This is a genomic window from Bradyrhizobium sp. MI1.4, assembly GCF_055811315.1.
In genome coordinates this window covers 1-52,912 of sequence record NZ_JBVVPP010000053.1, presented here as the reverse complement: position 1 = coordinate 52,912, position 52,912 = coordinate 1, and the positions used below count along the sequence as shown (strand labels likewise).

Here is a 52,912-nt window from a genome sequence, read left to right as displayed (position 1 = left end):
AGCGCCGCCGTGGTCGCCAGCAGGTCGTGGAGCGCGATCATGAAATTGCGCAAGGTGAGATGCGAAAGACGCGTCATCCGCTGACCGATGAATACCCAGTTAGTTGCAACTGACCGCGCTGATAACCCATCTCGACGGGACTTGCCAGTATAAGCCTTGGCCGACACACGTCTTACGGGGGCAAAAAACTAGCCAGCGGCCGCTCAGGAACGGCGTCCCCCATCTTGGCCTCGCCCCGCTTTGCGCGGATCACCGTGCCGCCCGCAACGCCGACGCCGATGACGTACATCCAGCCCTCGTGGAAGTCGAACAGATGGGAGTTGAACAACGAGGTGAATACGTTCTGGACCACGACCAGCAGGCCGATCCAGTTTGCAAGGCCATCGCCGCGAAACAACAGAAGGTGCAGGATCCAGATCGTGTAGAGGACAGCGATGCCGATGACGCCCCATTGCACGGCGACATGCAGCGTCTGATTATGCGGATTCGGAAAGACCCTGACGCCATGGACCCATTCGTCGCCTTTGGAAACCTTGTCGAACAGCCCATAGCCGGACCCCGTCCCGTGCCCTGCCACTGGAGCTTGCGCAAAGAACTGGATTGAATTCTGCCAGTACACAAGTCGCTCGCCCATGGACGTCGGGACCTTCTCCTGGGTGTAAAGCCGATAGTCGCGCGAAAACGTGTCTACGGTCTTGCGCAATTGCGGCGAGGCCAGCCAAGCGATTGCGGCTCCGGCGAGCAGGACGGCGGAGATGATCGCGATGCTGCGCCATGTCAGGTGAAGCAACGCGAACAGGGCGAGCATGATCGGCACGGTGACGAGCGCGGTACGGGATACCACCACGAAGGCCATATTGACGAAGAAGCTCAGCGCCAGAGCCGTCAACAGGCCGGCGAGCCAGTAGCGCTTGTCACGCAGCAGGACCACGACCGGATAGGCCAGCGCGATCGCGCAGAGCGTGAACTCCTGGCTCTGGTCGATGTAGTTCTTGACGAAGACGCCCCGCTCGAGGGGATCACCGGGTTTCAGCGACAGGCCGGGGTAGAAGGCCACCAGCCAGGACATCACCGACAGCAAGGCGCAGGATGCGAGGAACGCGATGAAGACCCAGTGTCCGCGCTTCGAACGCTCGAAATGATACAGCAGGACGGGAATCACGAGCAGCTTGACGGTCGGACCGACCGCGTAGAAGCGCGTGCCCCAGGCTGCGTCCGACCACAGCGTCCCCGCCACCGCAAGCAGAAACAGCGCGATCGGCGCCGCGCAGATCGGACGTTTCAGCGAATGCAGGAATGCCTTGAGATCGAGGAACGGCACCATGCAGATCAGGAACGCGGCGTTGAAGATCGCCGTGAGCGAGGTCGACCAGGGCAGCGAGGCCGCGGTCAGGATCGCGAACACGTCCACCGTCTCGGACCAGGCCGCCGGACTGCGCAGACGCCGCCACAGCACCTGGCCGGTCGTCTCCCCGGCGAGCGTCGTCACTTGCCCTCTCCCCGCGCGCGATGAACCAGCGCCGTCGTGCTGAAGCCCTGGAGAATGTCGACCAGCACCACCGTTCCGCCCGCGGCCTCGACGACCTCATGGCCGACCACCTGCTCGCGGGTGTAATCACCCCCTTTGATCAGCGCGCTCGGCTTGATGCGGGTGATCAGGTCGATCGGCGTATCCTCATCGAAAATAACGACGAGATCGACGGCTTCGAGCGCCGCCAGCACTTCCGCACGCGCCCGCTCGTCCTGAACGGGGCGGTCAGCGCCCTTCAGCCGCCGTACCGAGGCGTCGCTGTTCAGGCCCACGATCAGGCGGTCGCAGGCGGAGCGCGCCGCTGTCAGCACCTTGACGTGGCCGGGATGCAGGATGTCGAAGCAGCCATTGGTGAAGCCGACGCGCTGGCCTTGCTTCTTCCATTCCGCGAGCTGCGCGTCGAGCGCGCCGGGCTCGAGCACGATCTTCTCCTCGGCCGCGAGATAGGCATGCGGCAATATCTTTCGCTTCAGCTCGGCCGCACTCACGCTGGCGGTGCCCTGCTTGCCGACGGCGACGGCGGCCGCGGCACTGGCCATGCGCAGCGCCGTGTCCCAGTCCGCGCCGGTGGCAAGCGACACCGCGAGTGCCGCTGCAACGGTGTCGCCGGCGCCGGAGACGTCGCGCACCTTGACCGGAAACGCCGGAACGTGAACGGCCTCGCCGTTGCGCGGCACCAGCGTCATGCCGTGCTCGCCTTGCGTGACCAGGATCGCTTCGCAATCGGCGAGCCGCATCACGTCCTCGCTGGCATCGACGATGCTCTGCGGCGTGTCGGCGCGGCTTCGGGTCGCTTCCGAGAATTCCTTGCGATTGGGCGTGAGCAGCCTCGCGCCGCGATAGATCGCCCAGTTCAGGCTTTTGGGATCGACGATGACGGGCTTGCCGAGTTTTCGCGCGGCGTCGATGGTGTGGCGGATGACGCGGGCGGTCAGCACGCCCTTGGCGTAGTCGGACAGCAGCACGATGTCGGCGCGCGCGATCTGCGGCAGGATCGCTTCGATCAGCTTGGTCTCGATCGTATCGGAAGCAGGCTGTGCCTGCTCCCAATCCGCACGCAGCATGTGCGTGGAAAAATGCTCGGAGACGAAACGCACTTTTCGCGTGGTCGGACGCGAGGGATCGCACACCAGCACGCTTTCGATTGCGCCCTGCTCCGCAAGCGTCGAGGCGAGCTGCCTGCCCGCCTCGTCCTCGCCGACGAGGCCGACGAAGATGCAGCGCGCGCCGAGCGCGGCGACGTTGCGCGCGACATTGCCGGCACCGCCGATATGGATCTCGCTGCGCTGGGCCGCGATGACAGGCGCCGGCGCCTCCGGCGATATCCGCGACACCTCGCCATAGACGAACTCGTCCAGCATGATGTCGCCGATGCACAGCACCGTGCAGCCTGAGATGGCTTGCGCGAGGGCATCGAAATCGAGAATGGGCGTTGGCATGGTGATGGACCTCAGCGGAAGCGGTCGGGCCGGTCGAGATAATCCCCGACATAGGCCTTCACCGCGTCCTCGAGCGTCGTGAAACCGCCATTGTAGCCGGCGCGGTGGAGGCGATCGACCTCGCTCTGGGTGAAGTACTGGTAGCTGCCGCGGATCTGCTCGGGCATGTCGATGTATTCGATGTTGGGGCTGGCGCCGAGCGCAGCATAAGCCGCCAGCATCAGGTCCCTGAAGCTGCGTGCCTTGCCGGTGCCGACATTGAACAGCCCGGACACCGAGGGCGTTGCCAGCAGCCACATGATCACGCGCACGACGTCGTCGACATAGATGAAATCGCGGCGCTGATCGCCGTCGGCGATGCCCTCGCGATGCGACTTGAACAATTGCACGACGCAGCCCGCTTTGACGTCGTCGAAGCGGCGCGCCAGCACGCTCATCATCGAGCCTTTGTGGTATTCGTTGGGGCCGAACACGTTGAAGAACTTCAGCCCGGCCCATTGCGGCGGCAGCTTCTCGCCGTTCGCGCCGCGCTCGGCGACGGCGAGATCGAACAGGTGCTTGCTCCAGCCGTAGAGGTTCATCGGCCGCAGTTTTTTCAGTGCAGACACAGAGCTGTCGTCGTCAAATCCTGCGTCGCCGTCGCCGTAGGTCGCCGCCGAGGAGGCGTAGATCAACGGCACCGCATTCGCCGTGCACCAGTCCAGGAGGCGCATCGACAGGCGGAAATTGGTCTCGAACACCAGGTCGCCGTCGGTCGCGGTGGTCGCGGAAATCGCCCCGAGATGGATCACGGCATCGAGCTTGCGGCCCCGCAGCCAGCCCGGCAGCTCAGCTGGCGGCACGATATCCAAAAGCTGCCGCTTGGCGAGGTTGCGCCATTTGCCCTCGTTGCCAAGGAAATCGCAGACGACCACGTCGCTGCGGCCGGCCTCGTTCAGCGCGGCGACGACATTCGATCCGATAAAACCGGCCCCGCCGGTCACCAGCAACATTCCAACTTCCCTGCCAGATTCCGCCTGCCCGAAGTTTTGCGGCCCGGTTCTGCCCTAGCGCATGATCCGCCAAAGTGTAAGCGGTTTTGGGATTGCCACTCAGCCGGCTTTACCTGCCGGCCCGGAGCGGCTAACCGAACCGCCACATCAGCGTACCCCGGCCGTATCAAGAATGAACCAAGATTCGCAGCTTAGTGGCGAGGCAGATCGGGGCGACACGCGCCCGATCCTGATCGTCCCCTACATGTGGATCGGCGATTTCGTCCGGAATCACACCGTCGTGCGGGTCCTGAATGAGCGCTGGCCGAACCGGCCGGTCGATCTGCTCACGACCTCCCTATGCGCGCCCTTGGTCGATTACATGCCGGGCGTGCGCGAAGCGATCGTCTGGGACCTGCCGCGCGGGCGACTCGCCGTGGGCCGCCAGCTCGGCCTGGCGAAGCTCCTGCGCGAGCGGAACTACGGCACCGCCCTGGTGCTGCCCCGGACCTGGAAGGCCGCCATTGCGCCCGCTTTGGCGGGGATTCCGGAAAGGGTCGGCTTCGTCGGCGAGTTCCGATTCGTCCTGCTCAATCGCTGGCGCTGGGGCGAAAAGAAGCTGCCCCGCTTCATCGACAAGAACGCCGCGCTCGCCCAGCCCGATGGCGCCCCGCTGCCGCCGGAATGGCCGGTGCCGCAGTTGCGGGTTCCGGCTGAGGACATCGTCCGCTGGCGGCAGGCCAACGGCCTCAGGGCAGGCGCTGCCGTAGCGCTCGCCCCCGGCTCGGTCGGGGTGTCAAAGCGCTGGACCTACTATCCCGAGGCCGCCCGCTTGCTTGTCGAGCGCGGCCTCGAGGTCTGGGTTGTCGGCGGCCCCGGGGAAAAGGGCCTGGCCCAGGAGATCGTCGCGGCCGGCGGCCCGGAGGTCCGGGACCTCACCGGCAATGATCTGCGCAACGGCGTGCTGGCCATGGCTGCGGCCGGCGTCGCGATCTCCAACGATTCCGGGCTGATGCACATCGCAGCCGCCCTGGGCACGCCGACCATGGGCATCTTCGGCCCGACCAGCCCCTATCTCTGGGCTCCCCTCAACGGCCTCGCCGCGACCGTGGTGCAGGACAAGAGCGTGCTCTCCTGTCAACCGTGCCAGAGCACGATCTGCAAGATGAACAACCACCGCTGCATGCGAGATATCGCGGCGCAAGATGTGGTCGAGATCGCAAGAGACGTGCTGGCGAGGACGCAGGGACTTGGAAATGTCTGACGGCCGCGCGGCGAAGCCTGCCGCATTCCTCGATCGCGACGGCGTCATCAACCGTGATGATGGCTATATCGGCACGCAAGACCGCATCCGCTGGATGCCTAACGTTGCTAGGGCCATTCGCCGCCTCAACGAGGCCGGCTATTGGGTATTCGTCTTCACCAACCAGTCCGGCGTCGCGCGCGGCCTCTTCACCGAAGCTGAAGTGAACCGGCTGCACGGCTGGATGTGCGACGAGCTCGCCCGTGAGAGCGCGCGGATCGATGACATCCGCTTCTGTCCATACCATCCGCAAGGAACGGTCGCCGGCTACATCGGAGAGCATGATTGGCGCAAGCCCGCACCCGGTATGTTGCGCGATCTCGTCCAGCACTGGCCGGTGCAACTCGACGGTAGCTTCGTAATCGGAGATCAGGCCCGGGACATCGAGGCCGGCAAGCCGCTCGGACTGCCGGGCTTTCTCTTTCCGGGCGGCGACCTCGACGCGTTCGTGACCGAGGTGCTCGCCCGGACCAAGCGACCGTAGACCCCGGCGATCCGGCGGGACATCGAGTCGAGAAAGAACGTCAACGAATGCCGTGCCGGAGTGTATCCCGGCGGTTCGCGCACAATGTGCAATGCCATCTACTTGCAATGTCTCGTCCGACGGCTCAAACAAGTTCGTAAATCCGCATTTGCATTGCGCAGGCCGCCAAGCCATTGATTCCGCTGCCCGGCTAGTGCATGGGGATGTTTTCTCCGCTCGCTCAGAGCAGTGGACGATAGACCTCACCGATCCGGGCTGCTTCGGCATCGAGGCTGAATTGCGCGAGCACCCGTGCCCGCCCGCGCTCGCCCATAGCGATTGCGGCGGCCACGTCACGCATCAGCGGTTCGACCGCTGCAGCCAGCGCGTCCGCATCACCGGTCGGGATCAGCACGCCGGTCACGCCATCCTCGACCACGAGTTCGGCCGCCCCGGCGCGCGCGGCGACCAGCGCGCTGCCGGCCGCCATCGCCTCGATCAAGGTCAGGCCAAAACCTTCGTTGCGCGAGGTGAAGGCGTAGATCGTCAGCCGCTGATACCAGCGCTGCACGTCTTCGATCGGCAGTTCGCCAGTGATGACGATGCGCGATTGCAGGCCGGCGGCCTCGATCCGCTTCTTCAGGTCGTTTGCAAAAACAGCTTGCTCGGGTGTGACCTGGCCGACGATGACTGCGGTGAAATCCGGATAGCGCGGCAGCAAGCGGCACATCGCATCGACGAACACATCGGTGCCCTTCTGCGCGCGTACCCGGCCGAAGCAGCCGATCGCGTAGCGGCCCGGCAACGCGGTTTCCGCGAAGGCAGCAGTGCGGTCGAGCGGCGGCGCATAGACGGCGGTGTCGACGCCATGCGGAATCACCGTCGCCTTCACCTTCAGGAACGAGGCCGAAAGATCTGATGTCGCGATGATCGTGTCCATGCGCCGGATCAGCCAGCGCGTGATCCAGCTATGATGGCGCTGTGCCGCCGAGGTGAAGACGAGCTTGAGCGGCCAGCCGAGCGCGCGCAACAGCACACCCGCGATCATCTCGTTGTTGCGGCGCGCGTGCCAGATCAGCGGCGCCTTGCGGCGCCACAATCTCAGGAGATCGGCACAGTTCAGGCGCGCGATCCCCTCCGGCGCGTCGGAGCCGAACCACGCGGCGCGAAACAGCTTCGCCAGCCGCGGCGCCACCATCCGGTTGGTCGCGGTGACCCCGGAATAGCGCCTGTGCAGATTTGGCACGATCACTTCGAGATCGCTTGGGGAATTCGCCACGCCACGCTCCGTTTCGAAAGTCCCTATACGCAACATTAAGCATAGTGACCAGTTCAGCCGCGCCGATACCCACTCTTCACCACGTAAACGTTAGCTTGGAGCGTTGATCGAAGACGGGTGAGATCATGACTGTGCTTGTCACCGGCGGTGCCGGCTATATCGGAAGCCACACGGTTCTGGCGCTGGCGGAAGCCGGCGAGGACGTCGTCGTGATCGACGATCTCTCGACTGGCTTCTCGGCCTATCTGCCCGAAGGCGTGCCGCTGTTCATTGGCGATGCCGGCGACGAGAACCTGCTCGAAGGCGTGATCGCCCAGCACAACATCGAGAGCATCATCCATTTCGCAGGCTCGGTCGTCGTGCCGGATTCGATGCGCGATCCGCTCGGCTACTACCGCAACAATTTCACGACGGCGCGGAACCTGCTCAACGTCGCGGTCAAGCGCGGCATCGACCGCTTCATCTTCTCCTCGACCGCGGCGGTCTATGGCGATCCGGACCAGGTGCCGGTGCCCGAGCATGCGCCGACGCGGCCACTGTCGCCTTACGGCTCGTCGAAGCTGATGACCGAGATCATGCTGCACGACGTCGCCGCCGCCTACGGCATGCAATACGTGACCCTGCGCTATTTCAACGTTGCGGGTGCCGATCCGCAGGCCCGCATCGGCCTTGCCACCGCTGGCGCCACGCATCTGCTCAAGATCGCGGTGGAAGCCGCGACCGGCCAGCGCGCCAAGATCGACGTGTTCGGCACCGACTATCCGACCCAGGACGGCAGCTGCATCCGCGATTTCATCCACGTCACGGACCTGTCGCAGGCGCATCGCTCGGCGCTCGCCTACCTGCGCAACGGCGGCGCCTCGACGACGCTCAATTGCGGCTATGGCCGCGGCTACTCGGTGCTGGAGACCATCGACGCGGTGCGCCGTGTCTCGGGCCGCAGCTTCGCCGTGCAATACGCCCCGCGCCGGCCCGGCGACATCATGACCATGGTCGCCGACACCAGCCGCATCCGCGGCCTGCTCGACTGGAAGCCGCAATACGACGACCTCGAGACCATCGCAGCCCATGCGCTGGCTTGGGAGGACAAGCTGTTCCGCGAGCGTCACGGCGAGCTCCGCCAGGCCGCCTCGGCCTAGATTCCATCCGAGCGCAAGCCCTTAATTGGGCTTGAAAAGCGCTGGCTTAGCGGGCACAGAGGCCGTTCGATCCCTGACGCGCGGGCAGGCTTATTCCTGTGCCGTCAATGGACTGCGGATGGCTCAGTTTCCAAAGAAAATCACCGACGATCCCTATGCGGCAGCGGTGCTGATTCGCCGCCTGGTCACAGAACAGGGCATCATCTACTGGCGGCGCTACCTCGTCGCCTTCGCGCTGATGGCGCTTGCCGCCGGATCGACCGCGGGCGCGACCTACGTGCTCGGCCAGGTCATCAACCAGGCCTATGTCGACAAGAACATCCCGGGCATCGCGATGTTCTCGGGCATCACCGTGATCCTGCTCTTCATCAAGGGCGTGGCGACCTACGGTCACATGGTGATCCTGACCAAGATCTCCAACGCCATCCTCGCCACCAACCAGCGCCAGCTGTTCGCCAAGTTGATGCGCGAGAGCGTCGGATTCTTCTCCGAGCGGCATTCGTCGGAATTCCTGGCGCGGCTGACGGCCGGCGCCAAGTCCATCACCGATGTCCTCAACCTGCTGGTCAATGCGGTCGGGCGCGACCTCATGATGTTGCTCGCCATGATCGGCGTGATGGTGTGGCAGGATCCGGTGATGTCGTTCATCGGCCTCGTCGCCGTGCCACCGGCGATGCTGGTGCTGCGCAAGCTGGTCAAGCGCATCAAGGGGCTCGCCTACAACCAGTTCACCGGCACCGCCGACATCCTGGAGACGATGCAGGAATCGCTGCAGGGCATCCGCACGGTGAAAGCATTCACGCTCGAAGACACCATGCAGACACGCATCGACGAGAACATCGCGATCGTCGAGCGCAACGCCAACAAGATGGCCCGCGTCGCCAACCGCTCCAATCCGCTGATGGAGATGCTCGGCGGCTTCGCGGTCGCCGGCTGTTTGCTTTACGGCGGCTATAGCGTAGTCGCCCTCAACGCCACGCCTGGCGCGTTCTTTTCCTTCATGACCGCCTTCCTGATGGCGACCGAGCCGGCCAAGCGGCTGGCGCGGCTCAACATCGACCTCAACAGCCAGCTCGTCGGCGCCCGTATGCTGCTGGAAGTCGTCGACAGCCCCGCGAGCGAGCATTCCGACGACGACAAGCCGGCGCTGAAACTGTCGACTGCGCGCATCGAGCTGCGCGACGTCAGCTTTTCCTATCGCAACGGTGAGACCGTCCTCAACCGCATGAGCTTTGTTGCCGAGCCCGGCAAGGTCACTGCGCTGGTCGGCCCCTCTGGCGGCGGCAAATCGACCGTGCTGGGGTTGCTGCTGCGCTTCTACGAGGTGACGCAAGGCGACATCGTGATCGACGGCCAGTCGATCGGCGCGGTCTCGCGCAAATCCCTGCGGGCCCAGACCGCCTATGTCGGTCAGGACGTCTATCTGTTCCGCGACACCATCCGCAGCAACATCGCGTTCGGCCGCGCGGGCGCGACCGAAGACCAGATCATCGATGCTGCGAAAGCAGCCTGCGCGCATGATTTCATCATGGGCTTCCCGCTCGGCTACGACACGCCCGTCGGCGAGCACGGCACGCAGCTGTCCGGCGGCCAGCGCCAGCGCATCGCGGTTGCGCGCGCGCTGATCAAGAACGCGCCGATCATCCTGCTTGACGAAGCCACCGCCGCGCTCGATTCCGAGTCCGAGCGGCAGGTGCAGGAGGCGATCGAGCATCTCTGCCGGAACCGCACCACCATCGTGATCGCGCACCGCCTGCACACCATCATGCACGCCGATGCGATCCTGGTGGTCGAGGGCGGCGAGATCGTCGAGCAGGGCCGGCATGACGAGCTGCTCCGCCGCGGCGGCCGCTACGCCTCGTTCTTCCGCCTGCAACATCACGACGCCGGTGCTCTGGCGCCGATCAGCGCAACCGCATAGAGTTCCCTTCACCTCAAGAGCAGCGAGATCGCACCATGAACGCCGCCTCCTACGTCATCCCGCTTCCGACCCAGGCTTCGCTTCCCGTCGTCGGGGAAAGCGGCCGTTATCCCGTGCGCCGCATCTGGTGCGTCGGCCGCAACTATCTCGAGCACATCCGCGAGATGGGCAATGACGAGCGCGCCCCCCCGTTCTTCTTCGCCAAGCACGCCGACATGCTGGTGCCCGACGGCGCCACCATTCCCTATCCGCCGCTGACCAAGGATCTCCATCACGAGGTTGAGTTGATCGTCGCGATGAAGAGCGGCGGCCTCAACATTCCCGCCGACAAGGCGCTCGACCATGTCTACGGCTATGCCGTGGGCATCGACCTAACCCGCCGCGACCTCCAGATCGCCTCGCGCAAGAAGGAGCGTCCGTGGGAGGTCGGCAAGTCGTTCGACTATTCAGCGCCTTGCTCCGCGGTACAGCCGGCGTCCAAGATCGGCCACCCCGCCAAGGGCAAGATCTGGCTCACGGTCAACGGCAAGGAAGCGCAGAAGGGCGACCTCACCGAGCTGATCTGGAACGTGCCTGAGATCATCTGGCAGCTCTCGCAGCAGGTGAAGCTCGCCGCCGGCGACATCATCATGACGGGCACGCCGGCCGGCGTGTCGCAGCTCCAGCCCGGCGACAAGCTCGAATGCGGCGTCGACGGCGTCGGTACGCTGAAGGTGAGCATCGGTCAGCCGGAATAAGGCTGAGCTTGAGATCACGGGACAGCAAAGCCCCGGGCATCCCGTCCGGGGCTTTTTGCGGATTCAAGTTCGTCGCTCGTACGCTCCCGCCGCGTTGATGTCCTTTCCGGTGTAATCGGTCATCATCGCGGTCGCCACCAGCGTCACGACCGCGCAAATCGCGATGTAGACTGCGATCGCGGTCGCCGTGTGGAACGTGCCGTACAGCCAGGTGGCGATCAGCGGTGCGGGGCCGCCGGCGATCACAGATGCGAGCTGATAGCCGAGCGAGGAGCCGCTATAGCGCAGGCGTCCGGTGAAGCTCTCGGCGATCAAGGCGGCTTGCGGTCCATACTGCATGTCGTGCGGAATCAGCGACAGGATGATCGCGAAGAAGATGATGGTCAGCGACCCCGTATTGAGCATAACGAAATAGACGAAGCCGAAGATGCCCGTCACGGCAGCGCCGAGCATGTACATGTTCTTGCGGCCGATCTGATCGGAGATATGTCCGCACAGCGGGATCGACACGAACGACAGCACCGAGGCCGAGAGCACCGCGGTCAGCAGGAAGTCGCGCGATACGTGCAGGGTGCCGATGCCATAGGAGAACACGAAGGCCGTGAAGATGTAGAACGGCGCCTGCTCCGACATGCGCGCAAACGCAGACAGTAGAATCTCCTTCGGGTATTCTCGGATCACCGTGAGCATCGGCGTGCGATCGACCTGGCGTTCGGCCACGAGCTTGGAGAACACCGGGGTTTCGAGAATGCCGAGCCTGATATAGAGGCCCACGCCGACTAGGATGATGCTGAGCGCGAAGGGAATACGCCAGCCCCATGCCAGGAACTGATCACCCGCCATCTGGCTGAACACCAGCACGGCAAGATTGGCGAGGAAAAGCCCGCAGGGCACACCGAACTGCGGCCACGATGCGATCAATCCACGGGATCGGTCGTTGCGCGCCCATTCCATCGACATCAGTACCGAGCCGCCCCACTCACCGCCAACGCCGACGCCCTGAATGAACCGCAGGACGGTCAGGATCACGGCGCCCCAGATACCGATGCTGGCATAGGTCGGCACCACGGCCACCGCAGCGGTCGCCAGTCCCATCAAGAGCAAGGTCGCGATCAGCGTGGATTTACGTCCGATGCGGTCGCCATAATGGCCAAAGATTGCCGCGCCGACGGGCCGCGCGGCGAATCCGACCGCGTAGATCGCAAACGCCTCCAGCGTGCCGACCCAGGGATCCGAGTGAGGAAAGAAGAGCTTTGCGAAAACCAGACCCGTGACGGTGCTGTAAAGAAAGAAGTCATACCACTCGATCGCAGTCCCGATTGTGGAGGCGATCACGGCGCGGCGAAGCTGGCGCTGATGCTCGGGGGCGGTAAGTCGGGTGGCGTCGAGATCAAGGGTTGCCATGGGAGCGCATCCTCAGATAGGCCCCCGCTTGCGTGGTCTGACCTGTTATTGTTGCTGAAAAAACGACATTGGGTTCCAAGGGTTCCAACCGAGCTGGAATGAGAGGGTAAAACTTTAGTCGACCCACAAGCCCGGCGGCACTACCAAGCCTTCACCGGCCGATTGGCGTGGCTTGTCTGCGGCACACCCCGATTGAGCGACATGTGCGAATGCACACATAGCCAACCATCGCCATGTCTTGAAAACACCATCGTGGCCCGGCCGGGGCGTGGAAACGCGCTGCCGTCGGGATGATAGCCCGTGCTCGTCCACGGCACGATCACGGTCGCTATCGTGCCATCGGACGATGCCAGGACCGAGGCCTGGTCGATGATGAAACGGAAGTCGGACGTCTTCGGCCACACGTTGTCCCATTGCGTGGTGATCCATTGGTCGAGGCCGGGAATGACGTCATTGTGCGTGCCGAAGGCTAGCACTTCCGGATGGAAAAGCGGCCGCGCCGAAGCATAGTCGACCTCGCGGACATAGCCTGCGAAGGTTTCCAGCCAGTGCTGAAAGAACTGCGTGATATCGGTATTCGCGGTCGGCAAGGAGACCATCGTCTGCTCCATGTTCGGCAACTCAATCGCGGCAATCTTTGTTGCCATGAGGCGAACCGTCCAGCAAGATATGTGGAGAGCACCGGTGGAGATCGATCGACCAGCCGGGCCGATTTCATGGAGCCAGACTCATGAGACGCCTTCTCCTGCTTGCAGCCACGCTTATCGTCTCGTGCAACGTTGCCAGCGCGCAGTCCGTTCAGCCCTATGCCGGTCTTGAGCATCGCCCCATCAAGGCGCTGTCGCAGCAGCAGATCGATGATCTGCGAGTCGGACGTGGCATGGGCCTGGCACTTGCCGCCGAGCTCAATGGATATCCCGGTCCGAGCCATGTTCTCGACTTCGGTGATCGGCTTGATTTGACCGCGGATCAGCGCATCCGGGTTCAGCGCCTCTTCGATGCCATGAAGCAAGAGGCGGTCCCGCTAGGTAACAAGCTGGTCGAGCAGGAAACGGAGTTGGACCGCCTCTTCTCCGCCCGCGTCGTGACATCGGAGTCACTCAAGGCAGCCCTCGTGGCCATTTCGGAAACCCAGGCACTGCTCCGCGAAAGCCACCTCAAATATCATCTGTCGACAACTGCCTTGCTCGATCAGAGCCAAATGCAGCGATACGCGGAGCTGCGCGGTTACCAACGCCCTGATGGCTCCGAAGAACACAAGCACCGTCACTAAAGGCGATCACCGCAACGCCGACAGCACGATGAGACCGAGGATCAGCGCCGTCAGCGAATATTTGAGCGTGTAGTAGACGTTGCGATTCCATTCCTTGACCTTGCGGCTCGCAAGATGGATCTCGTAGAGCTTGCCGAACACCTTGTTGAGCAGGCCGACGCTCTCGCCGTCGACGTTCTGGGTTGCAGAGGCCTTGACGATGTGGTGGCTGACCCAACGGTTGATCGCGGTCATGAAGCCGTATTTCATCGGACGCTCGACGTCGCAGAACAGGATGATGCGGTTGACGTCGGTGGCATTCTCGGCGCTGTGGATGAAGGTCTCGTCGAACATAAAGGCCTCGCCGTCGCTTCAGACGCATTCGACGCCGTCGACCAGGATGCGGCACTTGTTCTTCGGCGTGACAAGACCGAGGTGGTAGCGCAGCGAACCGGCGAAGGGATCGCGGTGGGCGCCGAGCTTGCCGCCCGGCGGCAGCATCGCAAACATCGCACCATGCACGCTCGGAATGGAGTTGAGCAGCTCCGCCGTCTTCGGGCACAGCGTGCGCGCCGAGGGCAGGAAGTCATCGTACCATTTCAGGTAAAAGCGTTTCCAGCCGCTCTTGAAGAACGAATAGAAGCCCCAATCGTTGTTCTTCGCCGCCGCGCGAATGAAGCCTTCGTCGAACAGGCGAATGGCCTCGTCGCGAATGGTCTCCCAATTTTCGCTGAGGGCTTTCAGCTCCGGAAACTGCTCCACCGGGATCACCGGCTTGTTCGGCACCGCCGAGCCCGCGTACATCAGCACATTGTAAGGCGCGAGATAGGTGGAGTGGTCCCCGAGCTGGCGCGCTAAGCGCAGTCGCTGCTTGCCGCGGAAATGAACGTAGATCGTCGATGCCGCCAGCACATAGAGAATGACGAGTTGCGGCGCAAAAAGCTGTTTTAACATCTCCCCCGTTCCCCGGTGATTCAACCGGGGACGTGATCTATCCCGACGCGGCCCGAGCAGCAAGATATTCGCCGGTGGGTTGCAATCACGCTCCGGAGATCAGGGCTGGGAACTTGAGGCCGAACCGAGCCGAATCAGGCCCGTGACAGGGCCTGGAGGCCCTTGAAGGTCAGGCGCTTGGGGTCGGTGACGCCGGCAAGATACAGGCGGCGGATGAACGCGATGACGGCGTCGCGGTCGCAATCGGTCAACGCGACGACGGCGTCGACCGCGATTCTCTGGGCTTCCATTGGGCTCACCTCGGCCTTGCAAGTAACCCCGGCCGAGACAGGCTAGGACTCCGCGGTTAATCCGGCGTTAACCGTTCGGGCAACATGGCCGATTCACCCGACCCGCCGTATACGCAAAACAACGCATTGCCCGTGCGCGCAGCGGCTCACCGGGCGGTGATGCCGTTCTTGAGCCGAGCAAACTGCTTCTTCAGCCGCGGCACCGCAAAGTCCGTGAAGGTCCGCACCTTCGGCACCGAGAGCCGGCCCTGCGGACAGATCAAATGCGCGGGCATCTCAGGATCCTCGTGGCCGGGCAGGACGATCTCGAGTTCGCCGCGCGCGACCTGCTCGCCTACCTGGTACGAATACATTCGCGCCACACCGCGGCCGGCGACGGTCGAAGCCACCGCCGCATAGGTGCTGTTGACGACGAGCCGCGGCGTGAACTGCACCGTGCGGGCGGCCGACGACCCGGCCTGCGGTGCAAAGGTCCAGGAATTGGGAAGGTGCGCCATCGCGACGATCTGGTGCTTGGCGAGGTCGCCGGGCTCGGTAATGCGCGGATGCTGCTTCAGATAGCGCGGTGATGCTACCACGACGCGGCTGATCTCACCGACCCGCATCGCGACCATTGCCGAATCCGCGAGATGACCGATGCGAAGCGCGACGTCGACCCCCTCCTCGATCAGATTGACCGCGCGATCGAACAGCAGGAGTTTTGCCGAGACGGTCGGATAGGCGTCGAGAAACGCATCGAGGATCGGCCGCAGCACCATCTCACCCGACACCACAGGCGCAGTGATCGTGAGCAGGCCGCGGGGGGCCGTGCGCGGCCCGGCCACGATGTCGTCGGCCTCCTCCAACTCGGTGAGCACGCGGCGACAGACCGCGACATAGCGCTCGCCCTCCTCGCTCAGCTTGATGGAGCGTGTGGTCCGGTGCAGCAGCTCGGCACCGACCCGCTGCTCCAGAAAAGCAATGGCGCGGCTGACTGCCGCCGGCGAACGGCCGAGCTTGCGGCCCGCGGCCGCGAGGCTGCCCTCGTCCACCGCAAGGACAAACACCTTCATCGCATCCAGACGATCCATACGTTTCCCGCCAGCCCATCGAGCTCCGACTGCAAGCTAGGCGTTCGCTCCCGCTGCGACAACCACCGACGGGGGCCGGTCCGGCATTCGTTCGCGCCGCGAAAGAGTGTCTGCCGGACAGCGCGTATTCGCAGCCGGCCCGCTGCGGCGTACCTCATCGACTAAGCCAGCCGCTGCTGGCGCAGGTTCTGAAAGCCAACAACAGGAGCCCATCATGGGTATCGAACAGAAGGTTGCCATCATCACCGGTGCTTCGCAGGGCATCGGTGCCGCCCTGGTCCAGGGTTTTCGCGATCGCAACTATCGCGTCGTCGCGACGGCGCGCTCCATTAAGCCGTCGGGCGATGAAGATGTCCTCACCATTGCCGGCGACATCGCCGACCGGAAGACCGCCGAGCGCGTGGTCTCGCAAGCCGTCGCCCGCTTCGGCCGCGTCGACACGCTGGTCAACAACGCCGGTATCTTCGTCGCAAAGCCGTTCACGCAGTATACGGCGGAGGACTATGCAGCGGTGATGGGCACCAACGTCGCTGGTTTCTTCCACGTCACGCAGCTTGGCATCGCCGAGATGGAAAAGCAGGGGTCCGGCCATGTCGTCCAGATCACGACGACGCTGGTCGACCAGGCCAATTCGAACGTGCCCTCTGTGCTGGCCTCGCTGAGCAAGGGTGGGTTGAGCGCCGCGACGAAGTCACTGGCGATCGAATATGCCAAGCGTGGTATCCGCGTGAACGCGGTGTCGCCCGGCATCATCAAGTCGCCGATGCATCCCGTCGCGACGCACGCCCAGCTCGATGCGCTGCATCCCGTCGGCCATATGGGCGAGATGTCCGACATCGTCGATGCCGTGCTCTATCTCGAGGGCGCCTCCTTCGTCACCGGCGAAATCCTGCATGTCGACGGCGGCCAGAGCGCCGGCCACTGAACGCTAGCGCCTTCGCGCACGAGGACGATATGACAGACGCAGATGCCAAGCAGCAAGTCCACCCCCGATCGCATCAGCGGTCGGGTTCGACATCACAGACTTGCTCACAGCAAACCTGGCGATATGCGGTAGCAGGATTGTCCGCATCGCTGGTCGGGCTTGGCCTCGCGCGCTTTTCCTACACGCCGCTGATCCCGGCCCTGATCGCCGCAAAATGGTTCGACCCGTCCGACGTCGTCTATCTCGGTGCAGCGAACCTGGTCGGCTATCTTGCCGGCGCGCTCGCGGCGCGGACCGTGGCCGCGCGCATCGGCGCCGTTCGCGGCTTGCGGGCGATGATGTTGCTTGCGACCCTCTCCTTTTTTGCCAGCTCGACCCCGGTGTCGTTCACCTGGTTCTTCGCCTGGCGCTTCCTGTCGGGGCTCACCGGCGGAATTATCATGGTACTGGCGGCCTCCGTCATTCTGCCGCAGATCTCGGCGGCGAGGCGCGGCATCGTCGGCGGCGTGATCTTTGCGGGCGTCGGGCTCGGTGTCGCCGCATCCGGCACGCTGGTGCCGCTATTGCTGCAGCAAGGCTTGCAACAGAGTTGGTATGGTCTTGGCGTGCTCGCGGGCACGCTCACGCTGATGAGCTGGTGGAACTGGCCCGCTGAGGCCAAGGCCGATACCGTGTCATCGCAGCGGGCGAAGCACGCTTCGCCCGCTGCTCGCGGCTTGCTCGTCCAATACGGCCTCAACGCGGTGGCGCTGGTGCCGCACATGGTCTTCATCGTCGATTTCGTCGCGCGCGGCCTCGGCCAGGGTATTGTTGCGGGATCGCACTACTGGGTGCTCTATGGCCTTGGCGCAATCGTCGGCCCGCTGGTCACCGGTCATCTCGGGGACCGCGCTGGGTTTGGACCGGCGCTGCGCGCCGCCTTCCTGATCGAAGCGGCCGCCGTGTTGCTCCCGACCGTCAGTACCGCGCCTCTCCCGCTAATCGTATCGAGCGTGGTGGTCGGCGGCTTCACACCTGGCATCGTACCGCTCGTGCTCGGACGCATCCATGAGCTGGTCCCACATTCTGCCGAGCAGCAGCGCACGACATGGAGCCATGCCACGACCAGCTTTGCGCTGTTCCAGGCGGCCGCGGCCTACGGCTTCTCCTGGATCTACGCACAGACCGGCGGCGAATATCTCGTCTTGTTCGCGCTGGGCGGCGGCGCCGTGGTGCTCGCACTCGCAATTGATCTCGCCCTGCCGCTTGCCACGCGCAAGGCTTAGAACGCCGCGGTCGTCGCGATCAGGAATATTGCATCACGCCGTCGTCGATCCGGCCGAACCGCAAGGAGACGATGTCGAGCGCGTAGTTTTGGTAGAGCCGCCACGGCCGCTTCGAGCCTTGCTTCGGCATCTTTGCGACCGAGCGCTGCACATAACCCGAGGTGAAATCTAGCGACGGCTGCGCCGTGATCGTGGGATCGTCATTATGTGGCATGCACTGCCGGAAATTGCGCCGGTCCATGTAGTTGATGAGCCGACAAACATATTCGCAGGTGAGGTCGCATTTCAGCGTCCATGATGCGTTTGTGTAGCCGAACGCAGAAGCCATGTTGGGCACGTCGGCATACATCATGCCCTTGTAGGTCAGCGTGTTGGCGAAATCCGCGGCGCGGCCGTCGACACTGATGTCAAGACCGCCGACGACCTGGAGCACCAGTCCCGTCGCGGTCACGATGATGTCCGCCGCAAGCTCGCTGCCGTCTTTCAGGCGGATACCATCGTGCGTGAACGTGTCGATCTCTTTGGTGACTACGGAGGCGCGCTGCTCGCGGATCGCCTTGAACAGGTCGCCATCCGGCACGAGGCAGAGCCGCTGGTCCCACGGATTGTAGCGCGGCGTGAAATGGGTCGCGACGTCGTAGTCGGGGCCGAGCGCCATCTGCACGCCCTTGAGAATCAGCTCCTTCACCTTCGCAGGGCGCCGCCGGCTGAGCTGGAAGAAGAACATCCCCCACATCACGTTGCGCCAGCGGATCAGGTGATAGGCAAGCCGCGTCGGCAGATTGCGCCGCAATTTGTTGGCGACGGGATCCTGTGCAGGGCGCGACACCACATAGGTCGGCGAGCGCTGCAGCATGGTGACCTGCGCGGCCGTCTTGGCGAGCTCCGGCACCAGCGTCACCGCGGTCGCGCCCGAGCCAATCACGACGACGCGCTTGCCCGCGCAGTCGATGTCGTCGGTCCATTTCTGCGGATGCACGATGCGGCCGGCGAAATCCGCGACCCCCGGAAACTCCGGCGTGTAGCCCGCCTCGTATTTGTAATAGCCCGAGCACAGGAACAGGAAATTGCAGGTGAAGCGCACGGTTTGTGCCACGCCCTCGCCGGTGATGCGCTCGGCCTCGACCGTCCAGCGCGCCTCACTCGTCGACCACGCCGCACGCTTGACCCGATGGTGAAAGCGAATGTGCTTCTCGATGCCGTTCTCGGCTGCGGTTTCGCGAACGTAGCTAAGAATTTGCGCGCCGTCGGCGATCGCCTTCGGATCGGTCCAGGGCTTGAAGGAATAGCCGAGCGTGAACATGTCGCTGTCGGAGCGGACGCCGGGATAGCGAAACAGGTCCCAGGTGCCGCCGATACAGTCGCGTCCCTCAAGGATGACGTAGCTCTTGGTCGGACATTTGGTCTGAAGATAATAGCCCGCGCCGATCCCGGACAGGCCGGCACCGACGATCAGCACGTCGAAATGGTCTTGAGCCATTGTTTCCTCCGCTGCCAAGGATTGTCTGACCGGGATCATTGCTCGTCAATGGCAATCGGCCTGACACAACCTCGGGGAGACGCGTGCGTCACGCTCAAGACAACAAAGCCCCGGATCGCTCCGGGGCTTTGCATCGAAAATAGATACGATCAGCGGATCAGTAGCGGTAATGGTCCGACTTGTACGGACCTTCCTGCTTGACACCGATGTAATCGGCCTGGTCCTTGCGCAGTTCGGTGAGCTTGACGCCGATCTTGGCGAGGTGCAGGCGCGCGACTTTTTCGTCGAGGGACTTCGGCAGCACGTAGACTTCCTTCTTGTACTTGCCGTCCTTGTTGTTGGCGAAAAGCTCGATCTGCGCCAGCGTCTGGTTGGTGAAGGAGGCCGACATCACGAAGGACGGATGGCCCATCGCGTTGCCGAGGTTCACGAGGCGGCCTTCCGACAGCATGATGATGCGATGCTTGTCGGGGAATTCGATCTCGTCGACCTGCGGCTTGATGTTGGTCCATTTCAGGTTACGCAGACCCGCGATCTGGATCTCATTGTCGAAGTGACCGATGTTGCAGACGATGGCGCGATCCTTCATTGCGCGCATGTGCTCGATCGTGATGATGTCCTTGTTGCCGGTCGCGGTGACGAAGATGTCGGCGCGGGGCGCGGCGTCTTCCATGGTCACGACTTCATAGCCTTCCATCGCCGCCTGCAGCGCGCAGATCGGATCGACTTCGGAGACCATGACGCGGCAGCCGGCCTGGCGCAGCGAGGCGGCCGAACCCTTGCCGACGTCGCCGAAGCCCGCGACCATCGCAACCTTGCCGGACATCATCACGTCGGTGCCGCGGCGAATGCCGTCGACCAGCGATTCACGGCAGCCATAGAGGTTGTCGAACTTCGACTTGGTGACGCTGTCGTTGACGTTGATGGCGGGCCATAGCAACGTGCCGGCCTTCTGCATGTCGTAGAGACGATGCACGCCCGTGGTGGTTTCTTCGGAAACGCCCTTGATGCTCTTGGCGATCTCGGCGAAGTAGCCCTTCGGCTTCTCCTTGAGCTGCTTCTTCAGAAGCGCGAAGAAGACTTCCTCTTCTTCCGAACCCGGCTTGTCCAGGAACTTGGTGTCGCCGTTCTCGGCGCGCAGGCCGAGATGGACGTACATGGTGGCGTCGCCGCCGTCGTCGAGGATCATGTTCGGGTGACCGCCGCCGTGCCAGTCGAACAGCTTGGCGGTGTAGTCCCAGTACTCGGTAAGGCTCTCACCCTTGACGGCGAACACCGGAATGCCGGCGGCTGCGATCGCCGCCGCGGCGTGGTCCTGCGTCGAATAGATGTTGCAGGAGACCCAGCGGATGTCGGCGCCGAGCGCGGCCAGCGTCTCGATCAGCACGCCGGTCTGGATCGTCATGTGCAGCGAGCCCGCGATACGCGCGCCCTTCAGCGGCTGCTTCGGGCCGTACTCCTCGCGGGTGGCCATCAGGCCGGGCATCTCGGTCTCGGCGAGCGAGAGCTCCTTGCGGCCGAAATCGGCCAGCGAAATGTCCTTGACGATGTAATCGGTGAAGCCGGGCTTCGCGTTCATTGCGGGCGTCCTGTTGTTGAATTGGTCATCCCGGGTCACCCTGGAGCGGCGAGCCCGGAATTTCGAGGCGACGGATTAGGAATTCCGGGTTCGCCGCTATCGCGGCGCCCCGAAAGGTCGTCGGTGATCAGACCGCGCGCTTGAGCGCTTCGACGAGATCGGTCTTCTCCCAGGAGAAGCCGCCCTCGTTGTCGGGAGTACGGCCGAAATGGCCATAGGCGGAGGTGCGCGCGTAGATCGGGCGGTTGAGATCGAGATGGCTGCGGATGCCACGCGGGGTGAGATCCATCGCCTTGGCCGCGGCCTTCTCGAGCTGATCCTCCGACACCTTACCGGTGCCGTGGGTGTCGATGTAGATCGACAGCGGACGCGCCACGCCGATGGCGTAGGCGAGCTGCAGCGTGCAGCGGTCGGCAAGACCGGCCGCGACGATGTTCTTGGCGACATAGCGGGCAGCGTAAGCCGCGGAGCGGTCGACCTTGGTCGGATCCTTGCCGGAGAACGCGCCGCCACCGTGCGGAGCCGCGCCACCATAGGTGTCGACGATGATCTTGCGGCCGGTCAGGCCGGAATCGCCGTCGGGACCGCCGATGTAGAACTTGCCGGTCGGGTTGATGTGCCAGATGGTCTTCGCCGTGATCCAGTCCTTCGGCAGCGCCTCGCGCACATAGGGCTCGACGATGTCGCGAATTTGCTTGGACGAGAGGTCCTCGATCAGATGCTGGTGCGACACCACGATCTCGCGCACGCCGACCGGCTTGCCGTTCTCGTACTGCACGGTGACCTGGCTCTTGGAGTCCGGGCCCAGCACCTTCTCGCGGCCGGAGTGGCGCGCTTCCGAGATGAGGCGCAGGATCTTGTGGGCGTAAAAGATCGGCGCCGGCATCAGATCCGGCGTCTCGTTAGTGGCGTAGCCGAACATAATGCCCTGGTCGCCCGCGCCCTCTTCCTTGACTTCGCCCGGCTGCAGCGCATCGACGCCCTGCGCGATGTCGGCCGACTGCGGATGCAGCAGGATCTCGATGTCCGCCTTCTCCCAGTGGAAACCTTCCTGCTCGTAGCCGATGTCCTTGATCGCGGCGCGCACGACGCCTTCGATCTGCTCATTGGTGACGGATGCAGGACCGCGGGTCTCACCGGCGATCACGACCTTGTTGGTGGTCGCGAGCGTTTCGCAGGCGGCACGAATTTGCCAGGGATCGATGCCGGCTTTCGGTCCTTCGCGGTAGAACAGATCGACGATCTCGTCGGAGATCCGGTCGCACACCTTGTCCGGATGGCCTTCGGACACGGACTCGCTGGTGAAGAGATAGGACGCGCGCATCAGTAACCCCTTGTTCCGCCGCTAGCTGGCGGGCGTTGCGATATTAGCTTTCAATGATGTCAATCACGCCGGCGCGAGATGACGTAGGATTCGTCGAGAAACCAGAGCCCATTGTACTTTCGCAGCACGTCCCTGGCGGCGTCCAGAGTGCGGCCGTTTTGAGTCATTTCCGTCAACCGGTCGTCCTCAATCTGAGCGACATACACTGCCGCATTCCAGGCTGCAAAGGCCGTCGAGGTTCCGATAGTGCCCGTCACCTCGTTGGGCAGCGCTTCCATATCATACCTGAAGATCGAGCGGTTATCTGCATAAGCATTAAAATTTAAGTCGCGGCCCACCGAGCCGAGCTCGTACTTCACCGCGCGCAATAGCTCATGACGGCTCACCGAGAAAGGATTTTCTCCGGGCCAGATCGCCTGGATCATCTCCATGCCCGGATCCTGGCCATGGGAGTGAATACCGATCAGGCGGCCGCCTGCCCGCAAAGCCCGGGCCAGGGGCGCAATGATCCGTTTTGCCCTAAAATTGACCGAGGACAGCGCGCGGTATGGCTGGGATGCAATAACGAGGTCAAAATTGGCCTCGGCCTGGCCCGGCCGCGGAATGGTCGAATCAAGCAGAAAACGCTGGTCTTCACGGTAGAGCACCAGCACGACAGGCCGCTCATAGAGCGGCATCCCCGTGCGCGGGCTGACCGCCGCCCGCCAGTTCTGCTCCAAAAACGGCTTCAACTCCGCGATTTGCGTCTCGAACTCACCGGAGGAAGCCCCCCGCAATGGAACCTCGTGCCAAACGGTCGCGGCGGCCGCCGCGGGCGATGCCGGCGTGAGCCAGGGCGCCTCCGCGTAGAGCATGTTGGTAAAAACGAACACCGAGGCCGGGTGCTCGAAAATGCGATCCGGCACCTTGTCCAGCGTCAGGCGAAGGTCCTCGAGACTGAGCTCCTTGCCGGCGACATAGAACGGCATGTGCGGAAAGCGCTGGTGCATCGAGCGCAGCACGCGCGCCAGCACCGTGCCGTCGCCAACGCCGGCATCGAACACGCGCAACGCCGGGGGCCGGGGATGGATGCTGGCAAGCTCCAGCGCCACGCGCTCGGCGACCACCCGCTTCTCACTGCAAGTGTGGACGAACAGCAGGTATTTCTGCCGGTTCTCGAAAAACCGGAAATTGCCGCGCGGATCGCGCTTTTCCGGGGGCACCTGAAGCCCCCGCGGCGGCGGCACACCGCCGGCCATCGATGCGGCCATGTAGGCCTGGATCCGGTCCAGCGTGTCGATCGTGATGCGCTTGCCCTCGCGCAAGCGATGCACGAGCTTCCCATCGTTCACCGCGCGTCGGCCGAACGTCGACTCCGCCATGCCCGCCTTGCGGCAAAACTCGGTGATTTGGCTCAGGATTTCGTCATTCTTCATGGAGTGGGACGCGGTGGGCAGAAGGATTGGGTAGGGCCTCCTAGCAAAATGTGCCCACTGAGGGAATAGGGATAGCGACACCCCCGTTTGCCGTGTGCACAACAGCGAGGCCGTGAACCACCTTCCCCTGCCGGGCAACAAATAGACGCCTCTCCTCACCGGACCACCACCAATGCGTCGCCTGCTCGTCACGCGCTGCCTGCTCGCCGCAACCCTTTGGTCGGCGCCCGCTTTTGCGCAGGCGCGCAGCCAGCTTGGGCCGCTCTGCACCACCGACACCACGCCGGCGGACCAAATGATCGACGCCTGCAGCAAGATCCTCGCGCTGAAGGTGTTCAAAGGCGAGCAGCTCGCGACGGTCTACTTCTGGCGCGCGGTGGGCTGGAATAAGAAGGGCGATTACGCCAAGGTCATCACCGACGCCACGGAAGCGATTCGGCTCCAGCCGAGCCAGGCGGTCTACAACCTGCGCGGCTCGGCGTATTACGACAAAGGCGACTACGAGATCGCGATCGCTGATTTCGACGATGCGCTGAAGCTTGGCCCGCCTGTTGGCATCATCTTCCACAATCGCGGCAATGCCTGGCGCGGCAAAGGCAATTACGCCAAGGCAATCGCCGACTACGATATGTCGATCAAGGCCAATCCAAAATCGGCGTTCTCATTCCAAAACCGCGGCATCTCCAAGGAGGCGCTCGGCGACCTCGACGGCGCGCTGACCGACCTCAACCAGGCGATCCGGCTCGACCCGACGCTGCCGCAGCCGCTGATCAACCGGACCGCGATCTGGCGTGTCAGAGGCGATTACGATCGCGCGATTGCCGACGGCAGCGAGGCGATCCGGCTCGCGAAGGAGAAGCCGCCGGTCAACATCATGACGCCGCCGAACAGCGGGCTGATCTCGGGCTACACCCATCGCGCGCTGGCCTATGAGGCGAAAGGCGATTACGCGCACGCGAGCGACGACTACAAGGCGACGCTGGCGATCGCGGCGTCCGATGCCGGCAGCAAGGCCAATCAAGCCACCGCAAAGGTGCGGCTGTCGCTGATCACCGACGCAAGCGCACCGATCCCGCGCGATGCGCCGTCACCGACGACCGAGCCGGCAAAGGCACCGGCTCCCCAGCAGACCGGTGCCGCGCCGCCCCCCTCGCCTGCTCCGGCCGCGCGCGGCACACGCATGGCGCTGATCATCGGCAATGACGCCTATGCACATGTCAAGGCGCTGCCCAATCCGCCCAATGACGCGCGCGCCGTTGCGAAGAGCCTGCGCGATATCGGCTTCATCGTGTCGGAAGGCGTCGATCTCGACCGCGCGGCGATGCAAAAAATGACGCGTGACTTCTTGCGGGAGGCGGCGCGGGCGCAGGTCGTGGTGGTCTACTATGCCGGTCAGGGCGTGCAGGTCGACGGCCGCAACTATCTGATTCCCGTCGACGTCGAACTCAAGGCGGGCGCGAGGATGACGGACGCGATGATCGACATGGACACGATCATGGCCGGCCTGGACGACCAGGTCCGCGCCAACATTTTGATCTTCGATGCCTGCCGCAACAATCCGATGGCACAGCAGATCGCATCAGCCGGCACCAACCGCGCCATCGAGGCTGCCTCGGGCCTCGCAGCGCCAACGAGTCTCGGAGCCGGCGCGACGCTCGGCGCCGGCACGCTGATCGCCTTCGCCACTGCGCCGGGCCAGGTCGCGCTCGACGGCGAAGGCGCCAACTCGCCGTTCTCCGCCCCGCTCTCCCGCCATCTCGGCACGCCCGGCCTGGAAGTGCAGCAGATGCTGACGCGGGTGCGGGCCGAGGTGGTCTCGACCACGAAGAACAAGCAGGTGCCGTGGTCGAACTCATCGCTGCTGGGCGAGGTTTATCTGGCGGAGAAGTGAGGGGCGTGTGCCTCACCCTCAGCTGTCATCGCCCGGTCTGACCGGGTGATCCAGTACGCCGAGAAGTCAGCGATTCTCCGAGAAGCCGCGGCGTACTGGATTCCCCGCCTTCGCGGGGAACGACAGTGAGCGAGTGGAGCCTTATTGGCCCCACACTTCCTTCGCGATCTCCACGGCGAGGCTGAGCTTGGCCCACTGCTCCTCTTCGGAGAGGACGTTGCCCTCTTCGGTCGAAGCAAAACCGCACTGGGGGGAGAGCGCGAGCTGCTCCAGCGGGACGAACTTGGCGGCTTCCTCGAGACGGCGCTTGATCGCGTCCTTGTTCTCGAGCTCACCGAACTTCGAGGTGATGACGCCGACCACGACGACCTTGTTGCCCTTGGGCAGGAAGCGCAGCGGCTCGAAGCCACCGGCACGGTCGCTGTCGTATTCGAGAAAATAGCCGTCGTAATTGGTGCCGGCGAGCATGGTCTCGGCAACCGGCTCGTAGCCGCCTGACGAAATCCAGGTCGAGCGGAAATTGCCGCGGCAGACATGCGTCGTCACCACCATGTCGGCGGGCTTCTCGGCCAGCGCGTAGTTGATGACACGCGCATAGATCTGCTGGAGACCCTCGGGATTGTCGCCCCGCTCGCGCGCCTTCTGCAATTCGTCCGGCGAGCAGAGATAGGCCCACACGGTGTCGTCGAACTGGAGATAGCGGCAGCCGGCGTCGTAGAACGCCTTCACGGCCTTGCGGTAGGTCTTGCCGAGGTCTTCGTAGAAGGCGTCGAGATCGGGATAGACGTCCTTGGAGATCGCCTTGCGGCCGCCACGGAAATGCAGCACCGCCGGCGACGGGATCGTCATCTTGGCGGTGACGTGGGCCTGGTCGGCGACCTTTTTCAGGAAGCGGAAGTGATCCAGCATCGGATGGTCATCTGGGAAATCGAGCTTGCCGATCACGCGCACCGCGTCGTGCCGGGTCTCGACGCCCGCAAACTGGATGCCGGTGTCGGGGTGAAACATTTCACAGCCGGTGAGCTTGGCCAGGAAGTCGAAATGCCACCAGGAGCGGCGGAATTCGCCGTCGGTTGCGAGCTTCAGGCCGAGCGAAGCCTGCTTATGCACGACCTTCTCGATCTCCAAGTCCTCGATCTTGCGCAGATCGTCGGCCGAGATCTCGCCCTTCCCCAGCCTGGCGCGGGCTTCCTTGATCTTGGCGGGGCGCAGGAGGCTGCCGACCTCGTCGGCGCGGAAGGGGGCTTTGGTTCGCTGCATTCTTAAACTCCCGTGAATTTTTAGTGGGCCGCCGCCCCTGCAACGCCGAGGTGGCGCTCGAGGACCGACGGGTCGGTCTTCAGCGCGGCGCTCGGGGCGTCGTGGACGATCGTTCCGCGCTCCAATATCACAACACGGTCGGCCAGCCCCAGAATCTTTTGGGCATTCTGCTCGACGATGATCGAGCAGATGCCGCCCGCCCGCGTGATGGTCCCGATCGCCTTCAAGAGCTCCTCGACGATGATGGGGGCAAGGCCCTCGGTCGGCTCGTCCAGGAGAAGCACTTTGGGATTGAGGGTCAGCGCGCGGCCGATTGCCAGCATCTGCTGCTCACCGCCGGAGAGCTGGTTGCCAAAATTGCTCCGCCGCTCCTTCAACCGCGGGAACATCTCGTAGACCCTTTCGACGGTCCAGGGACCGGGCTGGGCCACTGCGGACATGTTCTCCTCCACCGTGAGCGAGCGGAAGATATTGCGCTCCTGCGGCACCCAGCCGATCCCGGCGCGCGCCCGCTGATCGGGCCGCAAGGTCGTGACGTCGGTGCCGGCCAGCCCGACGGTGCCGGAGAAGCGACGGGTGACGCCGACGATCGAGTTGATCAGCGTGGTCTTGCCGGTGCCGTTGCGCCCCAACAGCGCCAGCACCTGGCCTTCGGCGAGACGCAGGGACATGTTCGGCAGCACCACTGCCTCGCCGTAGCCGGCGCGAAGCGAGTCGATCGCGAGCAGGTCAGACATTGACCGCCTCCTCGCCGAGATAGACCGCCTTCACCTGCGGGTCGCGCGCGACCTGTTCGGGCGGGCCTTCGGTGAGCAGCGCGCCGGAGACCAGGACAGAGATGCGGTCGGCGAAGGAGAACACGAGGTCCATGTCGTGCTCGATCAGCAGCACGGTGACGTCGCGCGGCAGGCTGCCGACGACGGCGAGAATGTCGTGGCGCTCGCTCTCGGGCACGCCGGCGGCGGGCTCGTCCAGCAGCAGCACGCGCGGCTTGGCGGCGATCGCGACCGCGATCTCGAGCAGGCGCTGTTTGCCGTAAGGCAGCGTCACCGTCTGTTCGTTCATGACGTCGAGCAGGTGGAAGCGCGTCAGGAGGTCGGCGATCTCGCCGTTGACGTCGCTGCGCGTGCCCATCCGCCTCCACCAGTCGCCGCCATGACCGAGGCGCTCGGAGACAGCGAGACCGATGGTCTCGAGCGGGGTCAGGTCGGGATAGAGCTGGTTGATCTGGAAGGTACGCGACAAGCCGCGCAACACGCGCCTGTGCACGGGCAGATCGGTGATGTCCTGCCCTTCGAGCAGGATGCGGCCCGAGTTCGGCTTGAGCACGCCAGTGAGCTGGTTGATGACCGTGGTCTTGCCGGCGCCGTTGGGGCCGATCAGCGCGTGGCGGGCGCCTTGTTCGATTTTTAGCGACAAGTCGCGGGTGACGCGCAGACCGCCGAACTGCTTTTCGAGATTCTGGGTTTCGAGCACGATGGTCATGCGTCGCTCTCCGGCACGGCGACGACGACCTTGCGCCCCGCTATCTGCCTGATGACCAGATTGGGCACATACAGCATCCAGCGATGCAGGCGCTGGCGGCCGACCAGGACGATCACGACCAGCACGAGGCCGATCCAGAACTGCCAGTATTGCGGAGTGATGGTCGAGAACAATTCCTGCAGCATGCGAAAGAGCACCGCGCCAATCAGCCCGCCGTAGAGATAGCCGGTGCCGCCGATCACGAGCACAAGCATCAGGTCCGCCGAGCGCTCGAAGGCGAACACATCGAGCGAGGCGATCGCGGTAGTCTGGGTGAACAGCGCGCCTGCGATGCCGGCATAGAACGCCGCGAGCGTGTAGATCGCAATCAAGCGGCGGTTGACGGGGATGCCGATCGCGGCCGCGCGCAGCGGATTGTTCTTGATCGCGCGCAATGACAGCCCGAACGGGGAATGCACGACCCGGCGGGCGAACAGGAACAACAGGAACAGAACGGTGAGCGAATAGAAGAAGCCGGTCTTGCCGAACATATCGAACGGAATCTCACCGAAGATCGGCTGCATCTCGATACCCTGCAGACCGTCGGTGCCGCCGGTGATGTTGGAGAAGCGTTCGGCCAATGCCTCAAGCAGCAAGGCGATGCCGAGCGTCACCATCAGTCGCGTCAGATCGACGCCGCGGATCACGAGGAAACTGGTAGCGAAGCCGAGCACCATCGCGACAACGCCGGCGACGACAAGCGCAAGCACGGGCTCGTTGATGATCCCGTGCAGCGCAAGAAGCCCCGCCGCGTACGCGCCGACGCCGAAGAAGGCGGCATGGCCGAGCGAGACGATGCCCGCGTAGCCGAGGATCAGATCGAGCGACATCGCAAACAGCGCGAGCCGCAGGATATCCGTCATGATCAAGTAGCGCGAGGGAAATACGAAGCCGCAGGCCAGCACGATCAGCCAGAAAGCGGCCTCGCCATAGTGCCAGCGTGCCTGGCGCTGGGCGTGATAGCCGACGTCGGAGGAGGCGCTCATCGGCGAACTCAACGCGCGGCCGTGCGGCCGAACAGACCGTTCGGGCGCCAGATCAGGATCACGATCATCATGGTGTAGATCACGAAAGGTCCCATCTTCGGCACGTAATATTTGCCGGCAACGTCGCCGATGCCGAGCAGCAGCGAGGCCAGAAACGGGCCGGTGATGGAGGACGAGCCGCCGACGGTGACCACGATCAGGAAGTAGATCATGAACTTCAGCGGAAAATACGGGTCGAGGCCGAGGATCTCGGCGCTCAGCGCGCCGCCGAGACCGGCCAGGCCGCAGCCAAAAGCAAACGTGAAGGCGAACACCTGCGGCACGTTGATGCCGAGGCCGCTCGCGGCGCGGGGATCGTCGACCGCGGCGCGCAGGCGGCTGCCGAACCGCGTCTTCGCCAGCACCATCTGGAGACCGATGGCGAGCAGCCCGCAGATCACGATGATCATCAGCCGGTAGCGGCCGATGCCGACGCCGAACAGGTCGAACTGGCCCTGTAGCGCCGCCGGCAAGTTGATGAAGACGCGCGACGAGCCCTGGATGTAGTCGACGGCCGCGACCGACATGAACGTGAGGCCGATCGTGAACAGCACCTGGTCGAGATGGCTGCGCGCATAGAGGTGTCGGTACAGCGTGCGCTCGAGCACGATGCCGATCGCAGCGGAGGAGACGAAGGCTAGCGGCAACGCAGCGAAAAATGGCCAGCCCATCCGGTTGACCAGCACCATGCAGACATAGCCGCCGGCCATGGCGAAGGCGCCATGGGCGAGGTTGACGAAATTCATCAAGCCGAGCGTGACCGCGAGCCCGCACGCCAGCACGAACAGCAGCATGCCGTAGGCAACGCCATCGAACAGGTTGGTGAGGATTGAGGTCATCGTCTCAGCTTGGCGTTACCGTCATGGCCGGGCTTGTCCCGGCCATCCACGTTCTGTCTGGTGTTTCTTTTCCCGGCTTTGCGTGGATGCCTGGGACAAGCCCGGGCATGACGCAGACACGGAGGCGAGCCCCGGAACGACGCGAGTCACTTCTTGGTCTTGCCGAGATCCTTGACGGACTCGAAGGTCGCGAACTCGACGTTGTAGAGCTCGCCGTCGACCTTCTCGACCTTCCGGATGTAGATGTTCTGCACGATGTCGCGGGTCTCGGGGTCGATCGAGATCGGGCCGCGCGGGCTCTCCCACTTCTGGCCCTTCATCGCTTCGACCAGCTTGGTGCCGTCGGTGTCGCCATTGGTCTTCTTCAGCGCTTCGTAGATCAGGTGAATGCCGTCATAGCCACTCACCGCCATGAAGCCCGGCCGGTTTCCGTAGGCCTTCTTGTAGGCCGCGACGAAATCCTTGTTCATCTGCGAGGGATGCGCCGCGGAATAGAGGTGAGCGGTGACCGTGCCCAGCACGGCGTCGCCCATGTTGTTGAGGAGATCGTCGTCGGTCACGTCGCCCGGTCCGATCACCTTGATGCCGGCCTTGTCGAGCCCGCGTTCGGCATACTGCTTCATGAAGTTACCGCCCTGGCCGGCCGGCACGAACACGAAGATCGCGTCAGGCTTGGCATCCTTCATACGCTGGAGGAACGGTGCGAAATCAGGATTTGCAAGCGGCGTTTTGACCTCTTCGACCACTTCGCCGCCACCGGCGGTGAAGTTCTGCTTGAAGAAGTTGAGCGCGTCATTACCCGGCGCGTAGTCCGAGGTCAGCGTCGCCACCTTCTTGATGCCGTTTTTCACCGCCCAGTCGGCGATGATGGTGGAGGACTGCGCCAGCGTGAAGCTGGTGCGTACGATATAGGGCGAGCGCTCGGTGATGATGGAGGTGCCCGCCGCCATCACGACTTCCGGGATCTTGGCTTGCGTGGCCAGGGGCGCCGCCGCGAGCGCGGCCGGCGTCACGCCGAAGCCGGCGATGAAATGGACCTTGTCGTTGACAATCAGCTCCTGCGCGGCAGTCTTGGTCTTGTCGGGAATCGCAGCATCATCCTTGAGGATGATCTCGATTTTCTTGCCGGCGACGGTGTCGCCCTTCTGCTGCATGTAGAGCTTGATCGCGTTCTCGATCTGCTTGCCGGTCGAAGCCTGGCCGCCGGTCATCGGCAGGATCAGGCCGACCTTGACGCTGTCCTCGGCCTTGGCCGGAGCGACGGCCACCAGGCCCGCGATGGCGGCAGCTGCCGCGGCCCAAGCAGTCTTATGAGACAGTTTTTTGCGTTCGAACATCAGATGTCCCTCCCCTTCATTCCTGATCTCTTGTGCGCCGGACCGAGTGCCCGATCCTTGCCGTAAGTCTAGCTCACGCACGCGTGATGTCGCGCGCAACATGGCGTCTTTCGCGCCCTTATTGTCAATCGGACGTTTGGCGACCATTCGGCGCAAGCCGAGCTTTCCGATTGCCGACGGCAGAAGCGATATCGGGTCACGTCCGGGTACCGCCGGCATCATGATTGCGCTCGCTTTCATTTGTACGATTGTACAAATGAAATGGACCTGTCAACGAAAAAGCCTCTTTGCTGATCACGGCACTTTGTCGCGAACCTTTGCCGCAGTCTAGAAACGTTCCGAGCCGGGTGGATGAGGATTTCGTCTTTTGTTTGCAGAATTTGAACATCGGCAAGGCTTGGGTCGGTACACTCCGGTATCGTTACCTACCTCGAATAAGCCTATTTTACCTTGTTGAAGGCTACTCTCCCGGCGACAGCCTGACCTGGCATCCAACACGACTGACCTCACCTCTGTACAATGGTGCAATGCCCAGATCCTTCGGTTCCCTCCTGATCCTCCTCGCGCTCTCCGCGGGCCTGTCCGGCTGCGGCACCGTCAACGAAAAGCTCTCCTCCGGCATGGGCGACTACGTCCCGCAATGGGCCGGCGGCTTGCCGGCGGACGCCCCGCCGCGGGCGGGCACGCCGCAATACGATGCCTACATGAAGGAGCGCGAGCGCAGGCGACTGATGCCGGCAGCGGATCGCGAAAAGGAAGAGCAGGCGCAGAAGGGCGCAACGGGCTCGGCGTCCGGCACCGCGGTGCGCTAGTCGCGCCCCCTCGCCGCTTGCGGCGAGCGTAGCAAATCAATCCACGAACACCACGGTCTTGCGGCCATTGAGGATGACGCGGTCGTTGAGATGGTAGCGGATCGCGCGCGCCAGCACGCGGCGCTCGATGTCGCGGCCCTTTCGGACGAGATCCTCAGGCGTGTCGCGATGGCTGATGCGCTCGACGTCCTGGTCGATGATCGGGCCCTCGTCGAGGTCGCGCGTGACGTAATGCGCGGTGGCGCCGATCAGCTTGACGCCACGCTCATGGGCCTGGTGATAGGGTTTTGCGCCCTTGAAACCCGGCAGGAACGAGTGGTGGATGTTGATACAGCGTCCCGACAGATTTGCCGAGAGATCGTCGGACAATATCTGCATATAACGGGCGAGCACGACGAGATCCGTCCCGGTCCTGGCGACGAGATCGAGGATCTGCGCTTCCTGCTCGCGCTTGGTCTCTTTCGTAACAGGCAGATAGTGGAACGGAACCCCGCCGAAATCGAGCCCGTCATAGACCTCGCGCGGATGATTGGAGACGATTGCGGCCAAAGTCATCGGCAGTTCGCCCGTGCGCCAGCGATAGAGGATGTCGACCAGGCAGTGATCGGACTTCGACACCAGCAGCATCACTTTGCGATGCGCAGCGCGATCGCGCATCTGCCATTCCATTCCGAAGCGCTCGGCGATCGCGGCAAAGCCGGTCTGGAGGGCCGACAGCTCCACGGCGAGATCGGCAGCGGTGAACACCACCCGCATGAAGAACTTGTTGGTCTCGGTGTCGTCGAATTGTTGGGCGTCGAGGATGTTCTGTCCGGAATTCGCCAGGAAGGTCGACACCGCCGAGACGATGCCGGGACGATCCGGACAGGACAGGGTCAGGACATATTGATGATCTGGCATGGGCCTTGATGAAGGTTTGGGCAGCGGCTGCGGAACGACCCGCGATTTGCGCCCTGCTCTATCACCGCCCCTACCTTGCGCCAATCCCGACCGTGGAGTCAGGATGAACGCACGATTGCTTTGACTGACCGGAGTAGGCTCATGGCCCACCGCTTGAACGGCACCCGCATCCTGATCCTGGAAACGCGCGAGGAGGCGCAGTTTTCGAAGCTGCTGGCCGAGCAAGGCGCCGAGGTCGTGCAATGCCCCATGTTCACCATCCAGGATGCACCGGACCCCACGCCGGTCGAGGCCTGGATCCGGCGCGCCATCGACAGACCCTTCGACGATCTCGTGCTGATGACCGGCGAAGGGCTGCGGCGAATCATGAAGCTCGCCGTCGCACGAGGGCTCGATCAGGCCCTCGTGGCGGCGCTTGCCAGATCGCGAAAATTCACCCGCGGCCCGAAGCCCGGCAAGGCACTGCGCGAAGTCGGGCTCGAGGCGCAGCAGACCACGGAAAAGCCGACCACCGAGGGCGTGATCGAGATGCTCGGCAAGCTCGATTTGAAGGGGCACCGCCTCGGCCTCCAGCTCTATCCCGACAAGGATCACAGCGCGCTGACCGGTGCGCTGTCGGCGCAAGGTGCCGAAGTCGATACCGTGCTGCCTTATGCCTATGACACCAAGGCGGCGGACGCCAACATCGTCGCCGCCATTGATGACATGGCCGAAGGGCGGATCGATTCCATCGCGCTGACCAATCTCGGCCAGGTCCGACGGCTGATCGAAGCTGCGAGAGCCCACGGCAGCGAGGCGAAGCTGCGCGCGGGCCTCGAGCGGACGCTGATCGCGTCGGTAGGACCGGCGGTCTCGGGCGAGCTCACCGCGCATGGTTTGCGCACGGACGTCTCGCCGGTGGAAGACCACTATTTCATGCGCCCGCTGATCTCGGCGATGGCGGCAGCATTGGTGGACCAGCGGCCGAAGGTGGCGGAATGATCGCCTGACGCGGTGCCTAGCTTGCCATCTGCGAGGCGGCCGACATCAGCTCCTGCGGGCTCGGCGCGGCAAACATGCGATGGCCGCCTTCGGGCACCTCGGTAAAGCTCCAGCGCACAACCCCCTCGAGGTCGAGCAGAAACTGCCCGAAGAGCTGGCCCTGGCCGGTTGCCGCCATGCGCTGATCGGCTTCCGTTATCTCATAGCCGTCCTTGTTATTGAGGTACTCCGCGGCCGCGGGCCGGTTCATCGGGCCGGGCAATTCGCCGGGCATGTCGACTTGCATGCTCATGACCACGTTCATGCCGACCTTGTGCGGCCACTCGGTCTCGTTCTCCGTGAACTCGAGATTGGGCAGGCCGAACGCGCGGTGCGAGAGCCGCTCGGGATCGGACGCAGCGAGCAGGTTGGGCAACGGATGGTAACGGAAATAGAGTCGCGCGCGCTCGATCGGCGTGTTGACCACCGTGAGACTTTCGACGCCTTTCTCGTGCAAGGCGGCATCAAGTTGCGCCTGTGCCGCGATATGGCGGCGGCAGAACGGGCAATGCAGCCCCCGATACAGGCCCACCAATATCGGGCTTTGTCCGCGAAAGTCTTCGAGCGCGATCTTTCCGTCGCGTGTGATCGCGTCCAGCACGACGTTCGGTGCACGATCGCCCGGTTGAAGTGGTCCCTCGACGTGACGTTCAGACATGATGGCACTCCTTCACATGATCTAGTCAAGAAACGGCAGTACGATCAGCCCTGCGGGATCAAGCCCGTGCCGCGTGCAGACGTCCTGTGCCAGCGCGAAATATCGCTCGGCCTCGGGCATGTCGCCTCGATCAAGGTTCAGCGTCGCAAGACCATCATAGCATGGAAACAGCTGCTGCGGCTCGCCGGTTTCGCTCGCCACCTCGATTGCCTCATTGTAGCAACGGGCAGCCAGATCGGGCCGGAAATTGCATTGATGGATTTGCCCGAGCACGATCAACGGCACGGAGAGATGTTCGCGCTGATCAAGCGCGCGGTCGATTTCGATCGCCTTTTCGGCGGCCGGCACCCCCTCCTCAGTACATTTGTCCGTGAAGGTGCAACAGGCAACGGCAAAATTGGCAAGAAGGCGCGCCTGGAACCCGAGATCGCCGATCCGACACGCGACATCGAGTCCGCGCCGGCAAACCTCCACGGCTTTCGCCGGGTCGACAATGGTGTAGAGCACACCGAGATTGGTGTAGCCGCGGCAGGCCACGTTGAGGAGCCCGGCGGCCTCGGCTGCTGCGACACTTTGCTCCACCTCGCGCACCGCCTCCTGGTGTCGGCCAAGCCGCGCCAGTGCCACCCCCTTGGTGTTGAGCGACTCTGCAATGGCGCGCGCCGCCTCGAATCCGACTTGCCTGTCGGCGTCCGCCGGTACGCTTCGGGCGTAGCCAAGCGCCTCGTCCGCCCATCTCGCGGCGGCCACGTGATCGCCCGTGCGAAACGAAAGACGGCCGCGCTCTTGCAGGAGGTGCGCCCACTCGATGGGCGCGTCGGTCCCTCCCAGCCGTTCGGCCGCCTCGGCATAATGCGCCTCTGCCTTGATCCGCTTGCCGGCGTCCCACAACAATCGGCCAAGCTTGCGGAGAATTCGCGCTTCGCCGATGCGGTCCTCCGCATTGCGATGACCTTCCAGCGCACTCTGGTAGTGCTCCTCAGCCGTGATCCTCCGGCCGGCCGCGGCACACAGCTCCGCGATCCGCTCGCAGAGGATCAGGCGTTCGGGCTCCCGTTCCCCGCCGGCCAACAACACGGCGAGGGCCTGTTGGTAGAAGCGGACGGCATCGTCATTGGCGTAGGTCGCGCGGGCGCGATCGCCGGCCGCGCGCAGATAGCGCGCACCTTTCGGCTTGCTCGCGCTCAGGCTGAAATGATGTCCGAGCAGTATGAGGTCCTCGAGGCGCTCGGGCTCATTGCCATAGAGCCGCTCCAGCGCGGCACCAATCCGTCCATGGAGCTCGATCCGACGCTGCAAGAGCAGGTTTTGATAGATCACGTCCTGAAGCATGGTTTGCGTAAAGCGATAAGATCGCAGCGAGATCGAGTTCGCGCCCGCGACCTCCTCGACAATCTCGGCATCGCACAGAAGCTCGAGTCCCGCTTCCACCTTCGTCCGCTGCGATGCCATCGCACCGAGAAGAGCCGCATCAAAACGTGGGCCGATCACCGCGGCCTCCTGGGCCAAGCGGCGCACCTCATGCGGCAGCCGGTCCAGGCGCGCCAGTAACAGGGCCTGAATGCTTGCCGGTATACCGGCGGCGGCTTCATCTGACTTGATCCGCCACCGTGAGCCGTCACGCTCCAAGGCGCCAGCTTCGATGAGACCGCGGATGATTTCCTCAAAGAAGAGTGGATTGCCGCCCGCGCGCTCCAGGATTCGACTGAACAGATTTCCCGGCGGTTCACTCCAACCGTGGCTGAAGTAGGCCGCGAGCAGCTTTTGTCTGTCTGCATCACCAAGCGGAAGCAATCGAAGGGTTGTATGGCTGATCCGCCCCGAGCCGAACTGATCCAGTTCCAGCATAGGCCGATGCGTAAACAACAGCATCAGCCGCGTACGCTCCAGCCGGTCCATCAGGAACCGCAGCGCTTCAAGCGATACGGCATCGGCCCAGTGCAGATCCTCGACAATGATCAGGAGCGGCGACAGGACCAGGCGCCGTTCGAACACGGTACGAATCGCAAAGAATATCTGCCGCCGAAGCTGCTCGGGCTCGACGTGCTGCAGCGCGGCGTCCGGATCGCCGAGGCCGAGAACGTGGAAATAAAGGGGCATCAGGCGATCGGCCTCTTCGACCGCAAGGCCGAGCTCCGACAGTGCCGTCGCCAGCTTGGCCTGGGCCTCCGCCACGGTCGTCTTCTGCGCGATGCCGTAGGCGCTGCGCAGCACAGCGGCAAGGGTGCCATAGGACTGTTCGCCCAGCGGCGAGCAGACAGCGCGCCGGATCGCCACGCCGGCGAAACGGTCCTCATCGCGGGCGTGGGCAACGAATTCGTCCACCAGACGCGTTTTGCCGATGCCGGCTTCACCGACCAGCCGCACCAGCTGCGCCGCGCCGCCACACGCGAGATCAAGATTGTCGACTAGACGGCCGAGCTCGGCGTCGCGCCCAATCACCGGCGCACTCAGGCCCAGCGTATCGAGGCCGCGTGCCGCACGGGGCGTGTCGAGCGGTCCGTTCAAGCGATGGACCAGCACGCTGCCCATCTTGCCCTTCAGCGAGACCTCGCCAAGCGATTCATATGAGAATGCATGCCGCGTAAGACGGTAGGTCAGCGGCCCGACCAGCACCTCGCCCGTGGAAGCCATCGACTGCAATCGTTGAGCCGTATTCACCGTATCGCCCGTGACCGAGTAGGATTTGGCAACTCCAACACCCAGTCCGCCAGCAACCACGTGCCCGGTGTTGATGCCGACATGAAGCAGGAGCGGTGACCCAGCATACGCCTTTGCACGTTCGCTGAGTTGCGCCGTTCGGCCGATCATGTCGAGCGCGGCGCGGACGGCCCGCTCGGGGTCGTCTTCGTGCGCGGCCGGCGCTCCGAATAGCGCAAGCAGCGCGTCGCCGATGAATTTGTCCACGAAGCCGCCAAAGCTTTGCACCGCCGCCGTTAGCTCCTCGAACAATTCGTTCTGAAGCGCCTGCATGACTTCAGGATCGAGTCGCTCGCTCATCGTGGTGAAGCCGCTAAGGTCAGCAAACAGCACGGTAATGGTGCGGCGGTTGGCTTCGCTGTCGATCTTGTCCGGCTGCGATCGAAACCCGTATTGAGCTTCGGCCGTCGGCGCCAGCGGTGGCGAGGACGCCCTGGACGGGACCGTCACGCGGCTGGCCCGCATTGATGCCTGCCCGCCTGACTTGGAGGCTTCACTGACGAGGGCGCCGCATTTCGGGCAGTACGCGAAATCCGGTGCGCACGCATAGCCGCAGCCAGGGCAGGCGTTCGGCTGCTTCGTGCCGCATTTCGGGCAGAAGGCAAAGCCGCCCTGAACCTCGGAACCGCAACAGGAGCAGTTCATGGGTCGAGACCCCGCGGGCGCCGCGATGGCGCAGTCTGCTGGACCCGGCCAGATGGGCCCAGGATCTCGGCAAGGATGGGCGCGTCGTGCCGGAAGAGCAAGCGGTGGGTTGCGGCGCTCGCAGTTGCGGCCGCGAACGCGGCTTCACTCCTCCCCGTACCCCCTTAGCCGTTCGATATCCAGAATAGTCACGCCACCGTACTCCAGCCGCAGCAGCCCCTCCTTCTCCAGCCGGTTCAGCGCGCGGTTGGCATTCTGGCGGGACATGCCGGAAAGCGCGCCGATCTCTTCCTGGGTGATCTCCAGATGCGCGGTGGATTCCGGATAGAGGATCGGATTGAACAGCGAAGCAATGCTGCGGGCAAGCCGCGCAGTGGCATCCAGCGTGCGGTTGACCTCGAGCATGCCGATGAACTGGCCGAGCCGCTCGTTGAGCTGGCGTACCAGGAAGCGGTTGAAGCCGACGCTGTTCTCGAACAGCCACATGAAGGCGCTGCGTTCCATCAGCGCGACGCGGCTGTTGCGCAGCGCGACCACGTCATAGCGGCGCGGCTCGTTCTTGAGCACGCTGCCCTCGCCGAACCAGGCCCCTGCCGTCAGCCCGGCAAGACTCGTCTCCTTGCCGTCGCGCGAGACCCCACCCATCCGGGCAAGGCCGAAGACCATGCCGGCCCAATAGTCGAACGTATCGCCGCGCATGAAGACGGTCTCGCCAGTGCCGTAGGACCGCTCCGTGATCCCGGTACGAGCGACCTCGATCTCCGCTTGCGTGAGCTCGCGCGACCAGGCAGCGACGCGCTTCAGTTGATCCTCTGAAATCATGATCCCGAAGCCAGCCGCACCGTTCGTCACTCCTGCTCTGCTGCAACGCAGCATGACCGTTTCGACCACCATCCGACGAAAGATGGATGATTCCCCATCTAAAAAACTTTGTCGCAGAATTGTCAGGCGGGAGACATTTCAAAATAGCCCTTTCCCCTATTGAGGACCACCTCGGGCGATGCGGCTTTTGATCCCAAACGGGAACGAGAGCGGCGCGGCTGCGGTCGAGACCATCTGCTGCATGGCCTCACCGGCACGGTCGTACTAGGATCGCACGACAGGAACGGACGAAGAGCGCCACTGAAAGCGCCATCACCGGGAGGGATCTGTTTGGTGGCTACCAGTCTTGAAGTGCGCGGCGTGTCCTTGCGATTCGGCGGCGTTCGTGCGCTGACCGATGTCGGCTTTGCCATCAGGGAAGGCGAGCTGTTCTCGATCATCGGCCCCAACGGCGCCGGCAAGACCTCGATCGTGAACTGTATTTCCGGCCGCTACAAGCCGACCGAAGGCCAGTTGTTCTACCAGGGCCGCGACATCACCGGCCTGACGCCCAACGCGCGCGCGTCGCTCGGCATCGGCCGCACCTTCCAGAACCTGGCGCTGTTCCACCACATGAGCGTGCTCGACAACATCATGGTCGGACGCCATCACCTCCTGAAGAACAATTTTCTCACGGGCTCGCTGTACTGGCTCACCGGCGCGCGCAAGGAAGAGCTCGAGCACCGCCGCAAGGTGGAAGAAATCATCGATTTCCTCGATCTCCAGTCGGTGCGAAAGGCGCCGGCCGGCACTCTCTCCTACGGCTTGCGCAAGCGCGTCGAGCTCGCCCGCGCCATGGCGCTGGAGCCGCGCCTCATTCTCCTCGACGAGCCGATGGCCGGCATGAACTTCGAGGAGAAGGAGGACATGGCCCGCTATATCGTCGATCTCAACGAAGAGTTCGGCATGACCGTGGTGATGATCGAGCACGACATGGGCGTGGTGATGGACATCTCCCACCGCGTCATGGTGCTGGATTTCGGCCGCAAGATCGCCGAGGGCGATCCGGCCGCTGTGCTCGCTGATCCCCACGTCAGGCGCGCCTATCTCGGCGAAGAGGACGAGGTGCTGGTCGACCCTGACGATGCGCCGCCGGCGCAGGAGAGCGCGGCATGATGGATTACGCAGGCCGCGTCGCGCAGGCCAATACCTATCCCAAAATGCTTCGGCTGAATGCGAAGGAGTATGGCAACGAGATTGCGTTGCGCGAGAAGGATCTCGGGCTGTGGCGCCCGTTCACCTGGAACGACTACCAGGCACGGGTGCGCGACTTCGCGCTCGGCCTCGTCGAACTGGGCCTTGGACGTCAGGACGTCATCGGCATCATCGGCGACAACCGGCCGGACTGGGTCGCGGCGGAAATCGCCACTCATGCGGTTGGAGGCTTGAGCCTCGGGCTCTACCGCGACGTGCTCGACGAAGAAGCTTCGTATCTCCTCAATCATGGCGAGGCGCAGCTCGTTTTCGCCGAGGACGAGGAGCAGGTCGACAAGCTGCTCACCCTCGCAGACCGCGTCCCAAAGCTGAAGCACATCATCTATTCCGATCCGCGCGGCATGCGGAAATACGACGATCCGCGTTTGATGTCGGCGGAGACGTTTGCCGAACTCGGCCGGGCGCGGGCTACGCGCGAACCGAAACTTTACGACCGGCTGGTGGACGCGACCAAGGGCGAGGACGTCGCGATCCTCTGCACGACATCAGGCACCACCTCGCATCCAAAGCTCGCGATGCTCGCCGCCGGCCGCGTGCTCGGCCATTGCGCGACGTATCTCGCTTTCGACCCGAAAGGGCCGGACGACGAATACGTGTCGGTGCTGCCGCTGCCTTGGATCATGGAACAGGTCTATGTACTCGGCAAAGGCCTCTTGTGCCGGATGAAGATCAACTTCGTCGAAGAGCCCGAGACCATGATGAACGATCTGCGCGAGATCGCACCGACGTTTGTCCTGTTTGCACCGCGCGTTTGGGAATCGATCGCCGCCGACGTCCGCGCCAAGGTGATGGACGCAACGTCGTTCAAGCAGCGCCTGTTCGACATCGGCATGAAGAGCGGGCTTGCCGCGCTCGAACAGGGCGAGCGTTCCGGCTTTGCCGACGCGATCCTGTTCCGTGCATTGCGCGACCGCCTCGGCTTCACCCGCCTGCGTTCAGCCGCAACCGGCGGCGCGGCACTCGGGCCCGAGACCTTCAAGTTCTTCCAGGCCATGGGCGTGCCGCTGCGCACGCTCTATGGCCAGACCGAGCTGCTGGGGGCCTACACGCTACATCCCGCGGGCAAGGTCGATCCCGACACGACGGGCGTGCCGATGGCCGACAGCGTCGAGATCCGCATCGACAATGCCGACGTCCACGGCGTCGGCGAGATCGTAGTGCGGCATCCCAACATGTTCCTCGGCTACTACAAGAACCCGGAGGCGAGCGTAGCCGACATCAAGGACGGCTGGATGCTGTCCGGTGACGCCGGCTATTTCAACGCGAACCGTCAGCTCGTGGTCATCGACCGCATCAAGGATCTCGCCGAGACCTCGCGCGGCGAGCGCTTCTCGCCGCAATTCATCGAGAACAAGCTGAAGTTCTCCCCCTATATCGCCGAAGCCGTGGTGCTGGGCTCGGGGCGCGACGCGCTCGCCGCAATGATCTGCATCCGCTACTCCATCATCTCGAAATGGGCGGAGAAGAACCGGCTCTCGTTTACGACCTACAGCGACCTGGCCTCGCGGCCCGAGGTTTATGCGCTACTCAAGAAGGAAGTCGAGACCGTCAACGCGACTCTGCCGCCGGCACAGCGCATCTCCCGTTTCCTGCTGCTCTACAAGGAGCTCGACGCCGACGACGGCGAACTCACCCGCACGCGGAAAGTGCGCCGCAGCGTCATCAACGAAAAGTACGAAGGCATCATCGACGCGATCTACCGCGGCCAGGCCGACATCCCCGTGGACACCGTGATCCGCTTCCAGGACGGCAGCACGCAGCGCGTACGTACAACGCTGAGGGTCGTGGACCTGGGCGGACCCGGGCACATGGCGGAGGCCGCGGAGTGAGCCTACTTCGAACCGAGAGCGCGATGCGGGTCGATGCGCCCTCTCCCCTTGCGGGAGAGGGCATCTCCGCTATTAGCCAAGACCCCACTCGGGTGAGGGGTCCTCTCTCCCCGCCCTTACTGCTGAGACAACCCCTCACCCGTCTTCGCTTCGCGAAGCCACCCTCTCCCACAAGGGGAGAGGGGAAGAGCGCGCCGGATTTGTCAGCGAGCACCACTTCATGAACACCGCCTTCCTCATCCAGCTCCTGGTCAACGGCCTCGTGGTCGGCACGCTCTATGGCGTGGTCGCGATGTCCTTTGTGCTGATCTACAAGGCTAGCCAGGTCGTCAATTTCGCGCAGGGCGAGCTCTTGCTTGTCGGCGCCTGGGTGTGCTGGACCTTGCTCGCGAAATACCAGGTGCCGTTCTGGATCGGCATGCCGATGACGCTGGTGTTCATGTTCGTGTTCGGCATCGCGGTGCAGGTCCTGATCCTGCGACCGATGATCGGCGAACCCATCATCTCGGTCATCATGGTGACGATCGGCCTCTCCACCGTGCTGCAGGCGACGCTGAAATGGATGTTCGGCGTCAATCCGCAGCCGTTCCCGCGCGTGTTCGAGAGCCAGTCCGTCAGCCTGCTCGGGCTGCAGATCCAGACCGTCTATGTCATGAGCCTCGTCGTCTCGATCGCGATGATGATCGGCATGGCCTGGTTCTTCCGCGCCTCAAAGTACGGCCTTGCGATGCGCGCCACCGCGTTCAACCAGCAGGTGGCACAGTCGCTCGGCATTTCCGTCAAAAGCGTGTTCGCGATGGCGTGGGCGATCTCAGCGACGGTTTCCGCGGTCGCGGGCGTCGTCGTTGCCGTGGTGAACGGCGTCTCGTCCGGGTTGGCCGGCTACGGCATTAAGGTGTTTCCGGCGGCGATCCTCGGCGGACTCGATTCCGTCGGGGGCGCCGTGCTCGGCGGCATCATCATCGGCCTGCTCGAGAACATCGCGCAATATGTCGACAGCGAATACCTTCACTGGGGCAATCTCTACGAGATCGCGCCGTTCTACGTCCTCATCATCGTGCTGATGATCAAGCCCTACGGCCTGTTCGGCACCCACGACATCGAGCGGATCTGATCCATGGCCGGCCCTGTCCTCATCCCTGCTGGTGACTTCCGCACCTCCTATGCGGCCGACACCACGATCTTTCCGACCACGACCAGCCGCAATTTTGCGATCGTCGGCGTGCTGCTGCTGTGCTTCGCGCCCCAGTTCTTCAGCGGTTACTGGCTCAGTATCCTGATCCAGATCGGCATCTTCTCGATCGCGGCGCTGGGGCTGAACATCCTGGTCGGCTTCACCGGCCAGATCTCGATCGGCCATGCCGCCTTCTTCCTGCTCGGCGCTTTCACCTCGGCCTACATCTCAAACAACGCGCCGATCCCGGTGTTCTTCGCGATCCCGCTTGCCGGCATCATCACGGCGCTGGTCGGGCTGATCTTCGGCATCCCGGCGGCGCGCCTGAAGGGGCTCTACCTAGTGATCGCGACACTGGCCGCGCAATACATCCTGCTCGACTTCTTCTCCCGCGCCGAGTGGTTCACCGGCGGCTCGGTGCCGGCGAGCGCAAATACATTCTCGATCTTCGGATACACGCTGCGCGGCGACAGGCAGTATTTCTATGTTGTGCTAGCCTATGTGCTGGCGAGCTACATCCTGGTCACCAACCTGATGCGTACCCGCGATGGCCGTGCGCTGGTGGCGATCCGCGACCATTATCTCTCCGCCGAGATCATGGGCATCAATCTCACGAAGTATCGCACGCTGTCGTTTGGCCTTGCCGCGTTCTTCGCCGGCATCGCCGGCGCGCTCTATGCGCACTACCAGCTCGTGGTATCGCAAGAGGGTTTCGGCATCGAACGTTCCATCCTGTTCCTCGCCATGATCATCATCGGCGGCACCGGTTCGATCATGGGCACGCTGATGGGCACCGCGTTCGTGGTGCTGCTGCCCGAGACGATGGAGTTCCTCAGCGTTGCGCTGAAGGGCGGCGCAATCGACAAGGCGCTGTCGCTCAACAACAACATCACCTTCCTGCGCGAGATCGCGATCGGGGTGATCATCATCGCGTTCCTGATGTTCGAGCCCGACGGGCTCGCCCATCGCTGGCGACAGATCAAGGCGTACTGGAAACTCTACCCGTTCTCGCATTGAGCGCGGGCAACTCGCTAACCAACAAATAAACAGGAGGAGGCAACCCATGAAGAGAAAATCCCTTTTGAGCACCGCGTCGCTGACGCTGGCGATCGCCGCATTCTCGGCAAGCGCGCAGGCGCAGATCGCGATCGGGCACCTCGCCGATTATTCCGGCGGCACCTCCGACGTCGGCACACCCTATGGCCAGGCCGTCGCCGACACCTTCGCCTGGGTCAACAAGAACGGCGGCGTCGGCGGCAAGCAGCTCAATGTCGACACCAACGATTACGGCTACCAGGTGCCGCGCGCGATCGCGCTCTACAAGAAATGGTCGGCGCCCGACTCCAAGGTCGCCGCGATCATGGGCTGGGGCACCGCGGACACCGAGGCGCTGACCGGCTTCCTCGCACAAGACAAGATCCCCGACATGTCCGGCTCCTATGCCGCCGCGCTCACCGACCCCGAAGGTATCAGCGGCAAGGCCAAGCCCGCGCCGTACAATTTCTTCTACGGCCCGAGCTATTCGGACTCGCTCCGCGCCATGCTGATGTGGGCGGCCGAGGACTGGAAGGCCAAGGGCAAACCCGGCAAGCCGAAATTCGTCCACATGGGGGCCAACCACCCCTATCCGAACGCACCGAAGGCCGCCGGCGAAGCCATGGCGCAGGAGCTCGGTTTCGAGGTGCTACCGCCGCTGGTGTTCGCGCTCGCGCCGGGTGACTACAGCGCGCAGTGCCTGAGCCTGAAATCCTCGGGCGCCAACTACGCCTATCTCGGCAACACCGCCGCGTCTAACATCTCGGTGATGAAGGCCTGCAAGACCGCCGGAGTCGACATCCAGTTCATGGGCAATGTCTGGGGCATGGACGAGAACGCCGCCAAGACCGCCGGCGATGCCGCCGACGGCGTGATCTTCCCGCTGCGCACCGCTGTGAGCTGGGGCGGCGATGCGCCCGGCATGAAGACCGTGATGGAGATCTCGAAGATGTCCGACCCGACCGGCAAGGTCTATCGGCCCGTGCACTACATCGCGGCGGTGTGCTCGGCGCTCTACATGAAGGAGGCGATCGATTGGGCCGCCAAGAACGGCGGCGCAACCGGCGAGAACGTCGCCAAGGGCTTCTACCAGAAGAAGGACTGGGTGCCGGCCGGCATGGAAGGCGTCTGCAATCCCTCGACCTGGACCGACAAGGACCACCGCGGCACGTTGAAGGTCGATCTCTACCGCACCAAGATTGCGGGCGCGACCGACGGCGACCTCAACGACCTCATGGCCAAGGGCGCGATCAAACTCGAGAAGGTCAAGACGGTCGAGCTGCCGCGCAAGCCGGAATTGCTGGGCTGGTGAGCCTAGCTTTCGCCGTACGCACAACTGTTATCCCCCGCCTTGTGCGCAGCGCGCACTGGAGCGGGGGATCCAGTACGCCGCGACTTCCCGGTGAATCTCCGGCGTCTCTGGAACACTGAGTCACCCCGCCCCAGTGCGCAATTGCGCACAAGGCAGATGACGACATCGAGAGAGTAACTGATCATGAGTGAAGCGGCTCACATCGAGCGCCCCTCCCCGACCGTCGTATCCGCGCCGCCTCTCCTCGCCGTGCGCAACATCGAGGTCGTCTATGACGACGTCATCCTGGTGCTGCGCGGCCTCAGCCTCGACGTGCCCAAGGGGGCGATCGTGGCGCTGCTCGGCGCCAACGGTGCCGGCAAGTCGACGACGCTGAAGGCGATCTCGGGGCTGCTCAAGACTGAGGACGGAGAGGTCACGCGCGGCGAGATCCTGTTCGAGGGCGAGCGCATCAACGGCATCGATCCCGACAAGATCGTCCGCCGCGGCATCTTCCAGGTGATGGAGGGACGCCGCATCGTCGCCGACATGACCTCGTTGGAAAACCTCAAGCTCGGCGCCTTCACCCGCAGGGACCGCGAGGTCGGTGCCGATCTCGACATGGTCTTCAACTATTTCCCGCGCCTGAAGGAGCGCACGGGGCTCGCCGGCTATCTCTCCGGCGGCGAGCAGCAGATGCTCGCGATCGGCCGCGCGCTGATGGCCCGCCCGAAGATGATCCTGATGGACGAGCCGTCGATGGGCTTGTCACCCCTGCTCGTGAAAGAGGTGTTCTCGATCATCCAGAAGATCAACCGCGACCTCTGCGTCACCATCCTGCTGGTCGAGCAGAACGCACGCGCCGCGCTGTCGGTGGCAAGCCACGGCTACATCATGGAGCAGGGCAAGGTCGTGCTCGACGGCACCGCGGATGAATTGCGCGACAACGAGGACGTCAAGGAATTCTATCTTGGCGGCGCCGGCGACCAGCGCAAGAGCTTCAAGAACCTCAAGAGCTTCAAGCGGCGCAAGCGCTGGCTATAGCGTTTTCAAGCGAAGTAGGAACCGGCTCGCGTGAAGAAAGCGCGTCAAAACAACAGATTCTCAGCTCAGCACCTGCTCCGCTTCCGTGACTGCGCAGAGAACATGATAGAACGACGACGCAGGAATGGTGTCGCTCAGCGATGTTCCGTCGCGATCGAAATGATCGTACCAGCCGCCTTTGACGGGATGGCTGAGATAATGCCGTTCGAGCCGCATCAGCGCCGCGCGCGCTTCCTCCGCCGCCCCCGCCTGGCCGGACTCGGCCTGGGCGATCCACGCCTTGGCAATCTCGGTCTGCGGCCACAGCCGGCGCGATCCGCGGCGGATGTTGCCGGTGTCGTCGCCCTCATCGACGAGGCAGCCGGTGGCCTCGTCGCGATAGCGCAGCGCGGTTTCCAGCAGCTCGGCGCGCCGCTGCCCGGTCGGACATCCCGTGATGCGTTCAAACCCCTTCAGGAGCCAGACCCATTCCGCCTGGTGGCCCGGCTCGACGCTGACCGGCTCGATCTTCGACCAGTCCTCCTCGAAATATTCCGTCAGGATGTGTTTCTGCTTGTCGTAGAGATTGGCCAGGAACAGCGCGAAGAATTCACCGGCGCGGTTCTGGAACGACAAATCATGGGTCGCCTCGAAACACGCGATCATCGCCTCGAACAGGTGCATGTGCGGGTTCTGCCGGCGCGGCAGCGACACCGGAAGGCTCTCATGCACGCCGCCATGCGGCGAGCGCAGATGGCCGTCGAGGAAGGCCAGCAGCGCGTCAATCTCGGCTCGAACCTGGGCGTCCTGGTCGAGCGCATAGACGGTCGCGAGCGCAAACAGGATGAAGGCGTGGTCATAGGCGTCGCGCCGACCGTCCAGCACCGCGCCCTCCGGCGTCAGCCGATGCACGAAACCAGGCCGGCCGTCGGGCGCTTTCGCGCATGCCAGCAGATGCTCCAGCCCTCTCAGCGCCACCGCGCGCCCCTCGGGGTACCAGCCCATCTGCGCCGCCTTGGCAAAGCACCAGATCTGGCGCGCCTGCACGAACACGCGCCGGGGCGCGGCCGCATCCGCGGAACCCTCCGCGTGCAGCCGGTCGACGAAGCCGCCGGCGCCGGGGTCCCAGCCGACAGACGACCACAGCGGCAGCGCCTCCTCGATCATACGGTGCTTGAGGCGCGCGACCACGTCGGCCGCCCCCTCCGCCGCAACGATCCGTTCGTCCGTCACCCCAAGCTCTCCAGGCCGCCACGATTGCCGTGTGATACCCATGCCGGCGGCGGCGTGCAACCAACCCGGAAAGACCCGTCATGACCGCCCATTATGATGCCCTTGAGACGCGCGAGGCCGCCGCGCGCGAGGCCGAGCTGTTCTCCCGCCTGCCGGGCGTGCTGCGGGCCGCGATGGCCGCCCCGGCCTATGCCGAACGGCTTAGGGGTCTGGACCCGAGCTCGGTAACCTCCAGAGCGGCGCTGGCGCACCTGCCGGTGCTGCGCAAGTCGGAACTACCGGCCCTACACAAGGCCTCACAGCCCTTTGGAGGCTTCGTGGCGGCCGTGCCTGGCTCATTCGCTCGCCTCTACACGTCCCCCGGCCCGATTTTCGAGGCGGAGGGGAGGCAGGCCGACCCTTGGCGCGGCGCACGGGCGCTGTTCGCGGCCGGGTTCCGGCCCGATGACATCGTGCTCAACACCTTCAGCTACCATCTCACCCCCGGCGGCTTCATCTTCGATGCGTCGGCCCGCGCGCTCGGTTGCGCCGTGATCCCCGCCGGTCCAGGGAATACCGAGCAGCAATTCGAGCTGATCGAGGCCTACCGTCCCGTCGGCTACAGCGGCACGCCGGACTTCCTGAAGATCTTGCTCGATGTTGCCGCAAGCTCGGGCCGCGACGTCTCCTCGATCAAGCGCGCGCTGGTCTCGGGCGCGGCCTTCCCGCCCTCGCTCCAGGCCGAGATCAAGGCGCGCGGCATCGACGCCTACCAGGCCTTCGGCACCGCCGATCTCGGCCTCATCGCCTTCGAGACCAGCGCGCGCGACGGCATGGTCGTAAACGAGGATCTGATCATGGAGATCGTCAAGCCCGGGACCGGCGATCCCGTGGCGCCCGGCGACGTCGGCGAGATCGTCGTGACCTCGCTCGACCCGCACCATCCCTGGATCCGGCTCGCTCTCGGCGACCTCACCGCGGCACTGCCGGGGACCAGCCCCTGCGGGCGCACCAACATGCGCATCAAGGGCTGGATGGGCCGCGCCGACCAGACCACCAAGGTCAAGGGCATGTTCGTCCGTCCCGAGCAGGTCGCCGAGATCGGCAAGCGCCATTCCGCGCTCGGAAGATTACGCCTCGTCGTCACGCGCCAGGGCGAGGCCGATGCAATGACGCTGAAAGCGGAGACGGCGGCCGCGAACGATGCGTTGCGCGAGGAGATTGCAGGCACCTTGCGCGCCGTGACGAAACTCGGAGGCGAGGTTGAACTGGTGAGGCCCGGCGCGCTGCCGAACGACGGCAAGGTGATCGCCGACGAGCGGTAGAGCTTAACCTTGTTTCGGGTAAACAGCGAATATTTTGCAAAAAACAAGTTCTGTTCCGGCGAAACTTGCGCAGGGCCGCTTGCCGAGACAGACGGTTCTTAGAACGAGCCTTGAGAACTCGCGGCGCAGCCTTTGGGGTTTCCCCTGGATTCAGCCGCAGGCTTGGCGCCCTCGGCATTGCTACGCTACCCGGCCGTGATAAGCCACACAGCGCACCCGCCAGGGTGCAGCCATCGCGCTAAACGCCCGCCAAGGCTCGTCGCACAGGTCGATCCGCCCAAGCGGTATCGCCTTCTCAGGGTCCAGGTTCTAAGGCCCAGGGACGCTCCAACACTGATTTGTTCAAAAATCCATCCCCTTTCGGGCGTCTCGGCGCGCGCCTACTCAGACCTCGTGCCTTGCAAAAAGTCCCTCTAGTGGCTGACTGCGGTGACACGCGATGTCCGGCATGCCCGTCCACTGCGCGATAGCGCGATTGGATGTGAACGCGGTTGTGGCGCGCGATCGCCGCCAACGGGCCGTTGAGGTCTACCATTGATGAACCTGGAGTTCCGGTGTTAGGTTCCCAGCGCTGTGCTGGGGGCTAGTTAGAACGTGAGAAATAGAATTCTTTCCGTGCTGGTCGTTTTACTGAGCTCTTCACCTTTAGCCGCAGCTTATTTCTTGGCACGCAATCCTTACAATCCTATCATTCTCTCCGCGCCATCCGCGCGTCACTCAGGTCGTGGTCATTCGTATGCAACCGGAGTAAACTTCGGACCAAGTATTGCCGTCTATGAGGACGGGTTACGATTGGGTCCGGCTGATGCCTCGGAGGAAGATGTCGGCGTTTTCGGCGGTGGCCGGTATTACTACAGAGAGATAGATTCATTGAACCATGGCTATGGCATCATATTCTCATCCAGTGACAACAGCGACCCAAACACCAACGGGCGTCGATACCGGGTATATAACCAAGAGGCCAAAGACCCACGCCAGCGCGCTCCTTAGCTTTCGTCACATGAGTTGACTCTGTTCGGGGTTGTGGTGGTAAATCGGCATATGCATCGGCTACTGCTGGTTGTCCTGCTCGTTGTAAGCAACGCGGCTACATTCTATTTCACCAAAAAGAGCTCTCGACCTAAGCCGTGGGAACGGGACCCGTCATCGCTTGCGCTATTGGCTCAATCGTCAGGTGATCCTTCAGTTTTGGTCATTGGCGACAGCTTGACCGCTGGGGCCTTTCTCCCTGCAGAAATCTGTGGCCGCCACGTCTTCAACGCCGGCATAGGAGGAGCGAGAGCCTCGACGTTCATATCGTTTGCAGAGGACGCGCGAGCACTTGGCCTGAGGCCCGACTTGATCGTCATCGCACTCGGGATCAATGACGCCCAAGACCCCTATCGGACTGACTTCGCTGCCGCATACGAACTGCTCATTGAAAATCTACCGGGTGCACCGCTAGCGCTTGCCACTCTCGCTCCTGTCGGTAGTGCCGCGAAGATAAACGTTGCCATGATGTCGATGGTTGACAAAACAATTCGAGAAACCGCCTCAGCCAAGCAGTCGACGCTGATTGACCTTGGCGCCATCGCACAATTTGACACTGTTGACGGCATGCACCCTAGGAAGGACGCCCGCCATTTATGGGTTTCGGCGATGACCGCTGGGATAAAGAAGGCTCTTAGCTGTAATTAGGTCCTCCATTGTCAGGAAACTCCCCGGCAGACGCTCACGCGACGGAAGCAACTGGTCGATCTAACTTCCAAATCAGTATTTTGGCCGGAGACGGAGAGTAAAAACCGTGGTGGGCAGCGGTCAAGAAGCTGCAAATTCTGACGTTGCGTAAGCCTAGGCCTGTTAGTTAACCAGCGCGACGTCCGCTTGGGGCGGAAGAGCTGACAGCAAGCTTCTGATCCCTCAACTCACATCAACTAGTCGCCTCACTGCGGGACCTGCGGTTGTCATCAACAGCGGTCACGCCATCTATGAAAGCCTTGACACTCAGCGTGGGTCTTGAACGTGCCTTTGTACTTGCCGAATAGGAAAACCGTCCGGCCCTGACCCTTGCCGAAAAAATATTGGCCGACGTGTCCGCCGCCTTCGTCTTTGAGCTCAATGCTACCGAAGCTTTGCACTGACTTGAGGTCTGTCTCGGGTAGCTTGATTTCCACGTGTGTCTCCGCGAGACAGGGCGTATCCGAAATCCTATCATGAACTGCGCGGACTCCACGCTTAGCAGCAAAATTGGCTAGCCGCCTCTTAGGAGGTTCGCGCATCTAAGGACTGTTGGGGCCACAGGGTCAACCGGCGGGTCCACCGATCAGCGCTTCGCCGCGTTGCCGGCTAATTCCATCGCCAGATCCAGAGCTGCGACTCCAATTTGATCTGAAGAATAAGATTTGCAGCGCCGGTCCATCCAAGCAACAATCGCGGAGAAATCGCCGCCGCCGACGATGTCCCTCTCGGCACTCACGTTTAGCCCGCTGACGAAGCCCACGACCCAGGATTCAAAGGCTGCCTTTACGACTAAATTCTTCTTTCTATTCAGCCAGGCGGTACAAGATTGCGAGCCAGCGCCCAAGATCGTTGATCCGGCGTTCAGCGACGTGGGCAAGAGTAGCATCATCACAATGGCAACCGCTCGTTTCATCTCTTCCCTCGACCGAAAACGGCTACTTCCAAGAAGGCTCTATCTGTCAGTTGCTTATGCCCAGCTTATTCGTCCCGTCGAGAGCATACGTCTCCGCGCTTTGCAGGCAACATCTCATTTGTTTTGGTTCCGCGCCCTCAATCACCGCCATCAGAACGAACCTAAGAGCTCGCAGGCGATCCTGGCGACCCCTAGCTTGAGCCAGATCTTGAAGTGCGACTTTTATGTCCGTACCTTTGAACTCTTCCGCAAGGTCTGCATCGAAGCCAGAACCAGCGGGTTCGTCCCAACGAGATAAGCCATGCCGATACGGTAACGCTCGATCAGGCCATTGGGGTGATGTGGGCAGAATTCGAACGCATGGATACGCGCACCAACGATAGCAAGTTCACGCGACATCCATTCGTGCAGATTGCGGACATGCCGCTCCTCGTAAAATGCCCTCGCAATTCCTGATTGGTTGGTCACGACAAACGCAAGATACCCGGCGTCATTGGACTGCTTTGACGGCCTCCTTGGCTCCTTCTACCCACCGGATCTTGTCGGGATCAAAAGCATAGCCGTCGTCTTCATTGAGGACGCCATCACGATCAAAAAATACTGCCGGAGCGAGAAACCCTCTCGCGCTCCTCCGAGGTCCTGAAGCCCATGAACTAGATGCTCAGGCGCTGGGACGACTTCGGCCGCTTCCTCGACGATGGCAGGATCCTTGGTCGGGATTGCCGGTGAGAGCCGATTTGGATGCCCAGATCTGGTGGCCGGACCTCTGGCTGCTCCCGAACCACAAACGGCACCAGAACCGCATGGCGGTGTCCCAGACGACGACGCTGTTCCCGGTCCATGAATGCAGATAGTAAGTTCGATGTCGTCGGCCGTAAGACCGCTATGATCCCCGGCGATGCGGCAGGCGATCTCGGCCATGATCGCCGCGGTCGTGCTCGGATCAGGCGGGTAATGCTGGCT

Annotated in this window: 45 protein-coding genes and 1 pseudogene; 19 read left to right on the top strand and 27 right to left on the bottom strand. The window is 63.4% G+C overall.

The window, feature by feature from the left end; translation table 11 throughout:
- Nucleotides 1-172: 172 nt before the first annotated feature.
- The 3 genes from AC0L23_RS33470 to rfaD are packed head-to-tail and all read right to left on the bottom strand — an operon-like array spanning nucleotide 173 to nucleotide 3,962.
- Nucleotides 173-1,489, bottom strand: a complete 1,317-nt coding sequence (locus AC0L23_RS33470) for an O-antigen ligase family protein (protein WP_473357957.1) — start codon at nucleotides 1,487-1,489, stop codon at nucleotides 173-175.
- Nucleotides 1,486-2,970, bottom strand: a complete 1,485-nt coding sequence (gene rfaE1, locus AC0L23_RS33465) for a D-glycero-beta-D-manno-heptose-7-phosphate kinase (protein ID WP_473357956.1) — start codon at nucleotides 2,968-2,970, stop codon at nucleotides 1,486-1,488. The genes AC0L23_RS33470 and rfaE1 overlap by 4 nt, the downstream gene beginning before the upstream one ends.
- Before the next feature lie 11 nt (nucleotides 2,971-2,981).
- Nucleotides 2,982-3,962, bottom strand: coding sequence for an ADP-glyceromanno-heptose 6-epimerase (rfaD, locus tag AC0L23_RS33460; RefSeq protein ID WP_473357955.1), 981 nt, complete (start codon nucleotides 3,960-3,962; stop codon nucleotides 2,982-2,984).
- A gap of 172 nt (nucleotides 3,963-4,134) precedes the next feature.
- On the opposite strand from rfaD, the gene waaF reads away from it, so the two are divergent.
- Nucleotides 4,135-5,205, top strand: coding sequence for a lipopolysaccharide heptosyltransferase II (waaF, locus tag AC0L23_RS33455; protein ID WP_473357954.1), 1,071 nt, complete (start codon nucleotides 4,135-4,137; stop codon nucleotides 5,203-5,205).
- Nucleotides 5,198-5,728 (top strand): D-glycero-alpha-D-manno-heptose-1,7-bisphosphate 7-phosphatase, encoded by a 531-nt coding sequence (locus AC0L23_RS33450; RefSeq protein ID WP_247297108.1) that lies wholly within the window; start codon nucleotides 5,198-5,200, stop codon nucleotides 5,726-5,728. Before waaF ends, AC0L23_RS33450 begins: the two co-directional genes overlap by 8 nt.
- Before the next feature lie 220 nt (nucleotides 5,729-5,948).
- On the opposite strand, the gene AC0L23_RS33445 is transcribed toward AC0L23_RS33450, so the two are convergent.
- Nucleotides 5,949-6,986 (bottom strand): glycosyltransferase family 4 protein, encoded by a 1,038-nt coding sequence (locus AC0L23_RS33445; RefSeq protein ID WP_473357953.1) that lies wholly within the window; start codon nucleotides 6,984-6,986, stop codon nucleotides 5,949-5,951.
- A 125-nt stretch (nucleotides 6,987-7,111) separates the two neighbouring features.
- On the opposite strand from AC0L23_RS33445, the gene galE reads away from it, so the two are divergent.
- The 3 genes from galE (at nucleotide 7,112) to AC0L23_RS33430 (ending at nucleotide 10,783) form a co-directional block, all read left to right on the top strand.
- Nucleotides 7,112-8,125: a UDP-glucose 4-epimerase GalE gene (gene galE / locus AC0L23_RS33440; RefSeq protein ID WP_085348707.1), complete on the top strand. Its 1,014-nt coding sequence runs from the start codon at nucleotides 7,112-7,114 to the stop codon at nucleotides 8,123-8,125.
- A 118-nt stretch (nucleotides 8,126-8,243) separates the two neighbouring features.
- Nucleotides 8,244-10,046 carry an ABC transporter ATP-binding protein gene (locus AC0L23_RS33435; protein ID WP_085359928.1) on the top strand — a complete coding sequence of 601 codons (1,803 nt, stop codon included), beginning with the start codon at nucleotides 8,244-8,246 and terminating at the stop codon, nucleotides 10,044-10,046.
- Between the two features lie 35 nt (nucleotides 10,047-10,081).
- Entirely contained in the window at nucleotides 10,082-10,783 is a 702-nt protein-coding gene (locus tag AC0L23_RS33430; protein ID WP_085383345.1) for a fumarylacetoacetate hydrolase family protein, read from the top strand.
- 63 nt (nucleotides 10,784-10,846) lie between these two features.
- Here AC0L23_RS33430 and AC0L23_RS33425 read toward each other — a convergent pair whose 3' ends face one another.
- Both AC0L23_RS33425 and AC0L23_RS33420 read right to left on the bottom strand, forming a co-directional pair.
- Nucleotides 10,847-12,187 carry an MFS transporter gene (locus tag AC0L23_RS33425; protein ID WP_473357952.1) on the bottom strand — a complete coding sequence of 447 codons (1,341 nt, stop codon included), beginning with the start codon at nucleotides 12,185-12,187 and terminating at the stop codon, nucleotides 10,847-10,849.
- A gap of 140 nt (nucleotides 12,188-12,327) precedes the next feature.
- Nucleotides 12,328-12,786 carry a YybH family protein gene (locus tag AC0L23_RS33420; protein WP_473357958.1) on the bottom strand — a complete coding sequence of 153 codons (459 nt, stop codon included), beginning with the start codon at nucleotides 12,784-12,786 and terminating at the stop codon, nucleotides 12,328-12,330.
- Nucleotides 12,787-12,917: 131 nt separating this feature from the next.
- On the opposite strand from AC0L23_RS33420, the gene AC0L23_RS33415 reads away from it, so the two are divergent.
- Entirely contained in the window at nucleotides 12,918-13,460 is a 543-nt protein-coding gene (locus AC0L23_RS33415) for a periplasmic heavy metal sensor (RefSeq protein ID WP_473357951.1), read from the top strand.
- Nucleotides 13,461-13,466: 6 nt separating this feature from the next.
- Here the strand turns inward: AC0L23_RS33415 and AC0L23_RS33410 are convergent.
- From AC0L23_RS33410 to AC0L23_RS33400, 3 genes and pseudogenes are all read right to left on the bottom strand, one after another.
- A pseudogene (locus AC0L23_RS33410) lies at nucleotides 13,467-14,393 on the bottom strand (aspartyl/asparaginyl beta-hydroxylase domain-containing protein).
- Nucleotides 14,394-14,527: 134 nt separating this feature from the next.
- Nucleotides 14,528-14,683 (bottom strand): hypothetical protein, encoded by a 156-nt coding sequence (locus AC0L23_RS33405; protein WP_007612486.1) that lies wholly within the window; start codon nucleotides 14,681-14,683, stop codon nucleotides 14,528-14,530.
- A gap of 146 nt (nucleotides 14,684-14,829) precedes the next feature.
- Nucleotides 14,830-15,753, bottom strand: a complete 924-nt coding sequence (locus tag AC0L23_RS33400; protein WP_247453177.1) for a LysR family transcriptional regulator — start codon at nucleotides 15,751-15,753, stop codon at nucleotides 14,830-14,832.
- 214 nt (nucleotides 15,754-15,967) lie between these two features.
- On the opposite strand from AC0L23_RS33400, the gene AC0L23_RS33395 reads away from it, so the two are divergent.
- Both AC0L23_RS33395 and AC0L23_RS33390 read left to right on the top strand, forming a co-directional pair.
- The gene (locus tag AC0L23_RS33395; protein WP_085394527.1) at nucleotides 15,968-16,678 is read left to right on the top strand and encodes an SDR family NAD(P)-dependent oxidoreductase; all 711 of its coding nucleotides are present in this window, start codon (nucleotides 15,968-15,970) and stop codon (nucleotides 16,676-16,678) included.
- 29 nt (nucleotides 16,679-16,707) lie between these two features.
- Nucleotides 16,708-17,943: a YbfB/YjiJ family MFS transporter gene (locus AC0L23_RS33390; protein ID WP_473357950.1), complete on the top strand. Its 1,236-nt coding sequence runs from the start codon at nucleotides 16,708-16,710 to the stop codon at nucleotides 17,941-17,943.
- A gap of 19 nt (nucleotides 17,944-17,962) precedes the next feature.
- Here AC0L23_RS33390 and AC0L23_RS33385 read toward each other — a convergent pair whose 3' ends face one another.
- The 4 genes from AC0L23_RS33385 to AC0L23_RS33370 form a co-directional block, all read right to left on the bottom strand.
- Nucleotides 17,963-19,423, bottom strand: coding sequence for a flavin-containing monooxygenase (locus AC0L23_RS33385; RefSeq protein ID WP_473357949.1), 1,461 nt, complete (start codon nucleotides 19,421-19,423; stop codon nucleotides 17,963-17,965).
- 157 nt (nucleotides 19,424-19,580) lie between these two features.
- Nucleotides 19,581-21,002, bottom strand: a complete 1,422-nt coding sequence (gene ahcY / locus AC0L23_RS33380) for an adenosylhomocysteinase (RefSeq protein ID WP_007601979.1) — start codon at nucleotides 21,000-21,002, stop codon at nucleotides 19,581-19,583.
- A gap of 127 nt (nucleotides 21,003-21,129) precedes the next feature.
- The gene (metK, locus tag AC0L23_RS33375) at nucleotides 21,130-22,326 is read right to left on the bottom strand and encodes a methionine adenosyltransferase (protein ID WP_473357948.1); all 1,197 of its coding nucleotides are present in this window, start codon (nucleotides 22,324-22,326) and stop codon (nucleotides 21,130-21,132) included.
- Between the two features lie 59 nt (nucleotides 22,327-22,385).
- Nucleotides 22,386-23,741, bottom strand: coding sequence for a hypothetical protein (locus tag AC0L23_RS33370; protein ID WP_473357947.1), 1,356 nt, complete (start codon nucleotides 23,739-23,741; stop codon nucleotides 22,386-22,388).
- 172 nt (nucleotides 23,742-23,913) lie between these two features.
- Here AC0L23_RS33370 and AC0L23_RS33365 point away from each other — a divergent pair, with 172 nt between their 5' ends.
- On the top strand, nucleotides 23,914-25,632 hold the full coding sequence (locus AC0L23_RS33365) for a caspase family protein (RefSeq protein ID WP_473357946.1): 1,719 nt from the start codon (nucleotides 23,914-23,916) through the stop codon (nucleotides 25,630-25,632).
- Between the two features lie 141 nt (nucleotides 25,633-25,773).
- On the opposite strand, the gene AC0L23_RS33360 is transcribed toward AC0L23_RS33365, so the two are convergent.
- From AC0L23_RS33360 to AC0L23_RS33335, 6 genes are all read right to left on the bottom strand, one after another.
- The gene (locus tag AC0L23_RS33360) at nucleotides 25,774-26,892 is read right to left on the bottom strand and encodes a cobalamin-independent methionine synthase II family protein (protein ID WP_473357945.1); all 1,119 of its coding nucleotides are present in this window, start codon (nucleotides 26,890-26,892) and stop codon (nucleotides 25,774-25,776) included.
- A gap of 20 nt (nucleotides 26,893-26,912) precedes the next feature.
- Nucleotides 26,913-27,629, bottom strand: a complete 717-nt coding sequence (locus tag AC0L23_RS33355; protein WP_473357944.1) for an ABC transporter ATP-binding protein — start codon at nucleotides 27,627-27,629, stop codon at nucleotides 26,913-26,915.
- Nucleotides 27,622-28,377, bottom strand: a complete 756-nt coding sequence (locus AC0L23_RS33350) for an ABC transporter ATP-binding protein (RefSeq protein WP_473357943.1) — start codon at nucleotides 28,375-28,377, stop codon at nucleotides 27,622-27,624. Before AC0L23_RS33350 ends, AC0L23_RS33355 begins: the two co-directional genes overlap by 8 nt.
- Nucleotides 28,374-29,402: a branched-chain amino acid ABC transporter permease gene (locus AC0L23_RS33345; protein ID WP_473357942.1), complete on the bottom strand. Its 1,029-nt coding sequence runs from the start codon at nucleotides 29,400-29,402 to the stop codon at nucleotides 28,374-28,376. The genes AC0L23_RS33350 and AC0L23_RS33345 overlap by 4 nt, the downstream gene beginning before the upstream one ends.
- Nucleotides 29,403-29,410: 8 nt before the next feature.
- Complete coding sequence (locus tag AC0L23_RS33340) at nucleotides 29,411-30,280, bottom strand: branched-chain amino acid ABC transporter permease (RefSeq protein ID WP_473357941.1); 870 nt, start codon at nucleotides 30,278-30,280, stop codon at nucleotides 29,411-29,413.
- 146 nt (nucleotides 30,281-30,426) lie between these two features.
- Nucleotides 30,427-31,617 (bottom strand): ABC transporter substrate-binding protein, encoded by a 1,191-nt coding sequence (locus AC0L23_RS33335; RefSeq protein ID WP_473357940.1) that lies wholly within the window; start codon nucleotides 31,615-31,617, stop codon nucleotides 30,427-30,429.
- A 527-nt stretch (nucleotides 31,618-32,144) separates the two neighbouring features.
- Between AC0L23_RS33335 and AC0L23_RS33330 the strand changes: the two genes are divergently transcribed.
- Nucleotides 32,145-32,429, top strand: coding sequence for a hypothetical protein (locus tag AC0L23_RS33330; protein ID WP_018457287.1), 285 nt, complete (start codon nucleotides 32,145-32,147; stop codon nucleotides 32,427-32,429).
- 36 nt (nucleotides 32,430-32,465) lie between these two features.
- On the opposite strand, the gene purU is transcribed toward AC0L23_RS33330, so the two are convergent.
- A complete protein-coding gene (purU, locus tag AC0L23_RS33325) occupies nucleotides 32,466-33,329 on the bottom strand; it encodes a formyltetrahydrofolate deformylase (protein ID WP_247453182.1) in 864 nt (287 codons plus the stop codon).
- Nucleotides 33,330-33,470: 141 nt separating this feature from the next.
- Here purU and AC0L23_RS33320 point away from each other — a divergent pair, with 141 nt between their 5' ends.
- Nucleotides 33,471-34,310, top strand: coding sequence for a uroporphyrinogen-III synthase (locus tag AC0L23_RS33320; protein WP_473357939.1), 840 nt, complete (start codon nucleotides 33,471-33,473; stop codon nucleotides 34,308-34,310).
- 16 nt (nucleotides 34,311-34,326) lie between these two features.
- On the opposite strand, the gene AC0L23_RS33315 is transcribed toward AC0L23_RS33320, so the two are convergent.
- The 3 genes from AC0L23_RS33315 to AC0L23_RS33305 form a co-directional block, all read right to left on the bottom strand.
- Nucleotides 34,327-35,007, bottom strand: coding sequence for a redoxin domain-containing protein (locus AC0L23_RS33315; RefSeq protein WP_473357938.1), 681 nt, complete (start codon nucleotides 35,005-35,007; stop codon nucleotides 34,327-34,329).
- A gap of 21 nt (nucleotides 35,008-35,028) precedes the next feature.
- The gene (locus AC0L23_RS33310) at nucleotides 35,029-38,352 is read right to left on the bottom strand and encodes an adenylate/guanylate cyclase domain-containing protein (RefSeq protein WP_473357937.1); all 3,324 of its coding nucleotides are present in this window, start codon (nucleotides 38,350-38,352) and stop codon (nucleotides 35,029-35,031) included.
- A 144-nt stretch (nucleotides 38,353-38,496) separates the two neighbouring features.
- Nucleotides 38,497-39,174 carry a Crp/Fnr family transcriptional regulator gene (locus tag AC0L23_RS33305; RefSeq protein ID WP_026233339.1) on the bottom strand — a complete coding sequence of 226 codons (678 nt, stop codon included), beginning with the start codon at nucleotides 39,172-39,174 and terminating at the stop codon, nucleotides 38,497-38,499.
- A gap of 333 nt (nucleotides 39,175-39,507) precedes the next feature.
- Here AC0L23_RS33305 and AC0L23_RS33300 point away from each other — a divergent pair, with 333 nt between their 5' ends.
- The 6 genes from AC0L23_RS33300 to AC0L23_RS33275 all read left to right on the top strand — a co-directional run bounded on the left by AC0L23_RS33300 (nucleotide 39,508) and on the right by AC0L23_RS33275 (nucleotide 46,801).
- Nucleotides 39,508-40,329, top strand: coding sequence for an ABC transporter ATP-binding protein (locus AC0L23_RS33300; RefSeq protein WP_007601963.1), 822 nt, complete (start codon nucleotides 39,508-39,510; stop codon nucleotides 40,327-40,329).
- On the top strand, nucleotides 40,326-42,257 hold the full coding sequence (locus tag AC0L23_RS33295; protein ID WP_473334089.1) for an AMP-binding protein: 1,932 nt from the start codon (nucleotides 40,326-40,328) through the stop codon (nucleotides 42,255-42,257). The genes AC0L23_RS33300 and AC0L23_RS33295 overlap by 4 nt, the downstream gene beginning before the upstream one ends.
- 220 nt (nucleotides 42,258-42,477) lie before the next feature.
- Entirely contained in the window at nucleotides 42,478-43,371 is an 894-nt protein-coding gene (locus tag AC0L23_RS33290; protein ID WP_247392420.1) for a branched-chain amino acid ABC transporter permease, read from the top strand.
- Between the two features lie 3 nt (nucleotides 43,372-43,374).
- The gene (locus tag AC0L23_RS33285; protein ID WP_247456768.1) at nucleotides 43,375-44,448 is read left to right on the top strand and encodes a branched-chain amino acid ABC transporter permease; all 1,074 of its coding nucleotides are present in this window, start codon (nucleotides 43,375-43,377) and stop codon (nucleotides 44,446-44,448) included.
- Nucleotides 44,449-44,494: 46 nt separating this feature from the next.
- A complete protein-coding gene (locus AC0L23_RS33280) occupies nucleotides 44,495-45,778 on the top strand; it encodes an ABC transporter substrate-binding protein (protein ID WP_473357936.1) in 1,284 nt (427 codons plus the stop codon).
- A 183-nt stretch (nucleotides 45,779-45,961) separates the two neighbouring features.
- Nucleotides 45,962-46,801: an ABC transporter ATP-binding protein gene (locus tag AC0L23_RS33275; RefSeq protein WP_085348729.1), complete on the top strand. Its 840-nt coding sequence runs from the start codon at nucleotides 45,962-45,964 to the stop codon at nucleotides 46,799-46,801.
- Nucleotides 46,802-46,861: 60 nt separating this feature from the next.
- Here AC0L23_RS33275 and AC0L23_RS33270 read toward each other — a convergent pair whose 3' ends face one another.
- Nucleotides 46,862-48,013: an AGE family epimerase/isomerase gene (locus AC0L23_RS33270; protein ID WP_473357935.1), complete on the bottom strand. Its 1,152-nt coding sequence runs from the start codon at nucleotides 48,011-48,013 to the stop codon at nucleotides 46,862-46,864.
- Between the two features lie 80 nt (nucleotides 48,014-48,093).
- On the opposite strand from AC0L23_RS33270, the gene AC0L23_RS33265 reads away from it, so the two are divergent.
- Complete coding sequence (locus AC0L23_RS33265) at nucleotides 48,094-49,317, top strand: phenylacetate--CoA ligase family protein (protein WP_143274505.1); 1,224 nt, start codon at nucleotides 48,094-48,096, stop codon at nucleotides 49,315-49,317.
- 1,041 nt (nucleotides 49,318-50,358) lie between these two features.
- On the top strand, nucleotides 50,359-50,994 hold the full coding sequence (locus tag AC0L23_RS33260) for an SGNH/GDSL hydrolase family protein (protein WP_085348730.1): 636 nt from the start codon (nucleotides 50,359-50,361) through the stop codon (nucleotides 50,992-50,994).
- A gap of 269 nt (nucleotides 50,995-51,263) precedes the next feature.
- Here the strand turns inward: AC0L23_RS33260 and AC0L23_RS33255 are convergent, their stop codons facing one another.
- The 3 genes from AC0L23_RS33255 to AC0L23_RS33245 form a co-directional block, all read right to left on the bottom strand.
- Complete coding sequence (locus AC0L23_RS33255; RefSeq protein ID WP_240543922.1) at nucleotides 51,264-51,470, bottom strand: hypothetical protein; 207 nt, start codon at nucleotides 51,468-51,470, stop codon at nucleotides 51,264-51,266.
- Nucleotides 51,471-51,619: 149 nt separating this feature from the next.
- A complete protein-coding gene (locus tag AC0L23_RS33250) occupies nucleotides 51,620-51,949 on the bottom strand; it encodes a hypothetical protein (protein WP_085348731.1) in 330 nt (109 codons plus the stop codon).
- A gap of 222 nt (nucleotides 51,950-52,171) precedes the next feature.
- On the bottom strand, nucleotides 52,172-52,417 hold the full coding sequence (locus AC0L23_RS33245) for an HAD family hydrolase (protein WP_240543923.1): 246 nt from the start codon (nucleotides 52,415-52,417) through the stop codon (nucleotides 52,172-52,174).
- Between the last annotated feature and the right edge of the window lie 495 nt (nucleotides 52,418-52,912).

Excerpts from the sequence above, each read along its gene's own strand:
- AC0L23_RS33425 (WP_473357952.1), bottom strand. The coding sequence starts at position 12,187 with ATGGCAACCCTTGATCTCGACGCCACCCGACTTACCGCCCCCGAGCAT.
- AC0L23_RS33280 (WP_473357936.1), top strand. The coding sequence starts at position 44,495 with ATGAAGAGAAAATCCCTTTTGAGCACCGCGTCGCTGACGCTGGCGATC.
- ahcY (WP_007601979.1), bottom strand. The coding sequence starts at position 21,002 with ATGAACGCGAAGCCCGGCTTCACCGATTACATCGTCAAGGACATTTCG.
- AC0L23_RS33320 (WP_473357939.1), top strand. The coding sequence starts at position 33,471 with ATGGCCCACCGCTTGAACGGCACCCGCATCCTGATCCTGGAAACGCGC.
- AC0L23_RS33345 (WP_473357942.1), bottom strand. The coding sequence starts at position 29,402 with ATGAGCGCCTCCTCCGACGTCGGCTATCACGCCCAGCGCCAGGCACGC.
- AC0L23_RS33335 (WP_473357940.1), bottom strand. The coding sequence starts at position 31,617 with ATGTTCGAACGCAAAAAACTGTCTCATAAGACTGCTTGGGCCGCGGCA.
- purU (WP_247453182.1), bottom strand. The coding sequence starts at position 33,329 with ATGCCAGATCATCAATATGTCCTGACCCTGTCCTGTCCGGATCGTCCC.
- AC0L23_RS33390 (WP_473357950.1), top strand. The coding sequence starts at position 16,708 with ATGACAGACGCAGATGCCAAGCAGCAAGTCCACCCCCGATCGCATCAG.
- AC0L23_RS33420 (WP_473357958.1), bottom strand. The coding sequence starts at position 12,786 with ATGGTCTCCTTGCCGACCGCGAATACCGATATCACGCAGTTCTTTCAG.
- AC0L23_RS33275 (WP_085348729.1), top strand. The coding sequence starts at position 45,962 with ATGAGTGAAGCGGCTCACATCGAGCGCCCCTCCCCGACCGTCGTATCC.
- AC0L23_RS33430 (WP_085383345.1), top strand. The coding sequence starts at position 10,082 with ATGAACGCCGCCTCCTACGTCATCCCGCTTCCGACCCAGGCTTCGCTT.
- galE (WP_085348707.1), top strand. The coding sequence starts at position 7,112 with ATGACTGTGCTTGTCACCGGCGGTGCCGGCTATATCGGAAGCCACACG.
- AC0L23_RS33360 (WP_473357945.1), bottom strand. The coding sequence starts at position 26,892 with ATGCAGCGAACCAAAGCCCCCTTCCGCGCCGACGAGGTCGGCAGCCTC.
- rfaD (WP_473357955.1), bottom strand. The coding sequence starts at position 3,962 with ATGTTGCTGGTGACCGGCGGGGCCGGTTTTATCGGATCGAATGTCGTC.
- AC0L23_RS33290 (WP_247392420.1), top strand. The coding sequence starts at position 42,478 with ATGAACACCGCCTTCCTCATCCAGCTCCTGGTCAACGGCCTCGTGGTC.
- AC0L23_RS33250 (WP_085348731.1), bottom strand. The coding sequence starts at position 51,949 with ATGAAACGAGCGGTTGCCATTGTGATGATGCTACTCTTGCCCACGTCG.
- waaF (WP_473357954.1), top strand. The coding sequence starts at position 4,135 with ATGAACCAAGATTCGCAGCTTAGTGGCGAGGCAGATCGGGGCGACACG.
- AC0L23_RS33405 (WP_007612486.1), bottom strand. The coding sequence starts at position 14,683 with ATGGAAGCCCAGAGAATCGCGGTCGACGCCGTCGTCGCGTTGACCGAT.
- AC0L23_RS33435 (WP_085359928.1), top strand. The coding sequence starts at position 8,244 with ATGGCTCAGTTTCCAAAGAAAATCACCGACGATCCCTATGCGGCAGCG.
- rfaE1 (WP_473357956.1), bottom strand. The coding sequence starts at position 2,970 with ATGCCAACGCCCATTCTCGATTTCGATGCCCTCGCGCAAGCCATCTCA.
- AC0L23_RS33265 (WP_143274505.1), top strand. The coding sequence starts at position 48,094 with ATGACCGCCCATTATGATGCCCTTGAGACGCGCGAGGCCGCCGCGCGC.
- AC0L23_RS33330 (WP_018457287.1), top strand. The coding sequence starts at position 32,145 with ATGCCCAGATCCTTCGGTTCCCTCCTGATCCTCCTCGCGCTCTCCGCG.
- AC0L23_RS33415 (WP_473357951.1), top strand. The coding sequence starts at position 12,918 with ATGAGACGCCTTCTCCTGCTTGCAGCCACGCTTATCGTCTCGTGCAAC.
- AC0L23_RS33315 (WP_473357938.1), bottom strand. The coding sequence starts at position 35,007 with ATGTCTGAACGTCACGTCGAGGGACCACTTCAACCGGGCGATCGTGCA.
- AC0L23_RS33310 (WP_473357937.1), bottom strand. The coding sequence starts at position 38,352 with ATGAACTGCTCCTGTTGCGGTTCCGAGGTTCAGGGCGGCTTTGCCTTC.
- AC0L23_RS33260 (WP_085348730.1), top strand. The coding sequence starts at position 50,359 with ATGCATCGGCTACTGCTGGTTGTCCTGCTCGTTGTAAGCAACGCGGCT.
- AC0L23_RS33350 (WP_473357943.1), bottom strand. The coding sequence starts at position 28,377 with ATGACCATCGTGCTCGAAACCCAGAATCTCGAAAAGCAGTTCGGCGGT.
- AC0L23_RS33450 (WP_247297108.1), top strand. The coding sequence starts at position 5,198 with ATGTCTGACGGCCGCGCGGCGAAGCCTGCCGCATTCCTCGATCGCGAC.
- AC0L23_RS33355 (WP_473357944.1), bottom strand. The coding sequence starts at position 27,629 with ATGTCTGACCTGCTCGCGATCGACTCGCTTCGCGCCGGCTACGGCGAG.
- AC0L23_RS33340 (WP_473357941.1), bottom strand. The coding sequence starts at position 30,280 with ATGACCTCAATCCTCACCAACCTGTTCGATGGCGTTGCCTACGGCATG.
- AC0L23_RS33305 (WP_026233339.1), bottom strand. The coding sequence starts at position 39,174 with ATGATTTCAGAGGATCAACTGAAGCGCGTCGCTGCCTGGTCGCGCGAG.
- metK (WP_473357948.1), bottom strand. The coding sequence starts at position 22,326 with ATGCGCGCGTCCTATCTCTTCACCAGCGAGTCCGTGTCCGAAGGCCAT.
- AC0L23_RS33295 (WP_473334089.1), top strand. The coding sequence starts at position 40,326 with ATGATGGATTACGCAGGCCGCGTCGCGCAGGCCAATACCTATCCCAAA.
- AC0L23_RS33385 (WP_473357949.1), bottom strand. The coding sequence starts at position 19,423 with ATGGCTCAAGACCATTTCGACGTGCTGATCGTCGGTGCCGGCCTGTCC.
- AC0L23_RS33395 (WP_085394527.1), top strand. The coding sequence starts at position 15,968 with ATGGGTATCGAACAGAAGGTTGCCATCATCACCGGTGCTTCGCAGGGC.
- AC0L23_RS33365 (WP_473357946.1), top strand. The coding sequence starts at position 23,914 with ATGCGTCGCCTGCTCGTCACGCGCTGCCTGCTCGCCGCAACCCTTTGG.
- AC0L23_RS33400 (WP_247453177.1), bottom strand. The coding sequence starts at position 15,753 with ATGGATCGTCTGGATGCGATGAAGGTGTTTGTCCTTGCGGTGGACGAG.
- AC0L23_RS33370 (WP_473357947.1), bottom strand. The coding sequence starts at position 23,741 with ATGAAGAATGACGAAATCCTGAGCCAAATCACCGAGTTTTGCCGCAAG.
- AC0L23_RS33285 (WP_247456768.1), top strand. The coding sequence starts at position 43,375 with ATGGCCGGCCCTGTCCTCATCCCTGCTGGTGACTTCCGCACCTCCTAT.